49 protein-coding genes (1 of these 49 only partly in view) are annotated in these 51797 nt (G+C 31.2%); 40 read left to right on the forward strand and 9 right to left on the reverse strand.

All coding sequences use genetic code 11. The features are described 5' to 3' along the window. The 9 genes from CN601_RS18940 to CN601_RS18980 all read left to right on the forward strand — a co-directional run. Positions 1-234, forward strand: partial view of a LacI family DNA-binding transcriptional regulator gene (locus tag CN601_RS18940; protein WP_098118449.1) — the end only. Its footprint begins 723 nt before the window's first position; 234 of the gene's 957 nt are visible here — the last part of the coding sequence; its start codon lies beyond the left edge, outside the window; the stop codon is at positions 232-234. A 285-nt stretch (positions 235-519) separates the two neighbouring features. Then, positions 520-1275, forward strand: a complete 756-nt coding sequence (locus tag CN601_RS18945) for a hypothetical protein (protein WP_098171953.1) — start codon at positions 520-522, stop codon at positions 1273-1275. Between the two features lie 144 nt (positions 1276-1419). Continuing rightward, positions 1420-1731, forward strand: a complete 312-nt coding sequence (locus CN601_RS18950) for a hypothetical protein (RefSeq protein ID WP_098118447.1) — start codon at positions 1420-1422, stop codon at positions 1729-1731. 239 nt (positions 1732-1970) lie between these two features. Next, complete coding sequence (locus tag CN601_RS18955; protein WP_098118446.1) at positions 1971-2507, forward strand: hypothetical protein; 537 nt, start codon at positions 1971-1973, stop codon at positions 2505-2507. A 111-nt stretch (positions 2508-2618) separates the two neighbouring features. Then, on the forward strand, positions 2619-3047 hold the full coding sequence (locus CN601_RS26580) for a hypothetical protein (protein WP_142317370.1): 429 nt from the start codon (positions 2619-2621) through the stop codon (positions 3045-3047). A 430-nt stretch (positions 3048-3477) separates the two neighbouring features. Continuing rightward, positions 3478-6900 (forward strand): S8 family peptidase, encoded by a 3423-nt coding sequence (locus CN601_RS18965; protein WP_098171954.1) that lies wholly within the window; start codon positions 3478-3480, stop codon positions 6898-6900. A 434-nt stretch (positions 6901-7334) separates the two neighbouring features. Next, positions 7335-8036 carry a GNAT family N-acetyltransferase gene (locus CN601_RS18970; RefSeq protein WP_098171955.1) on the forward strand — a complete coding sequence of 234 codons (702 nt, stop codon included), beginning with the start codon at positions 7335-7337 and terminating at the stop codon, positions 8034-8036. A gap of 264 nt (positions 8037-8300) precedes the next feature. Continuing rightward, a complete protein-coding gene (locus CN601_RS18975) occupies positions 8301-8495 on the forward strand; it encodes a hypothetical protein (protein WP_098171956.1) in 195 nt (64 codons plus the stop codon). Between the two features lie 1128 nt (positions 8496-9623). Then, a complete protein-coding gene (locus CN601_RS18980; protein WP_098171957.1) occupies positions 9624-12995 on the forward strand; it encodes an OmpL47-type beta-barrel domain-containing protein in 3372 nt (1123 codons plus the stop codon). Positions 12996-13190: 195 nt separating this feature from the next. On the opposite strand, the gene CN601_RS18985 is transcribed toward CN601_RS18980, so the two are convergent. Next, entirely contained in the window at positions 13191-14597 is a 1407-nt protein-coding gene (locus CN601_RS18985; protein WP_098171958.1) for a catalase, read from the reverse strand. A gap of 545 nt (positions 14598-15142) precedes the next feature. Here CN601_RS18985 and CN601_RS18990 point away from each other — a divergent pair. From CN601_RS18990 to recQ, 8 genes are all read left to right on the forward strand, one after another. Next, positions 15143-15754: a pyroglutamyl-peptidase I gene (locus CN601_RS18990; protein WP_098171959.1), complete on the forward strand. Its 612-nt coding sequence runs from the start codon at positions 15143-15145 to the stop codon at positions 15752-15754. Next, complete coding sequence (gene pxpB / locus CN601_RS18995) at positions 15747-16490, forward strand: 5-oxoprolinase subunit PxpB (RefSeq protein WP_098171960.1); 744 nt, start codon at positions 15747-15749, stop codon at positions 16488-16490. Before CN601_RS18990 ends, pxpB begins: the two co-directional genes overlap by 8 nt. After that, positions 16477-17235, forward strand: a complete 759-nt coding sequence (locus CN601_RS19000) for a 5-oxoprolinase subunit PxpA (protein ID WP_098171961.1) — start codon at positions 16477-16479, stop codon at positions 17233-17235. Before pxpB ends, CN601_RS19000 begins: the two co-directional genes overlap by 14 nt. A 6-nt stretch (positions 17236-17241) precedes the next feature. Next, positions 17242-18186 carry a 5-oxoprolinase subunit C family protein gene (locus CN601_RS19005; protein WP_098171962.1) on the forward strand — a complete coding sequence of 315 codons (945 nt, stop codon included), beginning with the start codon at positions 17242-17244 and terminating at the stop codon, positions 18184-18186. A gap of 2 nt (positions 18187-18188) precedes the next feature. Further along, positions 18189-18692 (forward strand): ankyrin repeat domain-containing protein, encoded by a 504-nt coding sequence (locus CN601_RS19010; RefSeq protein WP_098171963.1) that lies wholly within the window; start codon positions 18189-18191, stop codon positions 18690-18692. A gap of 84 nt (positions 18693-18776) precedes the next feature. Next, entirely contained in the window at positions 18777-19493 is a 717-nt protein-coding gene (locus CN601_RS19015) for a pseudouridine synthase (protein WP_098171964.1), read from the forward strand. Beyond that, on the forward strand, positions 19477-19917 hold the full coding sequence (locus tag CN601_RS19020; protein WP_098118434.1) for a YaiI/YqxD family protein: 441 nt from the start codon (positions 19477-19479) through the stop codon (positions 19915-19917). Before CN601_RS19015 ends, CN601_RS19020 begins: the two co-directional genes overlap by 17 nt. Before the next feature lie 42 nt (positions 19918-19959). Then, a complete protein-coding gene (gene recQ, locus CN601_RS19025; protein WP_098171965.1) occupies positions 19960-22074 on the forward strand; it encodes a DNA helicase RecQ in 2115 nt (704 codons plus the stop codon). A gap of 54 nt (positions 22075-22128) precedes the next feature. On the opposite strand, the gene CN601_RS19030 is transcribed toward recQ, so the two are convergent. Continuing rightward, on the reverse strand, positions 22129-23730 hold the full coding sequence (locus CN601_RS19030; RefSeq protein ID WP_098171966.1) for a glycoside hydrolase family 10-like protein: 1602 nt from the start codon (positions 23728-23730) through the stop codon (positions 22129-22131). A gap of 317 nt (positions 23731-24047) precedes the next feature. Here CN601_RS19030 and CN601_RS19035 point away from each other — a divergent pair, with 317 nt between their 5' ends. After that, positions 24048-27218: an ATP-binding cassette domain-containing protein gene (locus CN601_RS19035; RefSeq protein WP_098171967.1), complete on the forward strand. Its 3171-nt coding sequence runs from the start codon at positions 24048-24050 to the stop codon at positions 27216-27218. A gap of 826 nt (positions 27219-28044) precedes the next feature. Here the strand turns inward: CN601_RS19035 and CN601_RS19045 are convergent. Both CN601_RS19045 and CN601_RS19050 read right to left on the reverse strand, forming a co-directional pair. Continuing rightward, on the reverse strand, positions 28045-29250 hold the full coding sequence (locus tag CN601_RS19045; RefSeq protein WP_098171969.1) for a tyrosine-type recombinase/integrase: 1206 nt from the start codon (positions 29248-29250) through the stop codon (positions 28045-28047). A 2-nt stretch (positions 29251-29252) separates the two neighbouring features. Further along, complete coding sequence (locus tag CN601_RS19050; RefSeq protein WP_179865610.1) at positions 29253-29726, reverse strand: helix-turn-helix domain-containing protein; 474 nt, start codon at positions 29724-29726, stop codon at positions 29253-29255. Positions 29727-29886: 160 nt separating this feature from the next. Here CN601_RS19050 and CN601_RS19055 point away from each other — a divergent pair, with 160 nt between their 5' ends. The 10 genes from CN601_RS19055 to CN601_RS19090 all read left to right on the forward strand — a co-directional run bounded on the left by CN601_RS19055 (position 29887) and on the right by CN601_RS19090 (position 36606). Continuing rightward, positions 29887-30057, forward strand: coding sequence for a helix-turn-helix domain-containing protein (locus CN601_RS19055; RefSeq protein ID WP_257131750.1), 171 nt, complete (start codon positions 29887-29889; stop codon positions 30055-30057). Beyond that, the gene (locus CN601_RS19060) at positions 30054-30650 is read left to right on the forward strand and encodes a CHC2 zinc finger domain-containing protein (RefSeq protein WP_098171971.1); all 597 of its coding nucleotides are present in this window, start codon (positions 30054-30056) and stop codon (positions 30648-30650) included. Before CN601_RS19055 ends, CN601_RS19060 begins: the two co-directional genes overlap by 4 nt. Then, positions 30647-32164, forward strand: a complete 1518-nt coding sequence (locus CN601_RS19065; protein ID WP_098171972.1) for a hypothetical protein — start codon at positions 30647-30649, stop codon at positions 32162-32164. Before CN601_RS19060 ends, CN601_RS19065 begins: the two co-directional genes overlap by 4 nt. Continuing rightward, entirely contained in the window at positions 32154-32555 is a 402-nt protein-coding gene (locus tag CN601_RS19070; RefSeq protein WP_142317371.1) for a hypothetical protein, read from the forward strand. Before CN601_RS19065 ends, CN601_RS19070 begins: the two co-directional genes overlap by 11 nt. A gap of 260 nt (positions 32556-32815) precedes the next feature. After that, positions 32816-33052, forward strand: coding sequence for a hypothetical protein (locus tag CN601_RS19075; protein ID WP_098171974.1), 237 nt, complete (start codon positions 32816-32818; stop codon positions 33050-33052). 107 nt (positions 33053-33159) lie between these two features. Further along, complete coding sequence (locus tag CN601_RS19080) at positions 33160-33603, forward strand: hypothetical protein (RefSeq protein WP_098171975.1); 444 nt, start codon at positions 33160-33162, stop codon at positions 33601-33603. A gap of 571 nt (positions 33604-34174) precedes the next feature. Continuing rightward, the gene (locus CN601_RS27015; protein ID WP_179865611.1) at positions 34175-34312 is read left to right on the forward strand and encodes a hypothetical protein; all 138 of its coding nucleotides are present in this window, start codon (positions 34175-34177) and stop codon (positions 34310-34312) included. Between the two features lie 52 nt (positions 34313-34364). Next, entirely contained in the window at positions 34365-35498 is a 1134-nt protein-coding gene (locus CN601_RS19085) for a phage major capsid protein (protein WP_098171976.1), read from the forward strand. A 2-nt stretch (positions 35499-35500) separates the two neighbouring features. Continuing rightward, on the forward strand, positions 35501-35668 hold the full coding sequence (locus CN601_RS27020; protein ID WP_179865612.1) for a hypothetical protein: 168 nt from the start codon (positions 35501-35503) through the stop codon (positions 35666-35668). Between the two features lie 623 nt (positions 35669-36291). After that, entirely contained in the window at positions 36292-36606 is a 315-nt protein-coding gene (locus CN601_RS19090) for a hypothetical protein (protein ID WP_098171977.1), read from the forward strand. 901 nt (positions 36607-37507) lie between these two features. Here CN601_RS19090 and CN601_RS19095 read toward each other — a convergent pair. After that, positions 37508-38413 carry a DMT family transporter gene (locus tag CN601_RS19095; protein ID WP_098171993.1) on the reverse strand — a complete coding sequence of 302 codons (906 nt, stop codon included), beginning with the start codon at positions 38411-38413 and terminating at the stop codon, positions 37508-37510. A 309-nt stretch (positions 38414-38722) separates the two neighbouring features. On the opposite strand from CN601_RS19095, the gene CN601_RS19100 reads away from it, so the two are divergent. Next, on the forward strand, positions 38723-39274 hold the full coding sequence (locus tag CN601_RS19100; protein WP_098118429.1) for an NADPH-dependent FMN reductase: 552 nt from the start codon (positions 38723-38725) through the stop codon (positions 39272-39274). A gap of 60 nt (positions 39275-39334) precedes the next feature. Here the strand turns inward: CN601_RS19100 and CN601_RS19105 are convergent, their stop codons facing one another. Further along, positions 39335-39961: a trimeric intracellular cation channel family protein gene (locus tag CN601_RS19105; RefSeq protein ID WP_098118428.1), complete on the reverse strand. Its 627-nt coding sequence runs from the start codon at positions 39959-39961 to the stop codon at positions 39335-39337. 173 nt (positions 39962-40134) lie between these two features. On the opposite strand from CN601_RS19105, the gene CN601_RS19110 reads away from it, so the two are divergent. From CN601_RS19110 to CN601_RS19140, 7 genes are all read left to right on the forward strand, one after another. Further along, positions 40135-41337, forward strand: coding sequence for a serine hydrolase domain-containing protein (locus CN601_RS19110; RefSeq protein WP_179865613.1), 1203 nt, complete (start codon positions 40135-40137; stop codon positions 41335-41337). Positions 41338-41461: 124 nt separating this feature from the next. Beyond that, on the forward strand, positions 41462-42079 hold the full coding sequence (locus CN601_RS19115) for an undecaprenyl-diphosphatase (protein WP_098171979.1): 618 nt from the start codon (positions 41462-41464) through the stop codon (positions 42077-42079). Beyond that, positions 42076-42750 (forward strand): response regulator transcription factor, encoded by a 675-nt coding sequence (locus tag CN601_RS19120; RefSeq protein ID WP_098171980.1) that lies wholly within the window; start codon positions 42076-42078, stop codon positions 42748-42750. Before CN601_RS19115 ends, CN601_RS19120 begins: the two co-directional genes overlap by 4 nt. After that, on the forward strand, positions 42725-44080 hold the full coding sequence (locus tag CN601_RS19125; RefSeq protein WP_142317373.1) for a sensor histidine kinase: 1356 nt from the start codon (positions 42725-42727) through the stop codon (positions 44078-44080). Before CN601_RS19120 ends, CN601_RS19125 begins: the two co-directional genes overlap by 26 nt. Before the next feature lie 29 nt (positions 44081-44109). Next, positions 44110-44760, forward strand: a complete 651-nt coding sequence (locus CN601_RS19130; protein ID WP_098171982.1) for a VTT domain-containing protein — start codon at positions 44110-44112, stop codon at positions 44758-44760. A 167-nt stretch (positions 44761-44927) separates the two neighbouring features. After that, the gene (locus CN601_RS19135; RefSeq protein WP_098171983.1) at positions 44928-45488 is read left to right on the forward strand and encodes a hypothetical protein; all 561 of its coding nucleotides are present in this window, start codon (positions 44928-44930) and stop codon (positions 45486-45488) included. Between the two features lie 32 nt (positions 45489-45520). Then, a complete protein-coding gene (locus CN601_RS19140; RefSeq protein ID WP_098118421.1) occupies positions 45521-46648 on the forward strand; it encodes an MGDG synthase family glycosyltransferase in 1128 nt (375 codons plus the stop codon). 148 nt (positions 46649-46796) lie between these two features. On the opposite strand, the gene CN601_RS19145 is transcribed toward CN601_RS19140, so the two are convergent. Further along, positions 46797-47495, reverse strand: a complete 699-nt coding sequence (locus CN601_RS19145) for a polysaccharide deacetylase family protein (protein ID WP_098171984.1) — start codon at positions 47493-47495, stop codon at positions 46797-46799. Positions 47496-47647: 152 nt separating this feature from the next. On the opposite strand from CN601_RS19145, the gene CN601_RS19150 reads away from it, so the two are divergent. The 3 genes from CN601_RS19150 (at position 47648) to CN601_RS19160 (ending at position 48882) form a co-directional block, all read left to right on the forward strand. Further along, positions 47648-48244 carry an AAA family ATPase gene (locus CN601_RS19150; RefSeq protein ID WP_098171985.1) on the forward strand — a complete coding sequence of 199 codons (597 nt, stop codon included), beginning with the start codon at positions 47648-47650 and terminating at the stop codon, positions 48242-48244. A 90-nt stretch (positions 48245-48334) separates the two neighbouring features. After that, positions 48335-48655 (forward strand): YbjQ family protein, encoded by a 321-nt coding sequence (locus tag CN601_RS19155; RefSeq protein WP_098171986.1) that lies wholly within the window; start codon positions 48335-48337, stop codon positions 48653-48655. Further along, the gene (locus tag CN601_RS19160) at positions 48655-48882 is read left to right on the forward strand and encodes a hypothetical protein (protein WP_098171987.1); all 228 of its coding nucleotides are present in this window, start codon (positions 48655-48657) and stop codon (positions 48880-48882) included. Before CN601_RS19155 ends, CN601_RS19160 begins: the two co-directional genes overlap by 1 nt. A gap of 736 nt (positions 48883-49618) precedes the next feature. Here the strand turns inward: CN601_RS19160 and CN601_RS19165 are convergent. Further along, a complete protein-coding gene (locus tag CN601_RS19165) occupies positions 49619-50686 on the reverse strand; it encodes a pyruvate kinase (RefSeq protein ID WP_098171988.1) in 1068 nt (355 codons plus the stop codon). A gap of 242 nt (positions 50687-50928) precedes the next feature. Here CN601_RS19165 and CN601_RS19170 point away from each other — a divergent pair, with 242 nt between their 5' ends. Beyond that, a complete protein-coding gene (locus tag CN601_RS19170; RefSeq protein WP_098171989.1) occupies positions 50929-51495 on the forward strand; it encodes a class I SAM-dependent methyltransferase in 567 nt (188 codons plus the stop codon). Positions 51496-51545: 50 nt separating this feature from the next. On the opposite strand, the gene CN601_RS27025 is transcribed toward CN601_RS19170, so the two are convergent. Further along, positions 51546-51797, reverse strand: a 252-nt coding sequence (locus tag CN601_RS27025; RefSeq protein WP_179865614.1) for a hypothetical protein, incomplete at its 5' end; no start/stop codon positions are given.

Consider the following 51797-nt stretch of genomic DNA (forward strand, 5'->3'; position numbering starts at 1 on the left):
GGAATCTATAACTATCTTCAAGATACAGATTACCAAGTAGGCAAAGATGTATTTATCGTAGGATTTGATAATATTGAATTAGCGCAATATGTATCACCAAGATTAAGTACCATATCATATTCAACTTTTGACTGGGGTTCATTAGCCGCTACAAATTTATTGAAGTTAATTTCTAATGAAGTAGTTGAGAATGAGATAATTGAGGTTTCATTGACTGTTGGTGGATCTTCGTAAATATTAAAATTAGAGTTTTAAGTATCTTTTTAATAAAAGAGGTATTTAAGCTCTTTTTTTATTTTTCTTTTTAATAGAAAATTAATTTTGATATTCCATTAAAGTAGCAGCAATATGTCATTTTAGTTTAAAAAAGAAAGTATAAAATATTAATCAATTGATTATCATTTTTAGTTCTCCTTATTCTATGTGTGAGGGACATACATTAGATTGTTTACTCAATTATTTTAAGCTTGGACTGTAATTGTTATTAAAATAAGATTTGTTTGGTAAAAGGAGAGCATTATGAAAAAAATGAAACCGATTACAATATTCATGAGCATGATCTTTATTCTATCTGCGATTCCAACCTTTAACATTGTGCGTGAAACAGTCATTGGGAATCAGATGGAAAAACGATATCAAATTAATGATGTTTATCCGCTTGAAGAAAATGGGAAAGCAATAAATCCAACAATTACTGTCAAAGGAAACAAAATATCATTTAAGGAAGATAATACTGGGAAAACCGCACCATTAAGCGATTCGGATATTATTAATGACATCAAACGAAAAGAAGTGGTAAAATTGCACCTTTTTGTAAATGGGCATGAAATCACGAAACCAGATGCAATCAATGTTGATACATACCGAAATAAAGAATCAGAAGAGGTGCGATACAATTCCTGGATTGGCATTATGACGGTAAAAGATCGTGAGACGAAAACGAATAGCATCAAAATCGTCCAACGCTTGTCAAAAGATGAGGTACTAGATGGTGACCGAAAATGGAAAATTATCACGATTAATCAGCCTCAGCAGATTAAAGAAGAAACATTTGAAGCGAATGATCGAGGGGAATCCTCTTATAATGTAGAAATGATTAATAATTCAGGTACGAGTTTGATGGGCATGGGGTATCATTCGGATATTTTAGAAGGTTTGCCGTCGATATTTTTTCCACTTGTTTTTCCGTTTGGATCACTTTTAGTCTCCACGATTGCACTAGTTATTATCTTTTTTAGAAGGAATGTAAAAGGAGAGGAGACCAGTATTACATAAGAACTATGAAATCATAAGGTTCGTTCCATTGCGGGAGTATTTCAACAAATGAATTTCATTTGGGCATCTCATCAATTGCGATCGGTAGCTAACAAAAGCATGGCAAAATTATGTCGATAGGATATTTTAAAGGTGGGTATTTTCATGTTTGGATATATAATATTTTACGGTATTCCTGCAATTTTCATTTTAAGTGGGGTTAATCTTTTTAGAAAAGCAGAAAAAATAGAAAAGAAAAATAAAAAATTATACTTTTTTTTCATTAGTTTAGCGATAAATGTATTCGCCATTCCTTTGTCCCTATTTATTGGTGGGATGGCAACAGATGCACCTGATAGTACTATTTTAGACTTTTGCAAAGGTTTTTTAGTTGTACAGGGAATTCCGTTGCTCTTACTAGTGATTTCGATCGTCTTATATTTATTAAATAAAAAAGAAATAAAAACTGTTAGTTAGGATGACAATGAACAAAAAAATCGGCTAAATAGTCGATTTTTTTTTATGGAGCAAAACATTAGTTAAATAAAAATATAATAAAATTCTAGATTAAAAGGTAAAATTACCCCAAATTACAGAAAATAAAATTTTTGCTAAAATTAACTGCACCAATGAAATGTCATCATCTAATTTGTCATTTATATAACTTTCATATTTTTGGTTCTAATTTATATTTCATGATATTGGGGGGAGTGTTCTTGGAGAAAATTCTATATCAATACCATTATGAATTTTTATGGTTGTTACCTTGTTTCGTAACGTTAATATTTGGTTTGTGTTCTTTCTTTTTCTGGAAAATTAATCTGAAAATGCATCCAGGCTGTGAGTTCAAAGGAAATCCAGGATTTAGGAGTTATAATTTTGCAAGGTTATTCGGTCGGATTGGTGGTACTTTCTGCCTATTAATGTTCATTTTTCTAACGATCAATCAAGTATATATTTTTTATCATGTGAAACATTTGATTGATACTAACAATGTTAAAGTTGTAGAGGGGTATGTTGAAAAATATCATCCAGATTCCGAATATAAGGGTGGGAATATGGAGAATTTTACTATAAATGGTGTTTATTTTGAATATTCAGAAGGTGTGATATCAGTTGGTGGATATAATAATGCTGCTTCACACGGTGGGGTGATTAGACATAATGGACAATATTTAAAGATTAAATACTATAAAGATCGTTTAGATAAAAACGAGATTGTTTATATTTCGCAACCTTCTCCTACCAAATAGCGTTTATAGAAAAAAATTTATGAAGTAATTAACAAAAAAGAATGAGAGATTAGTAGTACAACGAATGATATAATTAGTCTAATAGATATTCTGGAGTTAGTTATAAATGAGGTGTTCTCAACGCTAAAAGAGGAGAAATTTGTTAAGTTAGTTTGGAAAGAAAACAAAATAGAAGATGTTCTAATTGAATTATTTGAAGAAGCACCAAATGATGAAGAGATGGTTATGCTGAAAATTAATTTTGAACAACAGGAAAGAAGTTATATTGGCGATAGCTTTTTTGAGGCATTAGAAAATCTCAGACTGTATTTGGAAGAAAAGAGCATCCAAATTCTTTGCAATGGATCCGCTTTAAATGTATACCCATCTCCAATGACACGATCAATGGGGAGTGGACGTTTAGCATATAAATTAAGTTTTGGAAAACAAGCCTTATCTTGGGATTTAGTTGATATTTTTGATTGTGATGATACTTTAAAGTTTGTTACCATTCTTGAACAACGAAATTACTATAAGAACTGGCTTAAAAGCTTAAGATAGTCAATTAGATTAAATTTAAATTATTTAATGTTAGCAACTAATGCCCTAATGTTACAAATTAATAGTATTATTATTTTAGTGAATAAATTATATAAATGCGTATTAAATGGAAAAAAGAGAATGATAGAATTGTATTTTACATTTAAAGATGCTTTTCATCCTTCGTTTACATTAAAAATGATCACTTAACTAAGGGAAAGTGGTTTGTTTCAATATGTAATTCAGAGTTATCTTTTGTCATTATATTTTAAATTTTCTCTTCTTTTTCTCTTTTTTTCATAGTATGACAAATTTCTATAATTACATAACGGTATAATGAAATTAAACATAGATTTTAGCTTCTTTTCTATAAAATACTATTTCATCTTTTTACCTTTTTTAGAATGATTATTCTACCAATCTATTAAAAAAACAGAAATGAGGATTCTTCTTGAAAAAAATAATGAAATTTAGCGCAGTTTTTTCTTTAGCAGCAAGTATGCTAACACATACCCCAACTGACGCTGCAGTAAAGAATACTAGTAAACCAAAATTTTTGAATCAACATGCTCCACTGCCTTTCCTTACAAATAAAGAGCAAATTAGCGATTCTACATATGTTGTAAAATATAATAGCTTTGTTTCTAATTCGATACATGATCGTGCTGGAATGAGTGTTGTAAAGTCTTTTCCGTCTCTAGGGTATGATATCGTTAAATTAAAAAATGGTAAAAAATTATCAACTGCTCTTAGTGTTTATAATCAATACGGAACGATTAAATCAGTTTCTCCAAGTGTTCAATATAAATTAATGTCAAGTGTAGCAAATCCTAAAGAAGATGAGGCGTATCATTTAAGTCAGCTAAACATTTCAGCTGCACAAAAACTTGTTGCTAAAAAAGCAATTACTGTTGCTGTAATTGATCAAGGCGTAGATAGAAGTCATCCTGATTTGTCAGGTCAACTGCTTAGTTCATATAATGTAGTTGATCCAGCAACACAAGCTGTAAGAGACTTCCACGGAACCCATGTTGCGGGTATTATTGCTGCAAAAAAGGATAATAAAATAGGCGCATATGGTATTAATCCTAATGCTAAAATTCTTTCTGTAGATGTTTTTAATGGGAATGAATACACTTCAGACTATTCGATTTCAGAAGGGATTCTTTATGCTGTTTCTAAAGGTGCGAAAGTAATAAATATGAGCCTTGGTGGTACAATGTATAGTCAGTTACTTGATGATACAATTCAATATGCAATCAGCAAAGGCGTTGTTGTTGTTGCAGCTGCAGGAAATAGTGGCACAAATGAATATAGCTACCCAGCATCATACGATGGAGTTATTTCCGTTGGTGCAACAGATAGTGAAAAACATCTTGCTTCATTTTCAACATACGGTCCTGGTGTGGATGTAGTTGCACCTGGAGAGTTCATTTATAGTACGATTTATGCTCCAACGATTGGTAGTACATACTATTATTTAAGTGGTACATCAATGGCAACACCGATTGTATCGGGAATCGCATCACTATTAAAAACTAAGTATCCGAATCTTTCATCTTATGATATAGAACAAATTCTTGAAGAAACTGCCACTGATAAAGGATCATCCGGATATGATATATATTATGGTTATGGTCTTGTCGATCCAGTAAAAGCTTTAAAATATGATATGAAAAAACTAGTTTCATATAAAAAGCCATCTGCTTCAGCGATTATAGATGGTGCAGCTGCTGTTCAGCTTTCTGAAAATGGAGAGGCTTCATATAAAGGAACAATTACAAAACCACATCAAATTAATCGATATAAATTAAAATTAAAGGCTGGAGAAGATGTAGGTCTTACGTTAAAAATGGCTAAAAATTATGATGATAAGCTTTCACTTCGGTTCTATGAAGGAACTAGTAAAGCATCTTCTAAGCCACTAATTATTGATGATGTACTTGCTGGAATTGCTGAAGGGACCATTTACACTGCTCCAAAGGATGGAACACTTGTCATTGAAGTTATGGATAAAAACTCAAGATATAGTTCAAAAGGTAGCTCTACTTTTAGTTTATCAATTAAAAAGAAACTAAACATTAATGAAGAAACAGGGTCAAAAAGCAATCCAATTGAAGTTACGTCCTTACCTTTTGATGCAACTAGTCTAAATGATGATTCATTCCTTCTATTTAATAAGGGAAAAACTGGAGCTAGATATATTTCATACAGACCAACTGAGGATGAAAAAATCTTATTATCAATGGGTTCAATTCCCGGACTAAATACTTCAATCACTGTATATACAAAAGATAAATGGGATGAATATATAAACACATCTAATGCAAAACAACCACTACCACTCGTTTCAATCGATCATAACGGGAAAAGTGAAGGAGAAAAAGGTGCGGTTACACTAAAGAAGGACACAGATTATATTATCGAACTATCAAGTGCTCCAATTACAGTCTTTTCATTACCTTTATACGATGAACAACCAGATGCTCCATATATTATTCCAGGCTCATTTGAAAAAGTAGCATTTAAGATGTCAAAACTAGACTTACCAGCTGATGAAGACGGATTGGTCAATACATTTAAGCAGATTGATTTATCAAACGGCTTAATAAATCAATTAGATGATTCAACACCAATTGATGATGTGACGACTGGAATGGATCCAGAGGATGTTCAACAAGTGCTAAAAAACGCAATTCCAATCACAGGATATGGAAAAAGGCCATTGGCTTATATGCAAGATAACAATGATGTAGATTGGTATAAGTACACTCCAAGTAAAAATGAGTTTATTCATTTAAATATTAATGGTAATAAAAATCAACAGTTTGATGCTCAAGCGTATGTTTACAATTCGAACTCAGGTGCTTTTGAATATGTAACAAAATCATTTAATTATTACACGACCTTCCAAGATCGTGATTATACAGATAAAAATAAAGATCTGTTTGCTTTACTTGATAGTAACAAAACGTATTATTTCCGTGTTTCATCAGTAGGTGGTGCATCAGATGAACCATATCAATTAACATTTCAAGGTGGAGAAGGAATAGCAAAAGACAAATATGAACCGAATAATTCGTTCGCTGCTGCTAAAACACTTAAAAGTTATGATGAGATACAATATGCTAATTTCTCAAGTTCTTCTGATGAAGACTATTTCTACTTTAAAAATACTAGTACATCTACAGTTCTAAAAGGATTCGAATTTATGGCTTTACCAGTAGATCCAACCCAATCAGGGGGGATGTACTCAAGTCTATTTAATGACTTACCAGTAAACATTAAAGTCTATGAAGATACAAATGGAAATAAAAAATTAGATGGAACAGAACGTGAGAAAGCAAGCTATTATCAAAATTACGGCGACATCACAAAGAGTTCATTCCAAGCTAAACCGAATCATGGATATTTCTTTGAAATAGCTAATTCTTATCCAGATATTGCAAATCTTCATGAATATATATTCCGTTTTTATTCACTGAACCGGACTGACGAAGATGCTAAAGCTAAATATACAAATGGTATTCCTTCAATCAGACTACCATTAAGATATATTGGTAAAAACACATATACCGGTTTTGGCTATTTAAACGCAAATGTCGCAAATGGTGATAAAGATTATTTTAAATTTGTAAATGATAAAGACCGATATGTTTCATACAACCTTGAAATGCCTATGTCTGGAATGAATGGTAAGATAACTTTCTACGACTCTAAAGGTAAAAATTTAGGCACATTCAACCGCTACACATATGACGATCCCGAAGTCGGCCAAATTAGGCTGAAAAAAGGAACCTACTATATACGCGTAGAAGAAGCTAATGGTATTTCTGACTATGATCAGTATCAATTAACAATTACGAAAAATTGATGTTTTATGAAAAGAGAAGGAATTGATTTGTTCCTTCTCTTTTTTGTGCTTTTTTGATGATTTGCTAATTCTCTTTTTCTTTTATTTGGTGGCAGTAAGGAAATCTATTATTTAAAAAATGGGCAGGTTAGTTTCATAAGAATTTGGAATTTTGTGGTAAAATATTTTTAATAGTAGATTTGAGGGAGAACCGGCGTCAGCACTAAACAAATATCCTTCTTTATACAGAAGGATATTTGTTTTTCTTGTTCAACTATCACATCTATTTGATGAACAACTCGATCGTCTATATGGTCGATATTTTTTAGAAATGTATGAGTCGTTTAGTAAGTTCATTAATCAAGTATATCGCTGAATAAATTATTAAAGAGCAGATTAATTATTATTACTAAGTTAAACTATAATAAAATTCTATAATGAAATGGGGTCATTAAATGAATCAGAGAATAAACGAATACAATCAACCTGTTGGTGAAGAGTTAACCAATTGGGAGAAAAGAAAACTTCCAACTGATATGTGTTATGTCGGAAAGTATACGATTGTCAAAAGATTATCGATTACTCACATGAAAGAGCTCTATAACGTTTATAAAAATTCCAGCCCAAGTAATTGGACATATTTATCCGACGAACCACCTCAAAATTATGAGACTTTTGAACAAACATTACTAAAAAAAATAGAAAGTAACATAAACATCTTTTATGTAGTAATAAATAAAGAGACAAACAAACCACTGGGAATCTTTAGTTTAATGAGGATCGATCAGGAAAATGGGGTAATCGAAGTAGGAAATGTTAATTTTTCCGATGCGCTAAAAAGAACAAGAATGTCTACCGAAGCACATCAATTATTAGCTAAGTATGTATTTGATGAATTAAAGTACCGACGCTATGAATGGAAATGTGATTCTCTTAACGCTCCATCAATTCAAACAGCAAAACGTTTAGGCTTTACGTATGAAGGTACTTTTAGAAATGCTATTATTTATAAAAACCGTTCACGAAACACTAGCTGGTTCTCAATGCTTATAGAAGAATGGCCAAAACATAATGAGGCATTAACTCAATGGTTGGCAGAGGAAAACTTTGATGACAAGGGAGTACAGCTTCAGAGATTAGAAGAATTTAAAAAATAAGAATAAAATTGATTGAACTATATTTTTTCAACAAGCTTACGAGTAGTTTTTCCGTTTTCTTATTGAATTAACAGAAAAGATGCATTTGTCAGGTTCTAGAGTTTGTCTAAGAAGAAAATAAATATGATATAATTGAGAACTAGTTGTAAATGAATAGGTAAAACTTGCGTAATTAATTCAAGTTTAATGATTCACTTTCATTAAAAATATTGAATGTTGGCAGCGGGATTTTTAGTAAGAGGAATAGGAAGGATCTAAATAATTATGACAATCGTAAGCTTTTTAATAATTGCTTGGATTTTAAGCTGGTTTAAATTTGAACAAATATTTGTTCAAGCAATTAAAGAACTTTTCAATAAAGAAATTACAAAAGCAAGCTATTATTTTATATTTTTTTGCATTGGGGCAATAGGTGACATCGTTTTACTAATAAATGGCACTTTTTATGATAATCTTTGACACTTTCATAAAGGGCTATTTTTTTATATTTTTTTAGTATGGTAGATGGATAGAGAGAAAGAACATACTTCAAAAAGAGTTGCCATTTATACCATTGCTTTAGAGGTAAGATAGCGAATTGAATTTAGATTTAAACCCAATTGAACTTTCAATCAATTAGGGCTCTTTTTTTTAATAAAAGCGTTTAACCTCGTGTCTCGGTGATTAAGTAGGTAAATTATAATGGATGAAAAAAATTTCTGCTTGTTCTCTAGCAAGCAAAAATTTTTTCACCCTTATGTAGTTTATCTACCATTAATATCAATCATTACAAAAATCTTGTAATTTGAGCCAAAGTAAATAGCTTTCATTTCTCATAATTCTAATTTATTTTTGGAACTAAATATTTGATAATTAATTATTGAGCAAAGCGAAAATTAATAAAACCATCATTAAGAATATCTTAATAGCATTCATTGGTTAACATAAAAAGTAAGTTTTCTTTATATATGTTTAATAATTAACTTGTATAATTAATGGTTAATTTTAAGTAATTTAACTAACATTTATATAATTCTAGAAAGATCCAGGGCTAATAATAAACCATAAATTAAGTTAGTAAGACAAAATTGCATAATTCATCCAAAAAAGTTCAAGAACTTAAATGTTTTTGAACTTTTTTTGTGTTTACATAAACATTCAAAAACTATTCTACCTTAAGGATATGAATATAGTTTTATCTTACTTTTGTATTACATATTTGTTTTACTTTTTGAATGAAATTACTCAAACGTAAAAGTGAAAAATATTGTTATTTAAGTGAATGGTCCCGATTATCATTACGGATTACTTAACACAATGATTTCGAGAATTTTAGTTTAATATAAAATTCATATTTAATTTACATAGTGAAAATATAATTGTCCGTGTAATACTTTGCATCTTCAAATTGAAAAAGTGAAATCAAGATTCTAAAGAGTAATATTTGAATTCACTAGAAGAAGTAGTCGTAAGGCAATGTAAGGATCATTTAAAAAAGGAGGTACATTATTTTATTGATATATAAATAATTTCATAGTTTATTAATTGTTGTAATCTGTTTTTTCATTGAATTTATTTAGCATTCGGATTGCGAGAGGGAGATTTTTTATGGTTACTAAAACGAGGTTTTATAAATTATTACTTTCATTTATTTTAATCATTTCATACATACTCGGAAATTTTGTTGGCTATCTACCAGTAAATGCAGCTACTAATGGATATAGTCAGATTGAAGCAGAGAACTTTAGTTCCAAGTCAGGTTCATTTCTTAAAGTTGAATCATGTCCAGATGGCGGACAAAGCGTTGGAGGAACTAATGATAACCAGTATTTAGAATACACAAATATGGATTTTGGCAGCGGTAACAATGGCGCTACAAATTTCAGTGCAAGAATCGCAGTAAAGGGATCGAATGCAGGTGGGGATATTGAAATATGGATTGATGGTCCTAATAGTACAAATGGAAACAAAGTAGGGACACTTTCAACTACTGCTACTGCACCAGATAACTGGAATGTTTATAAAACAATGACAACCGAAATTACTCAGGTTACTGGAGTTCATAAAGTATATCTTGTATTAAAAGTTTATCCTGGAAAAACATATGTAGCCAATATAAATTGGTTTCAATTCTCGAAATCGTTGAACAGCATCACTCTTACTAAACTACCAACGAAAACTACTTACCGAATTGGTGAAAGTCTTGATCTCGCAGGTATGGCAGTCACTGGAAATTACATTGACGGTACAACCCGTGTAGAGGAAATTAGAGAATCTGATGTGAGCGGCTTTAATAGTTCTTCGCCAACACAAAACCAAACTTTAACGGTGACAGTACGTGGTAAGAAAGCCACTTTTGTAGTAGAAATTAAGCCCAAAATTCTAGTAAATATTATTGCACCTAAATCGATAACAGGTGTGGGAAACGGGACAGCACCAAATATGGTTGCCTTAGGCTTGCCTAGTAATATAGTTCTAGTAACGGATGGCGGAAATGTAAATGCACCAGTGAAATGGAATATTGAATCTTCAGGTTATGACCCATCCATAAAATCTGAGCAGAGTGTTACGATAACAGGAATAGCCATTCCTCCTGTAGAAGTTACAAATCCAAATAATGTAGCCTTAACTACACAAATCAATGTAACAGTACTTGCTTCGAATACACCAGAGAAGGATACTAGCTATAAATTCAGTTTTATGGCAATATCTGATACACATTCTAATGCAAAAGGTGATACGAATGATATTATCTTAAATGAGGCAATGCAAGATGCGGTAAATGATAATGTGAAATCAGTGAGTGTGGTGGGAGATCTTACTGATAGTGGAACGGATACCCAATATGATACTTTTATGACAACTATGAATAAATATCCCCAGTTAGACCGCAACTATGTATTTGGGAACCATGATGTAAGATGGATGACTGGATTTGAAACTGCAAAAAATCGATTTCTATCTCATACTAGCATGCCAGCAGTATACTTTGATAAGTGGATCAGTGGATATCATTTTATCTATTTAGCAACTGAGACAGATGATAAGGACAGTGCCTATCTTTCGGAAACACAACTTAACTGGTTAAAATTAAAATTGGCCGAGGGCGCAGATAAATCTAAACCAATCTTTTTATTCATTCATCAGCCATTGGGGAATACAGTGTCAATGTCAAAGTCGGAGGACGGCTATCAAAGTGATGAGGTACAGGATCAAAAGTTTAAGGATATTGTAGGTGAATTTCCTCAAACCGTGTTAGTAACAGGCCATCTGCATGATGATATAAGATTGCCTGGAACTCTATATAATAAACAGTATTTTTCAATGATAAGAGATGGAGCAATAAAATATAACCCTTCTTATACAAAAGAACCTGGTGCGCAAGGTTTAATTTTTGATATTTATGCCGATCGGGTAGTAATTAATGGAAGAGACTTTGCAACAAAAAGTACGATCGCAACTTGGACTATAAATAATTATACACATGATGCACTTCTTGCAGACAAACAAGCACCTACTGCACCAGAAAATGTTACCACAAATTTAGTAACAGACAAGATGGGAATTCTATCGTGGGATGCATCATCAGATAATTTCAAGGGTAATGTTGGGGTTACTGGTTATGAAATATATAACGGTGATACTTTGATTGGCTCTACAACAGGGAGAACTAACTTTAAAGTAACTGGATTGAACCCTAAAACTACCTACCAGTTCTCAGTTAAAGCAAAGGATGCAGCGGGTAATATTTCAGAGGAAAGTAGGGCTCTTAAGGTTACAACTTTAGCATTTGATCCAGCTCCAATCAATTTGACTTTGAACAAAACAGCTACTGCAAATGGAAGTTTAATAGGATATGAACCTTCAAAAGCAGTAGATGGTTCCACTGATATTGGTAGAAAGTGGTCTTCAGATACGGCTGGGGACAAATGGTTGATGGTTGATCTTGGACAAAACTATGAAGTTAGCAGATGGATTGTGAAGCATTCTGGAGAAGGTGGAGAGAGCCTATCACTAAATACAAAAAATTATAAGCTTCAGGGTAGTTTAGATGGGACTATTTGGTCGGATCTTGACTCAGTTTCAGGCAACGTTTCAAATAGTACGGACAGGTATTTTAATAAAACAAAAGTCAGGTATGTAAGACTATATATTGCGACACCACAAAACTATAATGAGACTGGGACTGCAAATATTTATGAGTTTGAAGTATATGGGCGAAGCATCGATATTGAGCCACCTTTCACTACTGCACTAACAGATGGTTTTATCGGTAATGAGGGATGGAATAAGCAGAATGTGAATATAAAGTTCAGTGCAATGGACAATTCAACTGGTACTGGAGTCGATCATATCGAGACTAGAATAGACGATGGGGAATGGGTAAAACAAAGCGAATTAACTTTGACATCTGAAGGTGTACACACTATCGATTATCGTGCTATTGATAATGTAGGAAATGTGGAAGCTTCGAAACAACTTACTATTAAAATCGATAAGACTGGACCAACAATTTCAGGGGTTGTTCCAGTGAATGGAAGTGTTTATGAAAATGACAGCGAAATGACACCTGAGTTTACATTAGCAGACAACTTTTCAGGTGTTGATCACAATAAAACGATGGTAACACTTGATATGAATCCATATAAAATTGGTGCATCAATTCCATTATATACGTTACCACTTGGCAGTCATTCCATAGTCATAAACTCAGTTGATAAAGCTGGTAATTTTGAGACCAAAACAATCCAGTTTAAAACGGTCGCAAGCAATGAATCTTTAAATGGATTAGTTAGACAGTTTGTTGATACTAAATGGATTGACAATGCTGGAATATCAAATAGCCTTCAAGTAAAAATAGCACAAAACAATTTGAAAAGTTTTATAAACGAAGTTAATGCACAAAGGGGTAAACACATTACAAATGAGGCCGCAGAGTATTTACTACGAGACGCTCAATATTTGTTAACGCAACATTAATTTGTTTAAAAGATAGAGTGATTGAATTGTTTAGACACAACAATTCAATCACTCGAATTCTCAAAATCTTAATTGTGACATGTTCTAAAAAACCTCATTTTAATAACATGAGGTTTTTTAAAATTGAAATTGTAATTGAAGAATAGAAAGAATAAGGTAAAACCTAATTTTCTCTAATTTTTTATTTTTAAATCTTTATTGTTTTTTTAGTTGTATCTCAATTCTTTTTGCCAAGTCAGATGATACCTTATTTATATACTCCAGAACTTTATTTCTAATATCATCGGATACGACAATTAAATCACTAACTAAATTTTCAACAAGATGCTCTTTTTCGATAGGAGTTAACATCATATAGAAATCACTAGCCTGCACGAAATCATCATACTTTGTTATGGAAGCTCTTTCTTGTTGTCCTTGAACAAATATTCCATCACCACTTGTAATTTGATTAGCCGGAGTCCAGTCTTGCTGTTGATTAATTGGTACTTTACGAAATTCTGGACCAATTCTTCTTCTATGAGAATCAGTATAAATATTAGCTCGACCTTGCAGTATTTTATCAAAAGATAATTCCACACCGTCAAGTAAATTTGAAGGGGAGAAAGCGACTTTTTCTACTTGTTCCATATAATTATCAGGATTAGTAGTTAATACCATTTTCCCTACTGGTATAAAAGGATATTCTTTCTCATCCCATAATTTTGTATCGTCTAATGGATCATAAGAAAGATGCACTCCATCTGCAGGATCCATGAGCTGAATGTATAAGCCATATTCTACTGATTTACCACTTGCAATAGCATCATATAGATCTTTACCAGCATAATCAGGGTTTTCAACAGCAAGTCTATTTGCTTCCTCGCGATCAATGTATTGTACACCTTCCAATGGATACCAAAGGTATTTAACATACTTTCTAATACCTTGAGCATTTCTCCAAACATATGTACTAACACTATGTCCTAGAATGTGACGAAGACTTTTTACTGTACCTGCGTCAGAGTAGAGTCGTAAAACAAAATGAATTGACTCGGGTGTTCTTGAAACGAAGCTCCAAAATCGATTAGGGTCAATTAAGTTATTTTGGGGTGAAGGTGAGAGTGATTTAATAAATTCTGGGAAACGTATCGCATCACGAACAGAAAAGATAGGGATATGATTACATAAAAGGTCAAAAATACCTTCTTCTGTATAAAATTTTGTAGCGAAACCACGTACATTCCTGGAAGTATCAGGTGTTCCTTTCGTACCGACAGCTAATGAAAAACGAACCATAACTGGTACCTTGTGACCAGGATTTTGTAAAAAGTTTAGTTTTGTGTATTCGGACATTGAATGGATCGTTTGAAAATAACCAAATGCACCAAATCCTTTCACATGGAGCGGTCTTTCTAATATTTTCTCATGAATTAACTCTTGTAAGGATTCATGAAGTACACTATCTTGCTCCAGAACAGGACCACTAGAGCCAACTGTTTGTGAATGAAGTTTAGCTGACTGATCATTAGTCCATTCGGAGTGGACTCTGTCTAACTTTTTTCTTTCATTATAGTCTTCTTTTGATAAAGCTCGCCGCTGTTTTGATTCGTTCTCATTCATATTAATAGCCTCCAAAATTCATTTGTATCAATTAATACTAAATATGATTTTTAAGCCATGAATATGTTTTATATTCAATTTTCATAATGCGTCTAGGTGGGCTATTTTCTTTACTAATAAAATCAAGTACTGCTACTTATGTAAGTAATTAAGAAAGAAATAATCTGTTTCATTTCATCTATTAAATATAACAACGTGTGCAATGGAGCTGGTTCAATAAGAAAATTAAGGCCAGCATTTTTTTAGCTTAAAAATTAACAATTAAATCAACCAATGATAAATGAATATTCATGAGAAATTTCACATACCGTAATTAACTTTAAAAAAATTAAAAAACTTAGTAATTAATACTCAAGATTCTACGATAAAGCTTTTTTATAGAAAGCAAAAATCTTTATTAAATAAAGATTTTGATCAATTTTTAAAAAAGAACATTAGCAAACAATTTAATATGTAAAACCTAAACTTTTAAATATTCAAAGGAATTCAAATTCATTTTGTAGAAGTATTCTACTATATAAATCTTACCAAAGGACTGAGAGCACTTGAATACATTATTGTTAACAGGTTTTGAACCTTTTTTGAACTTTTCAATTAATCCTACAGAAGAAATAGTGAAAGAATTAGATGGTCAAGTCATTGGATCATTTAAAATAATCGGTAAAGTTTTACCTGTTGATTTTATAAATGCAGGTAATGAGTTACTTAATTTATTCGATACTTATAATCCATCCGCAGTGGTTTCACTAGGTCTGGCCGGAGGAAGATCTAAAATAACACCAGAGCGAATTGCTATAAATTGCAATGATGGTGCTGCAGATAATAAAGGGAATAAATATGTTAACGCGAAAATTGATTTGGAAGGTCCTGATGGATTATTTTCAACACTTCCAATTCAGAAAATTGTTGATGTATTAAATGAACACCATTTACCTGCAGAAATTTCAAATTCTGCCGGGGCTTATTTGTGTAATAACGTTATGTATCAAATGCTAAATGAACTTCAGAAATTAAGAAAACAAATTCCAAGTGGATTTATTCACATTCCTGCTTCACATGAGCTTGCGGTCATCGATCAAAAGCTGCCAAGTTGGTCACAGAGAGATTTGACGGATGCAATTAAGCTTGCAATAGAAGTAATTAGTCATAATGACTAAACCAAAATTGACTATTTTTCCAGTAGGATGCTCTGGAATTGTATGTTATCTAGGTGATTCGATTTCAAATGAAATAAATAATTTAGTCCATACTTTTTCAGGTTATCTAAATAGTCATATTAAAACTAAAATATCAGGTGTAGTACCATCCTATCATTCGATTACGATTTACTATGATTCTCTTAATTTTTCTTTTTCAGAAATAAAAAATGAAATTGAGTTCCTTTTTAAAAACTTCAATGATTCTCCGCAAAATAAAGAACGGACAATCTATGAAGTTCCTGTATGTTTTCATTCTGCTTTTGGCACAGAACTCCAAAAAGTTGCAGAGCAAAATAATCTAACAACAGATCACGTAATTCGTCTTTATTTAGAAGAAATATATCCAATCTATATGATTGGTTTTATCCCGGGGTTTCCATATTTAGGTGGATTAAATCCTGCTCTAGAAACTCCAAGATTGATTAAACCAAAAAACGTATTGAAAGGTTCAGTAGGCATTGCTGGAAATCAAACTGGAATTTATCCATTTGAATCTCCAGGTGGTTGGAATATTATTGGCCGTACTCCGATTGAAGTGTTTTCAACGAAAAATAATGGTTCAAAAAACTTTAAAGCTGGGGATATGATAAAATTTTTTGAGATTACTAATGAAGAGTTTAGTCAAATTGAACAAATGGTAGAAAAGGACAACTATTCGATTAAAAAGGAAGTGCATTATTTTGATTCAAATTGATTTAAACTGTGATTTGGGCGAAAGCTTTGGAAATTACAAAATAAATGATGAGCAAATTATGCCGCATATTACATCAGCTAATATTGCGTGTGGACTTCATGCAGGTGATCCGTTCGTTATATATGAAACAGTAAAAATAGCTAAGCAATATAATTTATCAATCGGTGCGCATCCGGGTTTTCCAGATTTACTCGGATTTGGTAGACGAGAAATGAAGTTTACTGAAGACGAAATATACAAAATAGTGCTTTATCAGATAGGAGCACTTTATTCGGTTTGCAAAGTAAATCAAATTGAACTCAGTCATTTAAAACCGCATGGGGCACTTTATAATATGGCTGCTACAAATTTAAAGCTAGCTTTAGCAATTACGAAAGCAATGAAGGAATTTGATCCTTCATTAGTCTTATACGGACTAGCAAATAGTAAATTAATTGAAGCAGCGGTTGAAATGAATATTCCTTTTGCTTCAGAAGTATTTGCCGATCGAACTTATACTGATGAAGGTTTATTAGTACCTCGTAATCAAGCAAACTCAGTTCATCATAATACTAGAGATGCGATTGATCAAGCTCTTCAAATTGTAACAGACAAAACTGTCACTACAATTTCTGGAAAGGTTATTCCAATTCAAGCAGATACAATTTGTATCCATAGTGATTCTGACATCTCGATTAATTTAGCATTGGAATTACAAACTGTATTTAATGACAATCAGATTATCGTTAAACCAATAGGAGCGTAGTATCCTTTGAAAGAGCTATTTGAAGTTTTAAATAGAGGTGTATCGATTTCGATTCAAGATATGGGGAGGGAAAAATATAGACATCTTGGCATTCCCGTATCTGGCGCTATGGACCAGTTAGCATTTCAAATTGGAAATCTATTATTAGGAAATAAGTTTAATGATGCGAGTATTGAAATTGCATTTGGAGGTACAGTTTTAAAAGCATTAAATCAAATTTCAATCGTGATTACTGGTGGGAATTTAAAGCCCAGTTTAAACGGTAAAGCGGTTGAAATGTATAAAGTTATAGACTTAGAAAAAGATGATATTCTAGTTTTTAACGGTGCAGTTCATAGTGTTTATTCATACATATCAGTACCGGGTGGAATTAAAAGTGAATTTCATTTCGAAAGTCAATCAACATATGCACCTGCTTCCCTCGGATTAGCAATTAAAAAAGGTACATTAATTTATGGCTCAAGTATTAGAAACAAGCTGATGAAACGTGGAATTCAGCATAGGTTTATTCCAAAATATCCTAAGCATAATTCGATTAAATTTATTAGAAGTAGTCATTTTGACAAAATACCAAATCATATAAAATTTGAAATTTTATCTAAATCTCTTACAATCGACACATTTAATAAAATGGGCATGTATTTAAGTACGAATAAGACTAATTTAGAACCTTTTAATTCAAATATCCTATCGGAAGGAACTACTTTTGGAACGATTCAAGTATTGCCAACTGGACAACCAATAATCCTTCTAGCAGACTCACAAACTACTGGTGGCTATGCAACATTAGGTACCGTAATCGTTTCAGACCTTTGGAAACTTGTACAAATGCAAAAAGGAAATACAATTCAATTAGTACCAATTAAACTAGATGAGGCGAGAATTTTAAATAAAAAGCATCATTTATTTTTAAAATGTTTACAAATTGAATGTAGAAATAAGGAGGTATAGTAATGGAAGATTTACTTAGTAAATTATTTAATGCAGCAGAAAAAGGAGAAGTATCAGGGGTTAATGAAATATTGCGGGATCATCAAGATTTAATTCATAAGGAAAATGAGCATGGATTAACACTACTTGGAATAGCGGCACACTATGGTCAGTTTGAAGTCGTGAAAACTTTAGTAAAAAATGGTGCGGAAATTAACGCAATTTCAAACTCTAAGCTATCATTTATACCGAAAAATACTGCGCTACATGCAGCAATTGCAGGTGCCAAATCGAAAGAAGTTATTGATTTTCTATTAACAAATGGAGCAGATCCTAATATTTGTGATAGTGAAGGACATACGCCATTACATATTGCAGCATTTGAAGGGAATACTGCTATTGCTGAGCTTTTGTTGAAAAACGGAGCTAAACTTTTACATAACAATTCTGGTAAAACGCCGATTGAAATTGCTGAAGAACGCGGCAATTTAGAATTTATTAATTTCATTAAAGAAGTGACGATTTAAGTATTAAAAAGTGTTGTGAATCTGTTCTCTCACAACACTTTTTGTTATGATAAAGAAAAAAGTCTAGAAAATGAGGAATAAGGATTGAGAATCAATGTATTTATAAGCGCTTCAGGATATTGTTCTAGAAGAGCGGCAGAACGATTAGTTGCTTCAGGAGAAGTGAAAATTAATGGATTAATTGCTGAAAAAAACAGCTTAGTTGAAGAAAATGATATTGTACTAGTAAATGATGAAGTAATTGAATTAACAAATGATAAAGACTATATTATTCTAAATAAACCTGTAGGAATTACTTGTACTGGTTTACGCACAGTGGAAGAGAATATTATCGATTTTGTAAATTATCCAAAGAGACTTTTTCCAATTGGAAGGCTGGATAAAGATTCTGAAGGACTCATCATTCTTACAAATGATGGTCCAATTGCACATAAAATTTTACATAGTGAACATGGTCATGAAAAAGAATATATTGTTACTGTCGATCATCCAATTGACGAGGAATTTATCAATGGTATGTCAAATAGTGTACTCATTGGAAATGTACTAACAAAAAAGTGTAAAGTTTCAAAGATAGATGAATTCACATTTCGAATTATTTTAACACAAGGATTAAATCGACAAATTCGAAAAATGGCAAAAAGCTTTGGTTATAAAGTCGTTAAATTACAGAGAATTCGCATTATGGATATTCATTTGGGAAATCTTGATATAGGCAAATGGCGACATTTAACTGATCTAGAATTAAATCTTTTAAAAGAACAATTGAAAGAGGAAGAAAAAAATGAAAATTTTAATTGATGCAGATGGCTGTCCAGTCGTTACAGAAACGATAAACATTGCAGCTGAATTTAAAATAAATGTCCTTTTATTATGTGATACTGCTCATATTATGCAAAGAGAAGGTGCTGAAACAATTGTCATCTCTCAAGGGGCGGACGCCGTTGACTTTGCATTAGTCAACCGAGTTTCTAAAGGAGATGTTATCATTACACAAGACTATGGTCTTGCTGCAATGGTCTTATCAAAACAGGCATATGTTTTAAATCAGAATGGCTTTCAATATACAAATGAAAATATCGATTCACTTCTACATACTAGATACGTTTCTAAGAAAATTCGAAATGCAGGTGGTAGGGTGAAAGGACCTAAAAAACGTCAAAAAGAAGATAATGCAAATTTTGAAAATGGGTTAAGAAGTCTACTTACATCAATTACTTTATAGTAAAATAGAGTTGTAATTAGAAATTATAAAAAGGAGGTTTACATGTTAACAGTTGCAAGAGAAAACTTAAAAAAGTATTTTGGGTATGAAAATTTTAGAGCGGGACAAGAACAAATTATTGAACGAGTTTTATCAGGCAAACATACAGCGGGTATTATGCCTACCGGTGGTGGAAAGTCGATTTGTTATCAAATTCCAGCGACTATTCTCCAAGGAGTTACCCTCGTCATTTCTCCTTTAATCTCATTAATGAAAGACCAGGTAGATGCATTGCATCAAGTAGGTATACCTTCCACATTTATTAATAGTTCTCTTTCTTATAATGAAGTAAATGAAAGAATGATGGATTTAAGCTATGGTGAGTATAAAATTTTATATGTTGCTCCAGAACGATTGGAATCAGAAAGTTTTATAAACGAGCTCAAAAAATTGCCAATTTTACTTGTGGCAGTAGATGAAGCTCACTGTATCTCTTCATGGGGACATGATTTTAGGCCAAGCTATTTACGCATAAAAAACTTAATTCAAGAGCTTCCTACAAAACCTACAATATTAGCTCTGACTGCAACCGCAACCCCTCAAGTTAAATCTGATATTTGTGCTCAGCTAGGTATAATAGAGGAAACCGCGATTATTACCGGATTTGAAAGAGAAAATTTGTCATTTAAAGTGATTAGAGGTCAAAATCGATTAGATTATATAAATAATTACATAAAACAAAATAAAAACGAATCTGGTATTATTTACGCTGCAACTAGAAAAGAAGTAGATAATATTACAATTAAGTTAACGAATCTCGGTATTTCTGTTGGAAAATACCATGCAGGTTTAAGCGATGTTGAACGTTCAAAACAACAAGACGCATTTTTACAAGATAATATTAATGTGATGGTTGCTACAAATGCATTTGGAATGGGAATTGACAAAAGTAATGTACGATACGTAATCCATTACCAAATGCCCAAAAACATGGAAAGTTACTATCAAGAAGCAGGAAGAGCAGGGCGAGATGGCTTAGAAAGTGAATGCATATTACTTTTTAGTGCACAAGATGTACAAATTCAAAGATTTTTAATTGAGCAATCTACTTTTGATCCAAATAGATTAAAACAAGAAATTTCAAAGCTACAATCAATGAAAGATTACAGCTATTGCGAAACATGTTTACAAGCTTTTATTTTAAAATACTTTGGTGACGAAAGTGAACATGTTTGCGGGAAATGTAGTAATTGCATCGATCAACGTACTGCAATTGATATTACGATTGATGCTCAAATTGTTTTATCCTGTATCATTCGAATGGGAGAAAGATTCGGTAAAACGATGGTAGCTTCAGTTTTAACTGGATCAATGAATAAAAAATTACTAGACTTAAATTTTAATACATTAACAACGTACGGTTTATTTAAAAATCGTACACTTAAAAGCGTTGGAGATTTAATCGATTATTTAACATCTGAACAATATATTGGTGTTACTAGTGGCAAATTTCCATTATTAACCGTTACAAATAGCGGAAGAGAAGTTTTATTAAATAAAATAAATGTAATGAAAAAAGAAGATATCCAAGTAGTTGAAACAACTAATGTTGATAATGATTTATTTAATCAATTACGTAGTTTACGAAAAGAAATTGCTAGCGGACTTGGTGTACCACCGTTTGTTGTTTTTTCTGATAGTACATTGCGAGATTTATGTAACTTATTACCTACTACTGAAGAGGAATTTCTACAGGCCAAAGGTGTCGGATTACAAAAACAACAAAAATTTGGTAATCAATTTATCGAAGTAATCCAGAAATATAAAGAAGAAAATCAGATTGAAGAGCAAATAGTGCGACCAAAAACTCAAACCATAAAAAAAGTGCCTTCTCATACAATCTCATTTGAATCTTATCAAAACGGTCTCACAATTGCTGAAATCGCAAAAGAAAGAGGTTTAAACACAACTACAGTTGAAAATCATATTCTACAAGGTGCAATGGAAGATGATCAATTTGATTGGGATGAAGTAGTTCCAGGAGATTTTGAAAACCAAATTAAGGAAGTAATTAAAACAGTTGGAAGCGAGAAGCTAAGACCAATTAAGGATGAATTGCCTGCTGAAATTAGTTATTTTATGATAAAAGCTGTGATTATGAAGTCTGCAACTGTATAAAATGTTTGTATTAATAAGAGCTTCCACAAAATTGGAAGCTCTTTTAATTTTTGATTATTTCTTTCCAGCTTTAACTTTTATTTGATTACTTACTTTACTTTCATTATGAAGTCGATCTACCGCAGTTATTTCATATGTGTATTCTTCATCTATATTTGCAGTCGTATCAAGATAACTTGTTTTACCACTGTCTAATTTACGAACTGTCGTTAAAATGTTTCTTGGATCATCTGTACTGTCTTTATGTGTTCCATCAAATCGATAGACAACATAATAGGAAACATCTTTATCATTCGGATGAGTATTTAAAGTAAGCTGAATTCCATCTTTTGTACGAACAGCATTTTCAAATTTCGGTTTCTTTGGTGCTTGGTCATCTATCCAAGGCATCGATGGGATTAATGCTTTTGTTTTATATACATCTTGGCTTAATTGATCTTTAATACCAAGTGGATTACGGTTTAAGTCTTTTATTGAAAAATGCATACTACCTTTAATTTCAGGAATTGTGCGATTTAAGGCAATTTGATTTGGTAATTCATCCGGTTGTGCCCAAGCTTCATTGTTAGCATTAATTTTGTAATCAGCTTGTCCAATATATAAATCAATATTTTTACCTTTTACTTCATTAGACCACCAATTTGCTAGAGTATCGTAAGCGGCTGCATCAAATCCGATATTCCAGTAAATTTGAGGAGTAATATAATCTAGGTAATCTTTATTAATCCAATCTCTAGTATCTGCAAATAGATCATCGTAATTCGTTTGACCGGCAGTTGTATTTGAACCAGTAGGGTCTTTAGCGATATTTCTCCAAACTCCGAACGGACTAATACCAAATTTGACATAGGATTTTTCTTTTTTAATAGAATTGTGAAGTAGTTTTACGAATTGATCAACATTGTCACGACGCCAATCGTCTATATTAGCAAATTTTTCTTTACCATACTTTTCATATGAAGCCTGATCAGGAAATTCTTGCCCTGCAATACGATACGGATAAAAATAATCGTCCAAATGTACGGCATCGATATCATATTTTTTTACAACTTCCATAATTCCATCAATAATAAATTGACGAGCATCTGGATTGCCTGGATCAAAATATAATTGCTTTCCATATGGGACTACCCAATCAGGATGCTTTCTTGCAGGATGATTTTCGGCTAAAGTATTTAAATCAGCTAAAGTAGCATCACCTGGTTCCGTACGAGGCATTGTAATTCGATATGGATTAAACCATGCATGAAATTCAATATTACGTTTATGAGCTTCTTCAACCATAAATGCAAGTGGATCATAGCCTGGGTCTTTACCTTGCGTACCAGTTAAATATTTAGACCATGGACCGTAATTTGAAGGATAAAAGGCATCAGCTGTCGGCTTAATTTGAACAACCACTGAATTCATTCCCATCTTTTCTACGTCATCTAATAGTTTAATAAACTCCGATTTTTGTTGCATTTCAGACAATCCAGTTGCTGATGGCCAATCAATGTTTGTTACTGATGCTATCCATGCTGCTCGTAGTTCATGCTTAGGCGGGACTGAGTACTGTGAAGTAGTTTCTGCGTTAACATTTTGGATTTGTTGCAATAAGAGTGATGCGCCTACAGTAGCAGCAATCGCATATTTACCAAGTTTTCTTTTCTTCATAAGTATTCCACCATACTTTCTATTAAAATAGTAGCGTTTACATAATATAAAACTACCAAAAATGGAAAGTAATGTCTATAAAAAAATGAAACGAAATTTCAAAATAATCTTAAAAATCAAGAAATTAAATTTCGTTTTTTTGAATTTTTAGTGAAAAGCCACTTTTAAAGATAATTTAAATATTTGCAGAATATAGATTGAGTTGTCTTAAATTGTTAAAATAAATAATGTAAGTATATTTGTATTAATTAAAGGTCATATAAGGAATGAACATACATAATTAAATAAAATATTATGAGACAAGAGAGGATATGAATTTGAAAATAAGTCATTTAATTGCAAATAATATTAATAAATTAGATGCAATTTTACCTGAAAATCAGTCGTTAGGAATTGCAGGGTTATCTGGTTCTGGTAAAACAACTTTTTGTCAAACAATTGGTGAAGAATCAAAGAAGAGATTAGTTTCATTATTACCTAAGGCAGAATATCAATATTTATTTCCAAACATAATGGAAACAAACTTTAGTGCGATTAATATGGAAGATATGCCATTAGTACTATTCCTAGGTAAATCATCTATTTCTACTAATCCACGTTCTACGCTTGGAACACATACTGGTGTTTTTAAAGACATCCGTGTGAGACTTGGAGAACTGTTTCATCAATCACCTGAAGTTTTTTCGTTTAACAATGAGTTAGGCTGGTGTCCTGATTGTAAAGGCCGTGGCATTACGAAAAATATTGAATGTAAAAAATGTAAAGGAAATCGTTATAATCAAAAGGTTGAAGAATTTAAGATAGAGTTATTCGGTAAACCACATTCTATTTCCGATATTAATAACTTAAGTGTAGAAACAATCTTATCTCTTGCAGATGAATTACATATTAGTGAAGCAAAGCAACATTTACTTAAAAATATTATTAAAATGAATATTGGCTATTTATCATTAAATCGAATTACTGGTACTTTATCTGGTGGAGAATTAACGCGACTTTACTTAGGCGAATTTATGGCGACTAGTGAAAATACAATCATTATCATTGATGAAATTTCAGTCGGACTTGATCATGAAACATTAATTAGAATTTTAGATGAGATAAAAGAATTAGGAGTTAAAAACCAAATTTGGTTAATTGACCATTCTGATACAGTGCTAGATGCGACAGATGATCAAGTATTTTTCGGACCTGGAAGTGGTAAATATGGTGGGAAAATCGTAGAAGAATCTCCGCGACCAAAGCCAATTTATTGGGAACGAAATCAGGCTATGCCAAGTGAGTATTATGAATTTAAAGATCTACATTGTCGTAATATCCAAATTGCTGAAATTCAAATCCCTAAAAATAGACTGATAACATTTACAGGCGAGTCTGGATGCGGGAAATCAACTCTAGTAAATGAGTGTATGTCTAAAGATTTTTTAAAGCGATATCCAAAAGATAAGTTAGTTATGGTTGGACAAGATCGCAACCAATCAATTACGAGCCGATCAACTGTTGCTACATTTTTAGATATTAAAAGAAAATTAACAAAATATAGTGATGACATTGATGATATTTTCCAACGCTCAATTGAAGATATACTTCCGGAACTACCGAATGAAGACATCGCACATAAGCGATTAAGCCTACTAATCAAACTCGGACTTGGCTATCTTACGCTAGAAAGAAAAACACAAACACTATCAACAGGCGAATTTCAATGTGTCCATTTAGTATCTGAATTATTTTCGAATTCAAGAAATCCACATACGCTATTCATTTTCGATGAACCCTCTAAAGGTTTATCGCAAAATATTTTAAATCAATTCATCGATAGTGTTCGAGAAATTCTAAAAGATGATTCGATCTCCATTTTGATGATTGAACATAATGCATACATGTTAGAAAGCTCGGATTATATTGTAGATTTTGGCAAAAGAAAGACTAGCCCTGTTGAACATCTGGATGTTGTCAGTCATAATGATCATTTTAATCATATAACAACTGATAAATCTGAACGTCAAACGCATATTTCATCTGCTCTTAAAGTACAAAATGGAGTTCGCTATATACAAGAAAATCAGATAAATTATTTTAAAAATGCAGAAAACATCTATAAAGGTGGAATATTAAAAAGTCTTTCATCAATGGCAAGACTTATTTATGGAGAATATGAATCAGATGCGATTGTTCCAGTTATAGCAATCGATTTAGAAAGACATCTATACAGCCAATATACATTTTTGTATGAAATTGGTGGGCTAATAAATCAGATTGTAGCGTCACATCCGACTAACAAAGATACAAGAAGTTTTGACTTTTATAGTCAAGATAATCATTGTCCATCATGTTCTGGTCGTCGAGTAATTGAAAAATTTGATATCGATGTAGTAATCCAAAATAAAGATGTACCTTTTTGGGAAGGTTTATTACATCCAGATGTAATGGAAGTGTTAAAATATTACCAATATCCAAAATTACAATTCCTTTTTGAAGAAATTAAAAATGAACTAGGTCAAGATATTAGTAAAAGTTACAATGAGATGACTGAAGCCGAAAAACATACTTTTTTATATGGATACTGGGATCAAACATTTTATGACAAAGCAGGAAAAACCCAAAGATTATGGGAAGGCTTTAACATTATCATTGGAAGATATATGTCAATTTCAAAATCATCTATTAAAGAAGATATGAAGACTTCAAAAGAACAAATCTTATGTCCAATTTGTAAAGGGACAGTATTAAAGCACCGCAAAAAATTAATGTTTGGTGAATTTGATATTCGAGAGATTATAAATCAACCAGTAGATCAAGTAATCAAAACAGTTGGCCAACTGCCAGTCTTAGAAAAAATAAAATCAATCGTTGGTGGAGAAACTGCCTTAACTGTAGAAATTTCATTACTTTCTCGAGAGCAACAAGTTGCCTTAAAAATGCTAGAAATAAAACAAGCAAGTTTTGTGGGGTATGAAGTAGTATTACAAAATGCATTACCATTTTGGGATCGCATTAAAACAAATATTGAAGAAATAAGCAGCAAAAATTTAGTAACGCTAACTGATTTTAAAGACATCTATGAAACTAGAGAAGAAATTATAGACAAGTATTTCACAAATGGTAAATTCAAAAAACTAACATATGTTTATGAAGCATTTGGCTATAAAAAAATCGTTACACTAATTAATAAAGTAAAAGCAAGCAATCCTTGTCCGTTCTGTAAAGGGAAGAAAGTAATTTCTGAAGATAATCTTCATGACGGAGTATATAAATTAACAATACCTTGTGTTAGCTGCTTAGCAAGTGGAATCAATGAAAGTGGACGTCAACAGATAGTTGAAGGAGTAGAGGTTGAAACGTGGCTTACTGGTAAAGTAAGTGATGTTGTTCCTGAAAACCAATTAACAGAGGAAGTTAAAGATATTCCAATATTTAATCGAATTCGAGAACTTAATAAACGAGATATGATGGCAGTTTATCAATGTTTGATTCAAAATAATTAACAAAAAAAAAGCTCATTTTCAAAGTGAATTTGAAATGAGTTTTTTATTATGTTTTCGAGTAAATAAGTATGTCAATATAACAGTTAATATTGTTGGAAAACGTTCAAAGAATATTGTTCACATTTTATTCATGGTAATAAAACAGAATATTTAGTATGATGAACTTGTAGCAATTAACGAATTTTCTAAAATATCTATGAAAAACAACAAGAATGTAACTATATCAGAAAAATAATATTTTTGAAAGTAGGAGATATGGATGAATCATTTAAATTTAGGTAGGAACTTAAAAATATCAGCGGGATTATCGGTATTTGTAGTTTTTTTGATGACATATCTTTTAAATTAAAAAAGTATGGAAGAATTTGATCTAAAACTCGTTTGTGAGAATTACAAATGAGTTTTTTTATTTATATAGCTAGTAACGTTCAAAAATTCGTATATCAGTTCAATTTTCAAAAACAAAAACAGAACATACATTCTGGTAATTTGAATAAAATTATGGTAAAATTAGGTAGAGTAGAGTTGTGGTGGCTACCTTTCTTCGGTAAGAAGAAGGGTTTTTATAATATAAACGATGATATATCAATGTTTATGATGATGTAAACACTATGTTTGGTGCAAATTTGGTGCAAACTTAAAAAAAATACAGTTTACAACTAAATCTATATAAAAAGTAAAACATATACCTACATACCTACATAAAATCGCTGAAACCCTTGATATGACTGATTTTTTCGTATGTAGACTACCTACATTTTATGATGTAGGTATGAAAGAAACCTACATTACCTACATTTACACAAAAAAAGCCTACTTTTTAAAGTTAGGCTTTTTTAACATAATTTTTAAAGTTTAATACATTTTCTAGTTTTTCAGTAGCAACACGATTAGTTTCTTGAGTGCTATGGACATATAAATCCAAAGTAGTACTAATCTTACTATGACCTAACCGTTTTTGAATCGTTTTCATATCTACACCTTGTTCATTTTGTAGTGTACCATTAAGATGGCGTAAATCGTGTAGGCGAATAAAACGTAAATTATGACGTTGTAAAAAGCGTTTAAACCATTTTGAAGGTGTATCATGGTAGATCGCTTTACCATCTTCATGGCAGAAAATAAAACGATAATCACCACCATTCCATTCATATAAAAGTTGTTCTCTTTTCTGTTCTTCACGATATTGTTTTAATAATTCTATCATTGGTTCAGACAATAAAACAGGGCGAATACCACTTTTAGATTTAGGAGTAGTTATGACAGGCTCACCATTTTTGGTGTCTACTAAATTATTTTCAATAAAAATTGTTCCTTTTTCCCAATCAATATGTTTCCATTCAAGTCCTAAAAGTTCACCACGTCTTGCACCAGATAAAATTGCTAACATATTGTAAACTTTCCAACGTGTAGGTTCATCTTGTAATGCAGTTAATAATCGTTCAATTTCTTCTTTGTTGTAAGGTTCAATTGATTTACTTTCATCTAATTTAACTGATAAATCTTTAATTGGATTATCTTTTATTAATTTCCGTTTAGCTGCATACTTAAAAATTGATTTTAATGTATCAAGAATTGATTTACGTTGTCCACTAGATAAACCACCTGTTTTTCTATCAAGTCTTGCACCATCTTTTTCTAGATTGTGTAAAAAATCTTCAATTTTACCATAGGTGATTTCGTCTAGATACATATGACCAAATTCCTTAATCAATCTAGTGTCAAGAATATTTCTTTGGCGATTGAGTGTTTTTTGTTTATACTCCTTAACGGCAACCTTTTCCCACCATTCAGTAGTAAACTTTGCAAATGTCATTTTACTATTACGACTAGGAGCAATAAATTCACCGCTTAATACTTCACGCTTAAATTTTAAGAATTCTTCTTCAACTAATTCTTTTTCTTTTTTAGGAGTTAGTTTTTCTTCTATTTTGAAAGTCTTTGTTTTACGTTGATATTTTCCATTTGATCCACGACCTATGCTAACCGTGAAACGATATGTACCATCACCACGCTTCAGAATATTAACCACGATTATTCCTCCATTTTTTTATTTCTGGATTCAAACGATTTCAATAAATCTTCTTCAAATTGTAAACCTTTAGCATTTTTGTAAGTTTGCATCAACATGATTGTATCAATTATTTTTAATAAGCCATTTAATTGATAATTTTCAAGTTTAATTCCTGAGTAATACAATTCAAAATTTTTCGATGTGATTATTTCTCTTAAATCTAGTTTAGATGAAGTTTTTTCAATTAAAGTTTCTTCTAACTCTACTTTTTCCTCTAAATAACCAGCTTTTTCCATTAGATGCTCTTTTGTAACTCCTAACGGTTCAGCGATTTTACTCAATACATCAGCCGAAGGTTTACCAGTAGTACGATTCATTTCAATATTCGTTAAATATGTTCGTGAAACTCCACTTAATGCGGCTAGTTTGCTATATGATAATTTTTTTTCTTGACGCAAACTTTTAACGTAACTTGCTAATTCTTCTTTATTCATTAAATCACTCCTATGAAAGTAATATATCATTAATAATCACGAAATCGCAACAAAATAATCATAACGATAAAATATTGACATAAAAAATGATAAATTATATCATAATATTAATACAGTGAACTTAAAAAATCATTTTGATAAACGAAAGGCAGGAAGGAAAATGTTAATAAATAAAACTACAATGACAGTCAAAGAATTAAGTGCTTACATTGGTGTAGGCATGACAACGATTTATCAAGAAGTAAGCGAAGGGAAAATTCCTCATGTTCGAGTAAGATCAAAAATTCTTTTCTCTAAAGAAGTAATAGACGAATGGTTAAATAAGAAATGAAGAAACCAACTCCAATTGAGCTAATCAAGGCATCGACAACTATCATTGAAATATTGGAGTTATATGCAGGAGTTACTTTTAAAAATGTTAATCGTACAAAATTATGTATAATGTGTCCTTTCCATAAAGATAAAAATCCATCTATGACAGTCTACACTGATTCAAATAAGTGTTGTTGCTGGAAAGGTTGTGGAAATAGGAAGCAAATGGATATGTTTGACGTTGTAGCGTTTATTAGAGGTGTAAGTACATCAGAGGCTATAAAGATAATACTGCATGATTTAAAGTTGTCCACAGGCAAAATAAACGACTCTAAAGTGATAAAGAACATTGAATCTAATCGGATTAATAACACTTTTCAAAAAGAGTTCAATTCAGCTTTAAGCTATGTAAATAAGATTATTACAGACATTAAGGTATTTATAAGAAATAATATATATACCCTTTATGATTTAGACATATTTGGAAATGTGTATCATCAACTTGACCGTTATTATCAATTGGAGTGTATGCTGCAATCAGGTGATATGGAGACAAAAAAAAGAGCCATCAGTGAAGTGAAAAGGCTCTTTGAAAGGAATATAAATAAATGATTTTACTGGATAATTATATCACAAAAGAAGAAGTAAGTGAAATAGCTGAGCAACGAACTAAAAAGAAAGATAAAAATCAACGACATATAGAATTAGTAGTTCAATTATGCGAGAATTTTCATATATTTAGAACTCCAATAAATGATTGCTATGCAAAAGTTAAAATCTCGAAAAATGGCAAAACGCATTATGAAATATATGATATGGAAACAAATGATTTTAAAGAATTAATTATATTGGAATGTAAAGACCGTTTTGATGAATTTGTAAGTAATTCAGCTATTGAAACAGCAGTAAACTATTTAAAAGCCCAAGCAAAAAGTGAAGGCAGAATCGAAGAGGTTTTTATTCGAATAGCTGAAAAAAATAGTTGTGTTTATTTAGATTTAGCAAACGAATATCGTGAAGTTATAGAAATTTCTAAAGATGGCTGGAAAATCATAAATAATCCACCAGTTAATTTTTTTCGTACTAATTCCACAAAATCATTACCAATTCCAATCAAAGGTGGAAATGTAGAAGAATTAAAAAATGTTCTTAATTATGGAAATGAGTCTAATTGGAAATTAACTATTGGTCTACTTTTATCCTTTTTTAGACGTTCAGAAGAATATCCAATAGGGAATATTCAAGGAGAGCATGGTAGTGCAAAATCCATGTTTACAACACTATTAAGAAGTATTGTTGATCCGTCTGTAACTGCATTAAAAACACCACCAAAAGATGAAAGAGATTTAGCGATTTCTGTATCAAAAGGGTATATACAAGCCTATGATAATTTATCTTCAATTACATCTTCAATGTCAGATATTTTATGTAGAGTAGCAACTGGAGGAACTTATGCGACTAGAAAGCTACATAGTGACAAAGACGAAGTGAATTTACCATTATTAGCTCCAGTACTATTTAATGGCATAACAGAAGTAGCGAAAAGACAAGATTTACTTAGTCGATTAGTCATTATTCATTTACCAGCTTTAACTAGTACAAAAGACCGTAAAACGATTTTAGAAGAGTTTGAAGAAATGTTACCTAGAGTATTAGGAGCGATTTTAGATGTTGTTTCATCAGGACTAAATGAAATGCCTAATGTAGTTTTAGAAGGTAACCCACGAATGGCAAGTTTTGGTGTTTGGGTTACTGCTTGCGAAAAAGCATTAATGTGGGAAAAAGGTTCATTTATGAAAGCCTACAATGAAAATATTTCAATTGCAATAGACCAAGGGATTGATAGTGATCCTGTAGCAAATGCAATATTTATTTTTATGGAAGAACGAAATGGATGGTCAGGAACACCTACTGAATTAATAAGAGAACTTGAAAAAATTGATGAATATGATTTAGCGAATAAAAACTCTAAACCAGATAATACACAACTAAAAAACAGATTAAAACGAATTAAGGCTGCTTTACGAAAAGGGAATATACAGTATGAAGAATTAAAAAGAACTAGTAAAGGTAGCCGATTAAAACTTGAAAAAGTAATTAAAAAAAATGATGAACATGCACTTTAAGAACATTAGTGATTTAATTTATTTTATTAATTTACAGGGTTGCGAAATCATAGACCAAGGTGAAACAGTATCTATAACTAATTGGAGTAAATTAACAAGCGAAATTCAATCTACTATAAAGGCAAATAAAAGCGAAATTATTAACACAGTAAAAAGAGATAAATTAGCGAAATCTTATGGTTATATTATTGCAATTGCTGGAGAAATTTACACGAAGTCAATAAATAATTATTCAGCCATTTACATTCAATGTGTAGATGGCTTTTGGGTTGCTAGTAAGGAAAATCATCTATTGAATGGAAACTCTTTATATAAAGAAATTACAAAGGATTATGATTTAAGAATTGTATTTCCAAAGGCGAACGATTATTTAAACTATTTTAGAAGATGAAAAAAAGGAAATTATAATAAAGTATTGCCGCTCAATACGTATTTCTCTATTTGATTTAATCGAAATGCATCGGAAAAAAGAGCCATCTAATTAGGTGGTTTTTTTTATATTTAAAAAGGAGAAAATTTCAGTTAAAATTATCTTGTTCAACTAAATGGCAGTTTAGTTGTATAAGAAAAGTTTGAAAAATGGTACGATGAAAGTTTATAAATTGATATAATTTATCTATCCAAGTAGTCCCAACTTTTAAGGAGAGAAAAATGAGATTTGGAAAAATATTACTTTTATTAGGGTTAATACTATTCGTTCTAGCAATACCTCTAGCAAACTTGTTAGGCGGGATGGCTACTGGTGGACCTGATGTTCCTTGGTGGAAATTTTGGGAAGCATTCTTTATTGCTGAAGCAATACCAATACTAATGATACTTATTGGAATAATTATCATGATTTTTATTAGTTGGAGAAGAAGAAAAATTGAAGAAGATGGAACTTATTGAACTAACGCATGCGTTAGTTGAATAAGAAAACGTCGAAAGACGTTTTTTTATTTTGTCTGAATGTTACATACTAAATAAAAAGTATAAGAGATAAGGAGGTGTAAATATTGTTATCAAAGCAAAAAGAAAGAGCTATCGAGGAGTTGCTACGGTATTATGTGAGCTTTAAAAAGAGCATTTGCGAACTTGAAAACGAACTGAAATATTTGCATCTTCCTACACTTGTACCTAAATACGATAAATATTCAAATCAGCATTACATTCCTAATGATACAGAGTATTGCAGCATTGAAAATATAGAAAGTCCTAGAGTAAAAATATTAGAGCGTAGGATCGAAAAACTAAAATTGATTGTAAATTGTATTGAACGTTCAATTACTGCATTACAAGAGCCAGAAAAAAGATTTCTGGAGCTGCGGTATTTTCAGGAAAAACCATTACACATAGTATTAGAGGAATTACATTATTCACCTACCAGCAGATATGTAGCCTATCGAATACGACAAAAGATTTTAAATAGTTTCAGCATCAGTTTAAATAACTTGCTTTAATAGGTGGAAGATTAATAACAAATGATTACATTTCCCCCGAAATGCTAACGTTTAAAAAACACTAGTTTACAGGAAGTTTCCTAGTGTTTTTTTTATTCATATTTTTCATAGTAGGCAGAAAATTAGCAAATAATAGAAATAGCTTTTTAATTAGCCATTAAAAAGGGAAATAGTATTACAACGGTAATAAGTCGCTAAAAAGTTTGTAGACAACTTTAGATAGTGATATTGATTTAAGGAATATTAAGCTATTTCAGACGAGGTTATTTTGTGTTTCTTAGTGTTTATGAGTGTTTGAGCAGCATCTCGTAAACGAGCATCGAGCAGTATTTTGTGAGTGTCATTTTTCTGGAGATAATGGCTCTTACTTCTAAAAGTAGTATTGAAAAATCGAACTTCTAAACGTTTCAAATTTACGATTCTTACAACTTTTTTGTCATTGATTGTAAGAATACTTTCTTTCTAAATAGTGTTTTCATAACAATTTGTTCGTAGAAGGGGTGAACATGTCAACAGGAGCGGAAAATCCTTTGAGCATGTTCACCTTTTTAAATGTAAGGCGGTGAAATAGGTGTCAAAAGAAAACAACAAAGATAAAAAGATGAACGCTGAGGAAATTTCCTTAGAATACGCTGAAAAGCAAGCAGCACAACAAAACGCTGCTAACATTCCTCCAGCAAAAACTAAATCTACAGAAGAAAAAAAGTAAATGTTTCACATTTCATTGAACATAAATTAACAAATTGAAAGTAGTGAAATAAATGTTAAAACAACTAGAGAAACGCAATTTTGAAATCAGGAGCTATCCTGAGAATCTTGAGCAACGCAATAATTTGATTTCTAGCATGGAAAACATGCTTAAACAAGCTAAACAAGAAAACAGATCATTCTCAGTAGAGGAATTAGAAGATTTCAATTCTAAAAAATTAGAGGTTGCTACTTTAGATAGTAAAGAAGAATTAAAAGCATTATCTACTCGAAGTGTAGGTAAAGCAGCAAAAGAAATTACACCTGAGATTCGCAGCTTTATTGAGTACCTTACTGAAAAGCGAGGACTTGCAGCAGGATCAAATGGGGCAATCATACCAGTTTCAATCAGTACCATGGTTATCCAAAAAATTAAGGAGCTATCACCAGTACTATCTGAAGCAACTATTTTTTCAGTAAAAGGTGACTTAGAAGTTCCTTCTTATAGCTGGGATACAATCACTGCTGGATATGTGCCAGAGCTTACACCAGTTACAGGAAGTGGCGGTAACTTTACTGGAGTTAAATTAGGTTCAGTAATCGCTGGAGCATTAACGGTTCTATCTAATAGTTTAATCAATCGTTCTGCGGATTTAGATGTAGTTTCAATTATCGTTCTACAATTAGCACGCAGTCTTACTGACTTTTTGGAAAGAGAGTTATTAGTTGGAACTGGTGGAGCTGGAAAGATTCAAGGTAGTTTAGCTACTGGAATTACAAACAACGTAACTGGAGCTACTACTTTAACTATTACTAGCGATGAACTAATTGATGTTCAGATGGGAATTAAGAGTGTTTATCAAGATGGAGCTTTATGGATTATGGCTCCTACTACTTATAAAATGATTCGTAAATTAAAAGATACTCAAAATCGTTACTTAATTGGTAACATGGAAACTGGTGATGGATTCACATTACTAGGTAAACCAGTTTATTTATCTGAGAATATGCCAGTGCTAGGAGTTGGGGCGAAAGCCATCTTCTACGGAAACCTAAAAGGACTATCAATTAAATTCGCTCAGGAGATGCAAGTAAAAGTCTTACAAGAGCGTTTCGCAGATTCGTACAGCACGGGCATTATCGGATTCGTAGAGATTGATGCAGTAGTGTCTGATGCTCAAGCGTTAAGTATGTACACAGGTAAATAGGTATGAGACTACAATGTCTATGTAACTTTCATGCAGTAGGATTCTTAGGGCATCTACATGAAGTCATTGAGGTAACGGATCATAAACAAGCGATAGACTTAATTAACTTTGGTTTCTGTCAGCAAGTGTATGAAGATGTACCAGCTAAGAAGTCACGCAGTAAGAAGTAAGTAAAGGAGTAAGTGAGGGAGTAAGTTTCCTCACTTACTTTTATTTATCAAGTTGTTGAATCATCCATCCAGTAAATGCAACAAATAAAACAACTCCAATTATTACTACAAATTGTAATAAAACCATTTTCTCATCCCTTTTAAATTGATATAAAAAGTATTATTACCAACAGTTATTTAAACTTAAATTGTTTATTTTTAGAAAAAATTCTGGTAATACCCCCGTACTTACTTCCAATTTTTTGGTATTTTTTCTACACCCTTCACAACTAGTACGCTTAAAAAAATGTCCCTATAAAAAATGCCTATCTATCCCATATTGAGAATAGTTCTCAACCATTATTAAAGATATTTTTTTATAAAATATGGCTATACTGGTTATCAAACCTTGAATAGTAGTAAATTCGTTAGTGAGCATCCAGTAAAATGGATGCTTTTTACTTTTATTGAGCCATGAGAACTAATGAAAAATCATTTTACATACTAACCTACGGTCAATGCAGCAAATAAGCCTTAAAAAGAGCGTTTCGATAAAGGGTACTCTCTTTATTTGTCGGTATTTGTTTAGTTTCTGTTTATAAAAATGTGCCAATAATGGTTAATACAATAAGGAGTTGAGAAATATGGAAGATATAAAAATAACATATAGTGGAAAATATGAAGAAATATTTTTGACAGGAAAACAAATTGAAGATTTTATCGGTTGGATTATTAATCAAGCCTATGATTTATATCATGAAGGTGAATATTGGAGAGTAATGTGGTTTGATAGACACGAAATGAGGTTTAAGATTGAATTTATGGATGCTAATGAAATTGTTAATCAAGTAGAAATATCCATACAAAAAAACGAGGATCATATTAATTATGAAATTTACAATGCTCAATATCCTTATAACAACGGGATTATCGACAGAGGAATTTATATAATCAAGTAAATTAGAGTATTCCTTAACTGGAGTACTCTTTTTTTATTGCGGATCAATAGCAGCTCGTTCAGGTGTAAAAGGGTTATTTATGGAAATATCTATAGATTTGTTGAGTTATTTACCTATTTACCTGAGTAAATATAGGGATTCACCATAAGAATTCATATTTGATTTTTATAAAAAATAAGTTCAAAAGATTGCCTTTGAGGTAAAAAAGAGAACATATATTCTGGTTTTATGAAATAGTTTATGGTAAAATTAGGTAGAGTAGAGTTGGCTAGGTATCTTTCTTCGCAGTGTAGATTTAGTGTAAGTAAAAGTGTAGGCAGTGTAGGTAAGAGTGTAGGCTACATACACTCTATAAAGTCAATAGTATCAAGGATTTTCTTTAAATAGTGTAGGTATGTAGGTATGTAATAATATTTATAGTATTTTTTTATATGTAAAAAGAAATTGGTGCAAATTTGGTGCAAAAATAGGTGCAAAACTATGAAAATTTACAACAAATTATGATAGCCTATTTCTCCAAAGGCAAGGTTTTATAGGGTTTTACGCTATTTTTTGATAGAAGTTGATATGGTAATCTTTCTTCGGTAAGAAGGGAGGTGATATGGTGACTGGTTATGAGATTGCAAATTTAATTATTCAATGTGTTGGAATAACTGCAACTGTAATCTTTAGCATAATCGGTATTATCATTTCTATGAGCAAAAAAAAATAACCACCCTACCCCTCGACTGGTTGTGGTGATTATTTCTTCACTGGGATCCGAGGAAAGCAACTTTACAATTACTACTCGGAAGGGATGTGTTCGCAGCACATCCCTTTTTATTATATTCTATATATTTTTATTATAGTCTTTTTAGTATTATTTGACAATGAAGATACAGTTCTTTTGCAGTGTGAATATTTAATTTGCTATTTTTTCATTCGAATTTTGCGATACTTTTTTCGGAGAATTCAGTAGTAAAATTAAAGCAATACCTAAAAATGTTAGAAAAATTCCAATTACTTGTGTTGTTGTTGGCTTAAAGCCTGTAATGACTGTATCTAACACAATCGCAACCGCCGGATCTAAGAATGTTAAAACAGCAATCATATTAGAAGGTAAAAATCGTATATTACCAAAAAATAATGCATATATGATGCCAGTATGTACAAAACCGATTATTAAAATAAAACTCCAGTTTTCAAGATGTAACTGTTGAAACGAGCCAAACTTAACAAAAGGAATTAATAGTAGAAAGCCTAATGTTGTTTGTAGCAATGTAGTAAAGTAAGAGCTTGTTTGTGTGATTCCTTTATTTACAATCATTAAAAATCCGTAAAAAATTGCAGCGAGAAAGGCCCAAATAACTCCTGAAGAAAGTAGTTTATCAATTGAAAAATCAGAAGTAAGTCCCGATAAAAGAATTGATCCGATAAAACTACTTAAAACACCTAGTAAAGGCACTAATGTTATTCTTTCCTTATAAATTAAGCTTCCTAATAAAAATAAAATAACAGGGGCCAGGTAATAAATTGAAATTGAGATTGTAACAGATAAATTTTCAAATGACTTAAATAGAAATACCCAATTTAGCACTAATAAGATACCGCTAAACAATGAAAGAGTTATATCTTTTTTATTAAATATTTCTCTTTTAGATAATCCTGAAAAATACCATACCGCGATTAAAAATATACTCGCAAAAACACATCTTATGAACACTAAATCAATGGCTTCTAGTCCTGTTTTAGGTGCAACGAAGCCCACTGTTCCGAATGTAGCCATTGCGATCATTATACTAATGGTTGCCTTTTTATTTCCTGCCATTTTCCCCAATACGCTTCACATCCATTTCAATTGTAAATTAAATATTCTGTCAAATAAGTATATACTAATCTATATTATTATATCAATCTTAGAAATCAGGTGTAATTTAGAAAAAAGGTGGAAGTAGGACTTATTAATTAATATTATTTTTTTTCGAAATATTTCAAGTCTAATTATTCTTTAAATTCACACCTAAAATATTGGGCAAATGTTTAAATTTCATTTATACTATAAAATGTAGTTTCAAAGAATTTGAAGAAGTTTGTCAAAAAACTACATTTATTATTTGACAATGTGAGGGGAAAATAAATGAATATCGTTGTAGTCAATGGTACACCAAGAGCTAATGGGAGAACTAGATTCTTAGCAAAACAAATTGCAGAATCTTATAATTATTCAGTTATAGATTTAGCTGTTGAACAAGTTCCTCTTTATAATGGAGAGCTTGCACAAAAAGAATTAGATTCAGTTAAATCAATTAAAGAGGCATTAGTAAAAGCAGATGGGATCATTATGTGTACACCAGAGTACAATAATGCGATGAGCGGGGCTTTAAAAAACTTAGTAGAGCTATTAGGTTCTGAGCCATTTAAGAAAAAGCCAATTTCATTATTAGCAGTAGCTGGTGGAGGAAAAGGCGGCATCAACGCTTTAAATAACATGAGAACAGTAGTGCGTGGAGTGTATGGAAATGCTTTACCAAAACAATTAATTTTAGATCCTGTTGATTTCGAAAATGATACAATCGTAAAACCTGAAGCTTTTGCTAAAGTAGCTGATGTAATTGATGAATTAAAAGAATATGTACAAAAAGAAATTTTATATAAAGAATTCTTAGAATCAAATTGTGTTTCTAAGTAAATGATTAATGGTCCTAATTGATAGTTGATTAGGACCATTAAAAATAGCTTAACAATTATGTCAAGCTATAAATGATTTATCATTAACTTTTCTAATAGGGAAATTAACTTTGTATCTTACAGCAATTATTCTAATAGCTGTTGTAATTAGAAAACAAATATACAAAGATTGAAGCTTCGTAAATTCGCCATGTGTAAATAAAATTGATACCGAACCAATTATGGCTGCAATTGCATAAATTTCTTTTTGGAATACAAATGGAATTTCTCTAGCGAATACATCACGCATAATTCCACCACCGATTCCAGTGATTAATCCCATTGAAATAATTAAAAAAGAACCTTTTAATCCATGATCAATTGCTGAGTATGAGCCAACAGCAGTAAAAACACCAAGACCAATTGCATCAGTAATAATTAAAGTTGATTGGAATTGCTTTGTATGTTGATAAAATAACCATGTTACAATTGAAACAACTGCACTTACGATAAAGTATTGAGGTTTTGCAAAAGCATTCGGTACAGTTTGACCTAAAATAATATCACGAATTAATCCACCGCCCAATGCTGTACATGCAGCTAAAAAAACAACACCAAATAAGTCTAACTTCTTTTGAATACCAACCAAAGTACCTGAAATGCTTGCAGCGATAATTCCTGCATAAACAAAAACCTCAATCAAAATCATTCGTTCTATCCCCTTAATTCCATTTTCTAAGATTCATTTTAGCAACAGGAAAGCCCTATTACAATATTAAAATAATTTTGTAAACGCTTCATTTAAAAAATATTTTTCTACAGCGAAAATTTACAGTTTTTTACATAATTTTCACTAAATTCTCAGGACTGGAGATGGTATATTTGCCAAACAAATTTGATCTACAAAAAAATAAAAATATGGCTAAAGATATTCAAATAGTTATGGAAAAATATAAAATTGTCGGTTGTCAGGCAGCAGCTGTGTGTAAAGAACAGCTTATTTGGACAGATGCTTTTGGTTATCGAAATTTAGAAACAAAAGAGCCAGTTACTGAAAATACGATGTTTCGTATTGCTTCAATTTCCAAACTTTTTACTGCAACAGCAATTATGCAATTATTTGAAAGGAATTTACTAAAATTAGATGAAGATATTAGTCTCTATCTAGGATTCAAAGTAAGAAATCCAAATTTCCCAAATGAAGTTATTACAATCAGACAAATCTTAACCCATACATCATCTCTCAACTCAGACGAACTATCCAATAGCACTTATGCAAAGTTTATTAGAGAAGGTCATTCAAATTTTTCATTACAACTTAAAGATTTACTTGTTGAAAATGGTAAATATTTTATGAAAGAAATTTGGGGAGAATGGAAACCAGGAAGTCAATTTGTGTATTCGAATATTGGAGCAATTATTTGTGGTGCAATTATTGAAAAAATCTCGAAGTTACGATTTGATCAATACATTAAACAAACAATCTTTGATCCTTTAGAAATGAAGAATGTAGCTTTTTCCTATTCAAATATTAATAGTAGCCATGAACTTGCAAACCTTTATGAACATAATAATGATATGCAAAACTATAAAATAACAATTGAAGATGTTAAACAAAATGAATATCCAGAAAATTATTGGGATGATTACACAATAGGAAATCACGGAGGCTTATTTGAACCACAAGGTGGACTAAGGACAACTGCAATTGAATTAAGTAAATTTTTAAGAGCACATATGTTAAATGGAAAGCTAAACGGAAAACAAATTCTAGAACCAAAAACGTCTAAATTAATGAAATCAATTCAATGGTCAAGAGAAGAAGAAAATCATTTTTTTAGTAAAATGGGTCTTGGTTTTCATATTACTCACGACTTCCTTACTGAATACAATGAAATGATTGGACATTCAGGTGAAGCATACGGTTTAATCAGCAATCTATATTGGCATGAAGAAAAACAAGTTGGCATCATCTTTATTTTAAACGGAAGCCAATTCGATCTAACACAAAATACAAGATTCGATGTAGAAAAAGAACTAGCAGAAGTAATATATAAACAAGTAATCGAAAATAATAATGACTAAACAAAAAGGATCTATTTTTTAATAGGTCCTTTTTCATTTTCCAATGATCTTTCGTTTTTTTTCATCATTTTTTCATAAAACTTTTGTATAATGATTTCCGAACTAAAAAATGGAGGAAATTTAAATGAACTACTCAATATTTAAACTCATCAATGGATTAGCTGGTAATTGGCCGATTTTAGATAACTTCATGATCTTTTTATCTAAATCTGCCATTCTAATTCTAATCGCACTTTTATGCTATTTATGGTTTCAAAAAGGAAATGTACGTAAATATACTGCATTTTATATTGTTTTAACTCTTATATTAGCACTTGGTTGTAACTTTATTATCCATCAATTTTATTATCACGCTCGACCGTTTGTTAATCATCACGTGAATAAACTAATTACACATTCCTCTGATTCATCTTTTGTAAGTGATCACGGGACACTAGTATTTTCTACTGCAATTATATTGTTACTTAGAAAAAATAGTTTAGCTAAATATGTACTTGTATGGGCGATATTAGTTGGAATTTCACGAATCTATGTAGGAGTACACTATCCATTTGATATTATTGGAGCATTTATTTTAGCTGCAATATCAGCAATAATCGTACTAAAAACAACGTCACTTACAGAACCATTAATGAAAATATTATTGAGATTTTACGAAATAATAATTAGAAAATTACCTTTAAATCTAAGAAAAAAATTATCTCTAATGACTAAAGAACTAAATAGAGGAGATCTAAATTGAAGATTTTATTTGCAGAGGACGACCAAAAATTAGGGAAATTGACGACTCATTTATTAAAAACACAAACGCCATTTCAAATCGAATGGACAACTAACGGTAAACAAGCATTGGAATTAGCCATTCACTATGATTTTGATTTACTTATTTTAGACTGGATGTTACCTGAAATTAGTGGGTTAGAAATATGCAAAAGGCTAAGAAACAAAGGGTTTAAAGGGCCGATATTAATGTTAACAGCAAGAGATAGTATTGATAATCGAGTTGAAGGATTAGAAGCTGGTGCGGATGACTATTTGATTAAACCATTCGATTTTAGTGAACTTGCCGCAAGAATTAAAGTGCTTAACCGACGAAATTTTGCGCCACTTCAAGAAGAACTAATTTCGATTGAAGACTTAACTTATAATCGGACAAACTTTAGTTTAAATAGAGGAAATGAACAAATCATTTTAACCCAAAGGGAGTTACAATTATTTGATTTATTAGTGAAAAATAGAGGAATCGTGCTGACTAGAGAAATAATATTTGAAAGGGTTTGGGGGATTGAATCAGAAGTTACAAGCAATGCAGTTGATGCTTATGTAAAAAACCTTAGAAAAAAAATTGATCCACCAAATCAGAAAACTTATATAAAGAGTGTTAGAGGTGTTGGATATACAATCGAAAAATGAAACATCATTATTTCATCAAATCAGCAAGCGATTAACATTTTTTAATCTTAGAATTTTAATGATTTTCATTATATTATTTAATATTTCAGTTGGAGTTGTTTTGTCTTTTTATATTTATTTAGACCAAAAGAGTGATCTAATTGCAGTTTTAAAAGCAGAAGTAAAAGAAGTAAAAATGAATGCTTCATCTCTTACTACTGATAATAATACTACCCCTAGAAAACATAATCGTAAAAAAGTTTATTTTAATTATTTTCTAAATAAAAATAATGAATATGAAATCTATGATGAAACGACACCTGGGTATACAAACGATATTGAAAAAGTTTTAAATAAGATCAACTCAAATCAAAATAAGGCAGTAATAAAACGAATTGCACCTCACGATAAGGAAGAATTAAATTTAATGATTGTATCGGAGAAAATATTTGATTCATCAAATCATTACATCGGAACAATTTATAGTGGTAAAGATTTGTCGTCGGTTGTTTATTTAATAAAACAGTTTATTAGTATCTCATTTCTACTTTCAATAATCTTCTGTTTTATGGCGTATTACTTTGGCAAAAAAATTACAAGTCAGGCAATGGAACCGATTATTAAATCTTATAAAGAACAGCAAGAGTTTGTAGAAAACGCATCGCATGAACTAAGAACACCGTTATCTGTATTACAAGCAGGTATTGATGTACTAAATACTGAACAAGACCGCCTATCTGATTTTGGAAAAGAGACATTATCCGATTTAAAAAAGGAATTGAGTGATACACGTAATCTCGTTCATCAATTACTTTTTCTAGCAAGACTCGATAACAAACAAATCGCCAAAGCAAATATTGAAGAATTTAGGATTGATACCTTTACTGAACAAACACAAAAGGCATGGCAATACAAAGCAACTGAGAAAAAACAACATATTCACGTGATGAATGAAGAACAATTTATCGTTAAGGCGAATCAAGAAAGTTTTAAGCAGTTGATTAGTATCTTTGTTGATAATGCACTGAAATACTCATCTGAACAAAGTACGATTTCACTAAATTACTATGTAATGATCGAGAAAAAAGCAAAATACTTCTTTTTTGAAATAATTGATAATGGAATTGGGATTGCTCCTGAATTACAAGAGAAAATTTTTAATCGTTTTTTTCGTATAGAGGAACATAGGTCAAGGGAAGAGGGAAACACTGGGCTCGGATTATCAATCGCGAAATCGATTATTGATTCTTTTAATGGGGAAATTATTGTGAATAGCGAACTTGGAAAAGGGAGTACTTTTACAATTAAAATTCCTATTTCAAAATTATTCCAAGTTATTAAAAATAGATAAGCTTTAAAAAGAAATTTGGGAGGATTTACATGGAGATCGTTAAAAATTTTATTGATCTAATCTTGCATTTAGATCAGCATTTATTATCATTTGTTCAACATTATGGATCATTAACATATATCATTTTGCTTGTAATTATTTTATTGGAAACTGGGCTTGTTGTGACACCGTTTTTACCAGGAGATTCATTAATTTTTACAGCAGGTGCACTGTCAGCTTTACATTTATTAAATTTTTATGTGTTATTAATTCTTTTAATAATCGCAGCAACCTTAGGTGATTCATTGAATTATTTAATTGGTAACAAACTCGGAAGAAAATTAATTAAAAGTAAAAAAATAAATTCAAAATACATTCGTGAAACTGAAGATTTTTATAAGAAAAAAGGTCCCAAGTTTATTGTATTAGCAAGGTTTATTCCTATTATTAGAACATTTGCACCATTTGTTGCAGGGATTGGTGAGATGAAATATTCCAAATTTATACCGTACAATATTTTCGGCGCAACCATTTGGGTTGGTTTAATGGTGTCATTAGGTTACTTTTTCGGTAATATTCCAGTTATTAAAAATCATTTTGGTTTTTTAACGATTGGCATAATTTTTGTTTCAATCATACCAATAATAGTAGATTTATTTAAGAAATTTAGTAAGGAAAGTAAATTAAAACAAAATTTATAAATTCATCTAATTTTTATACTATTTTCATTAAATTTTCACTTTTATTTTGTACATTTAGTATAAAAAAGTAGCGGAAATAGTATAAGTTGGTTTTTCCTTGAAAGCCTACTAAAAATAGATCATTTATTTTCTATTTTTTCTGCTCAAATTGAAAGGAATTAAGCAAAATGATTAGTAATTGGATAAAAAATAAATCTGAGAGAAAATTAATTTATATAGCATTAGTAATTGCAGTAATTATTTTTTTTCTAGCTACATCGAAAACTATTCACCGAACTGATTTATCGATGAATATTGGACAACATATACAACATGGTTTACATGAAAAGGATCCATTAAAATTTTATGCAAAAGATAAAGGATCGCTTGGAAGGCTAGGAGTATTTGCTGCATTTATTCTATTTCCTTTATATTTTATAATCAGATTAAAGAAACTAAAGGACTATAAAGAATTAAAGAGATTTTTAAGTAAATTACTGAAATGGTGCAAATTAATCCATGTACCAATCGCGTTAATAACTTTTGCTTTAGTCACAGTACATTCTGTTATTATGACGTTCTTTGAATGGAAAACTGATGCTGTTTATGTTTCTGGTGTAATAACTTATTTGCTATTACTACCATTAGGTATTTTTGGATTTTTACGATATAAACGTAAGGATAAAAACTGGCATTACTATCTATCCTTTGCAGTAGTAATCTCAATGTTAATTCATACATTCATTTAAATATATTGTCTTTTTGCGAGAGGTTGGTCATTATGGGAGTGCAGCCTAAAATACTTGTGGTTACATCGAGTTTTGGAAACGGGCATAAGCAAGTATCAAATGCCTTAAAAAGTGAATTTGAACAAGTTAACTTTAAGGATGTTACAATTATAGATATATACAAAGAAGCATATCCAACAATAAATGTTTTCGCTAAAAGTATCCATTTACAATTATTCCAACATGCTCAAACAATTTATAAATGGTTCTTTTATGGGACAGAAAAATTATTTAGCACAGTTATATTTGACAGGTTATTGGAATTATGTGGGAGGAAAATAAAAAGTATTCTCCAAAACGAGATGCCAGATATTATTATAACTACATTTCCTGTTGGATCAGTTGCGAAATGGAAAAAGTATTCTTCCCATCCATGTAAATTATTTACAGTTGTTACCGATTATTATATTCACCGATCATGGATTCATAATGAAATTGATCGCTACTATATTGCAACAGAAGGATTAATTCAGCAAATGGTGAATTTAGGCGTATCTATATCAAAAATATTTGTAAGTGGTATTCCACTTCGACAAGAATTTAAAGAAGTGGATGTTTTAAACGAACAATCAAGTATATCTAAGTCTAATCACCAAATTTTAATTGTTGCTGGGGCAGTTGGAATATTAAAAGATGTTGAAAAAATGGCCAAGCAGTTATTGATTGATACAAAACATAATCTTACAGTTGTTTGTGGCTATAATCGAATTCTTTATAATAAATTAATTAATTTGAAAGAAGTATATGAAGAGCGGTTACAAGTATTTGGTTATGTAAACGATATTCGTAATTTATATAGAAAATCTGACTTGTTAATTACTAAGCCTGGTGGAATCACATTATCGGAAAGCATAGCTTGTAGTTTACCGACAATCCTATACAAACCAACACCTGGTCAAGAGAAAGAGAATTCACGAATTTTCGAAAATGCAGGAGCCTCTGTAACAGTAAAATCAATTCAAGAATTAACATTTTATATTAATCAAATTCTTTTTAAAGCAAATTGTTTGGAACAGATGAAATATTCATTAACGACATTAAATAAAGGATTTAGCTCACAGTTAATTGTTAATGATATTTTTAGTTCAATTTCCAAAAATTTTAATAAAAGGCTGTCCTAAAAGTCCTGTAAAATGACTTCTAGGTCGGTCTTTTTTTTGTTTAAAAAATATGCAAGTAAAGTTTTAAATGATTAGATGTGAGAATATGGGGATTTTCGGATCATTTATGTAATAAGAAAAGAGAGTGCAAATGAACTCTCTTTTTTAACTATTCATTAATTAGAACAAACTCATACTGATTTTCAAAACATTGTAAAATATAGCTTTCTAAAGCTTTGATTGTGTAGCTAGGTGCGTCCTCATCTGCACCAACTGTATCCCCATTATCATGTAATAACACAATTGACCCTGCTTTAGTTTGTTTTACTAAACGGTTTAATATGCCTTGACTTCCATGTTTACTGCTCCAATCATTTGCCATGACAGACCATAAAATAAGTCGGTATTTCCTTTGGAATAAAAGCGGAAGTGAAACAAGTCCCCAAGGCGGTCGATAATAAATTGGATCATAATTAGTTAAATTCTTTATAATATCAGCAGTCTTATCTATTTGATTTTTTAAGGAATTCGGACTTAGAAACCAATTACAGTTATGTTTATAATTGTGAATAGCAAGTAAGTGTCCCTCTTCGTGTATTCTTTTAATAATTGCAGGATGCTTTTCTGCTTCGGAACCTAATACAAAAAAAGTTGCCTTTATTGAATGGGACCTTAATAAATCAAGAAGTAAAGACGTATAAACCGGGTGTGGACCATCGTCAAAAGTTAAAGCGATTTGTTTTTTTCGGTTTGAAACTTGATTAATTGAAAATAAATTGAATAGCCTTGTTAACAAACTCGGAATTGGACCATAAAAAAGAAATAGTACTAATAGTAAACTTCCGATTGTAATGAAAAATCTAACCATAAATTCTCCTTAATACTCTTTAAATGAAATAACAATATAGTATTATTATAGTCCAAATTGTTATTTGTTGGTATTTAGAAGACGAGAATATTATGATGAAATATGATTGGCTTTATTTGAATGATAAATTTTAATAATGGGTAGGTGATAATATGAACAAAATTATTTCAATTCAAGGTGGAATGGCTGTTGGGAAAACAACTTTAGCGAAAACATTAGAAAAACAATTCAAAAGCATTAAAGTAATATACGAAAATCCATATCCTATTGTTAATAAAAGAAATAATTTGAAACTTGATCTACATACATTAGAAGGGTTTATTGAAAACCAAAAATTGTTTATTGAGGCAGAAATTAAGCGCTTTGAACAATTAAAGAATAACCTTGTCATTTTAGATCGAGGTCCAGAGGATATTGAATTCTACACACTGTATTTTCCAATCGCAAACGGTTACATATGGGATATTGAAAATCGTTTAAAAGATGAACTTGGTGAACTAAGGAAATGCAGATCAGATTTAGTTTTCTACTTAGATGCTGAATTAGAAACACTACAATTTAGAAAACAAAATGATTTATCAAAAAGAAGAAATTCATTTAATCAAAATATGGAGTTATATTTGTATGAAAAAGACTGGTATAAGCAGTTTAATACCAAATTTATTAATGTAAATAAGAGATCTCCTGACGAAGTAGAAAAACTTGTCTTACAAATTTTAACAGAAAATGCTATTCTTAATAATGAATGACATACAATATTCAATATTTTATAAAGGGATTATATTCGTGTACACGAATTATTACTTTATACGTAGAAAAAATTTTATGAGGTGATATTTATGATGGTAGTTACAACTGAAAACATTGAAGGCTACAAAGTAGTAGAAGTGAAAGGTCCTGTATTTGGTGTAATCGTTCGAAGTCGCGGATTAGGTGGAGACATTTTAGCTGGCCTAAAAAGTCTTGTTGGTGGAGAAATCAAACAATACACTGCAATGCTTGAAGATGCACGAAAAGAAGCGATGGATCGAATGACTAAAAATGCTAGTGAAATGGATGCAAATGCAATAATTATGATGCGCTTCGATTCTGGAGAAATTGGGCAAAACATGAGTGAAATCGTAGCTTATGGAACTGCAGTTGTAGTTGAGAGAATATAGTGAAATTTCTATTCGCTTTTTATGGAATTCAGATTTTAATCGTTCTTATTTGTTTACTACTTGGCTATTTTGTATATGATAAACGTTTCAATCGAAACCATGGAAATCAAATCCCCCAAGGATTTCAGCGAACTAACGAGGTTAATATTGACCCGGTGACTGGTGAAAAAACTAGAGTTTATTTTAATCCAGATAACGGTGAACGATTTTATAAAAAAGAAAAGTAGTGTGAGGTGGTCCCGAATTTTGGGGCAACCTTTTTTTATTTGGATCATTTAAAAAGACTAGTTATAAAATTAGTCATAAAAATAGTGCAGTACAAATAAGGCTGAGGGACGTACAATTTAATGTTTGAAAGTCGCTAATTAGGGGGCAAGAAATGTATAAAAAAAACTTATTGCAAATAAGAATGTAAAATGTGCAAATAAAAGTCTGAAGGCTGCAAATAACAGTTCAGACACTGCAATTAAAGGATAAACTGCAATTAAAAATAGTAAAACTGCAATTAAAATTAGTGAAACTGCAATTAAAATAGTCAAAAGTGCAATTAAAATTGGTGAAACTGCAAATAAAATCCCTGTAATCCCTAATTAGAAAAGTTAATACCCATGGCGGTAGGGGTATTTATTCATGTTATTCATCATTAATAATAGACAATCACTGAGTTTGCTTAAATTCTATCCAAATCGGCAAGAAAATAGAAGAAAACTGTTAAATTTCAAACAAATAGGAATCTAAAATCAGCTTCACTCCTTTCAGATACCCCATCTTTGCTTCAAGTTTTAAAGTGTTATATCAAAATTTATTTGAAAAAAGGCGAAAGCAAAAAAAAGACCACATTATGGTCTTTTTCATTTTGCTAAATAATCTGAACAGTCATCACCCCTGAAAGGTATGACAAACCCATGAATATGCAGACTAAAGTCTTGAAACCGAGTGTTTAGATTGTTCATTTCAAACATCCTACTTTATTGAAGAATTAATCAATTCAAGCATATCACCAAAATCAAAAGTCGATTTCGCTTTAACAGTCTCAGCAAACTGCGATACAAGTTTCAACGTTTCAATGCTCTCAACAGGATGATGCCCTGCAGCGCTTTCAGCAGAAAGCATGACGGCATTCGTTCCGTCCATTACTGCTTGAAAAACATCAGTTACTTCAGCTCTTGTCGGTAATGAGTGATCGACCATTGACTGGAGCATTTGTGTTGCTGTGATTACATAAGTATTAGTGGAATTGCATTCATGAATCATTGCTCTTTGTAAAAGTGGAATCCATTGGTAAGGAAGTTCGACTCCTAAATCACCGCGAGCAATCATAATTGCATCTGTTTCTTTATTAATCTCTTTAAAGTTTTTTATTGCTTCAATTGTTTCTATTTTTGCGACTAATTGTGGGATTTTTCCATTTTTTGATTTGATAAAATTCCTAACTTCATTTAAATGTGATGCACGTCTGATAAATGAACAAGCAATAAAATCTAAGTTTTCTTGTAAGATGAATTCGATATCTTTTTGATCTTTCTCGGTTATAGCTGGTAAGCTTGTATTTACACCTGGTAGGTTAACACCTTTATGGGAAGATATTTCTCCGCCAACTTTAACTGAAGTGACAACTTTATGATTATTTACGTCTTCAACAATGAGTTCTACTTCACCGTCATTTATTAAGATACGATTGCCCGGCTTCACATCGTTTATTATGCCTTTATAATCAACACTTGCTTGATTACGATTACCTGTACTTTCATCAATAACGAGTGTAAAAGTTTGATTAGGTTCAAGAATAATTTTGTCACCTTCAATTGTTCCTAATCGAATTTTTGGGCCTTGGAGATCTCCTAAAATCTTTATGTTTTTTCCAGTCTGTAAATTTATTGATTTTATTTGTTCGATAACACTATGATGACTTTCGTGTGTTCCATGAGAAAAATTTAGTCTTGCGATTGTCATTCCGTGTTCTATTAATTCAGACAGTATTTTTTTATCAAAACTAGCCGGTCCAATCGTACATATTCGATCAATTGTCATTTAAACGCCTCCATTTACTGGAATTATTATACCCAAGATATAGGCTAAGAATTTAAATCAATAAATTAGATATTTTACGAAATTAAGTTAAAGGTAAATGATTCATTTTCTAAAATTCAAAACTTGAAAAAATATGATATCTACTAAAATTTGACATTTTTCTACGAATAAAAGAGGAATTTATGGTGCAGGTAAAGAATTATACTAATTGATTAAAATCTAGTTTGAGGTGAATGAATCGAATGTCGATTAACCGTGAAAAATTAAGAGTCGTAATAGGAGCTGGAGGATATAACAATAATCCAACTTGGATTCAAACTCAAGAAGAAGAACTTAATTTATTAGAAAAGTCTACTTGGGAAAGAAAATTTGAAAAAAATACACTTTCAGCTATTTTAGCCGAACATGTTTGGGAGCATCTTACATATGAAGAAGGCATAAAAGCAGCTGAAATTTGTTATGAATATTTACAGCCATCAGGTTATATTCGTTGTGCTGTACCAGATGGTTTTTTTCAAGATGAAACCTATCAAAATATTGTAAAGGTAGGCGGCCCTGGGCCAAAAGATCATCCAGCAGCTAGCCATAAAATTGTATATAATTATAAAACGCTTATTACTATGTTTGAAACAGCGGGCTTTGAAGTGACATTATTAGAATACTGTGATGAAGATGGAACGTTTCATTTTAATGAATGGGATGGGAAGGATGGTATTATTTTTCGTTCAAAACAATATGATCCTAGAAACCATGGAGAAAAAGTACTGTTTCCTTCAATAATAGTTGATGCAGTAAAGCGATTGTTTTAATCACAAATAAAGAACTGAGGCTAGTCTTCAGTTCTTTTTGACATGTAAAATTAATAAATCATAATGTCTCTAATTGCTTTTGTTATCCGGTCGACTTGACCTTGAAACATCATAGAGGGTATAAAAAGTGACTCTTCAGGGTGATTTATGACAAGGTATGCACTATATGAAGCTGTTTCTTTATAGCGATATTGCAGATTAACTCGCGTAATATGCTGTGCTGGAATCGTTCGTTTGAATCCCCAATGTTCATATGTAACCTCATTTTCATTGATCCTAATCTGTAGATTTACAATGAAAAC

This window comes from Bacillus sp. AFS017336 (assembly GCF_002555445.1).
Classification (GTDB): Bacteria; Bacillota; Bacilli; order Bacillales; family Bacillaceae_G; genus Gottfriedia.

Bases quoted from the DNA above. Each gene is read 5' to 3' on its own strand.
- CN601_RS18945 (WP_098171953.1), top strand. From the start codon at position 520: ATGAAAAAAATGAAACCGATTACAATATTCATGAGCATGATCTTTATT.
- CN601_RS18950 (WP_098118447.1), top strand. From the start codon at position 1,420: ATGTTTGGATATATAATATTTTACGGTATTCCTGCAATTTTCATTTTA.
- CN601_RS18970 (WP_098171955.1), top strand. From the start codon at position 7,335: ATGAATCAGAGAATAAACGAATACAATCAACCTGTTGGTGAAGAGTTA.
- CN601_RS18975 (WP_098171956.1), top strand. From the start codon at position 8,301: ATGACAATCGTAAGCTTTTTAATAATTGCTTGGATTTTAAGCTGGTTT.
- CN601_RS18980 (WP_098171957.1), top strand. From the start codon at position 9,624: ATGGTTACTAAAACGAGGTTTTATAAATTATTACTTTCATTTATTTTA.
- CN601_RS18985 (WP_098171958.1), bottom strand. From the start codon at position 14,597: ATGAATGAGAACGAATCAAAACAGCGGCGAGCTTTATCAAAAGAAGAC.
- pxpB (WP_098171960.1), top strand. From the start codon at position 15,747: ATGACTAAACCAAAATTGACTATTTTTCCAGTAGGATGCTCTGGAATT.
- CN601_RS19010 (WP_098171963.1), top strand. From the start codon at position 18,189: ATGGAAGATTTACTTAGTAAATTATTTAATGCAGCAGAAAAAGGAGAA.
- CN601_RS19020 (WP_098118434.1), top strand. From the start codon at position 19,477: ATGAAAATTTTAATTGATGCAGATGGCTGTCCAGTCGTTACAGAAACG.
- recQ (WP_098171965.1), top strand. From the start codon at position 19,960: ATGTTAACAGTTGCAAGAGAAAACTTAAAAAAGTATTTTGGGTATGAA.
- CN601_RS19030 (WP_098171966.1), bottom strand. From the start codon at position 23,730: ATGAAGAAAAGAAAACTTGGTAAATATGCGATTGCTGCTACTGTAGGC.
- CN601_RS19050 (WP_179865610.1), bottom strand. From the start codon at position 29,726: ATGAATAAAGAAGAATTAGCAAGTTACGTTAAAAGTTTGCGTCAAGAA.
- CN601_RS19055 (WP_257131750.1), top strand. From the start codon at position 29,887: ATGTTAATAAATAAAACTACAATGACAGTCAAAGAATTAAGTGCTTAC.
- CN601_RS19060 (WP_098171971.1), top strand. From the start codon at position 30,054: ATGAAGAAACCAACTCCAATTGAGCTAATCAAGGCATCGACAACTATC.
- CN601_RS19065 (WP_098171972.1), top strand. From the start codon at position 30,647: ATGATTTTACTGGATAATTATATCACAAAAGAAGAAGTAAGTGAAATA.
- CN601_RS19070 (WP_142317371.1), top strand. From the start codon at position 32,154: ATGCACTTTAAGAACATTAGTGATTTAATTTATTTTATTAATTTACAG.
- CN601_RS19075 (WP_098171974.1), top strand. From the start codon at position 32,816: ATGAGATTTGGAAAAATATTACTTTTATTAGGGTTAATACTATTCGTT.
- CN601_RS19085 (WP_098171976.1), top strand. From the start codon at position 34,365: ATGTTAAAACAACTAGAGAAACGCAATTTTGAAATCAGGAGCTATCCT.
- CN601_RS27020 (WP_179865612.1), top strand. From the start codon at position 35,501: ATGAGACTACAATGTCTATGTAACTTTCATGCAGTAGGATTCTTAGGG.
- CN601_RS19090 (WP_098171977.1), top strand. From the start codon at position 36,292: ATGGAAGATATAAAAATAACATATAGTGGAAAATATGAAGAAATATTT.
- CN601_RS19095 (WP_098171993.1), bottom strand. From the start codon at position 38,413: ATGGCAGGAAATAAAAAGGCAACCATTAGTATAATGATCGCAATGGCT.
- CN601_RS19100 (WP_098118429.1), top strand. From the start codon at position 38,723: ATGAATATCGTTGTAGTCAATGGTACACCAAGAGCTAATGGGAGAACT.
- CN601_RS19105 (WP_098118428.1), bottom strand. From the start codon at position 39,961: ATGATTTTGATTGAGGTTTTTGTTTATGCAGGAATTATCGCTGCAAGC.
- CN601_RS19115 (WP_098171979.1), top strand. From the start codon at position 41,462: ATGAACTACTCAATATTTAAACTCATCAATGGATTAGCTGGTAATTGG.
- CN601_RS19130 (WP_098171982.1), top strand. From the start codon at position 44,110: ATGGAGATCGTTAAAAATTTTATTGATCTAATCTTGCATTTAGATCAG.
- CN601_RS19135 (WP_098171983.1), top strand. From the start codon at position 44,928: ATGATTAGTAATTGGATAAAAAATAAATCTGAGAGAAAATTAATTTAT.
- CN601_RS19140 (WP_098118421.1), top strand. From the start codon at position 45,521: ATGGGAGTGCAGCCTAAAATACTTGTGGTTACATCGAGTTTTGGAAAC.
- CN601_RS19145 (WP_098171984.1), bottom strand. From the start codon at position 47,495: ATGGTTAGATTTTTCATTACAATCGGAAGTTTACTATTAGTACTATTT.
- CN601_RS19150 (WP_098171985.1), top strand. From the start codon at position 47,648: ATGAACAAAATTATTTCAATTCAAGGTGGAATGGCTGTTGGGAAAACA.
- CN601_RS19155 (WP_098171986.1), top strand. From the start codon at position 48,335: ATGATGGTAGTTACAACTGAAAACATTGAAGGCTACAAAGTAGTAGAA.
- CN601_RS19165 (WP_098171988.1), bottom strand. From the start codon at position 50,686: ATGACAATTGATCGAATATGTACGATTGGACCGGCTAGTTTTGATAAA.
- CN601_RS19170 (WP_098171989.1), top strand. From the start codon at position 50,929: ATGTCGATTAACCGTGAAAAATTAAGAGTCGTAATAGGAGCTGGAGGA.